The sequence below is a fragment of the Shewanella sp. 10N.286.52.E4 genome, assembly GCF_041468785.1.
GTDB lineage: Bacteria > Pseudomonadota > Gammaproteobacteria > Enterobacterales > Shewanellaceae > Shewanella > Shewanella electrodiphila.
This window is the reverse complement of sequence record NZ_JBFRJJ010000047.1, coordinates 1-57,671: the sequence shown is the minus strand read 5'-3', so window position 1 is coordinate 57,671 and position 57,671 is coordinate 1. Positions and strand designations below refer to the sequence as shown.

The following is a 57,671-nucleotide window of genomic DNA, read 5'->3' as shown; positions in this document are numbered from 1 at the left end:
TGAAATCACCTATGGTCTAGAACGTCTTGCGATGTATATCCAAGAAGTTGACAGTGTTTATGATCTTGTCTGGACTGATGGCCCGATGGGCAAAGTGATGTACGGCGATATTTTCCATCAAAATGAAGTTGAGCAATCAACTTACAACTTCGAACACGCTGATGTTGAAGTGCTATTTAAGCAATTTGATGATTGTGAAAAAGCCTGCCAGAAATTATTAACCCTAGAAAAACCTTTACCATTGCCAGCTTACGAGCAAGTAATGAAAGCCTCTCATGCATTTAACTTACTTGATGCGCGCCATGCAATTTCGGTTACAGAACGTCAACGCTATATTTTGCGTGTACGTACTATGGCAAAAGGTGTTGCTGAATCTTATTACCAAGCACGTGAAGCGCTTGGTTTCCCAATGTGTAAGTAGAGGTAGAATATGAACGTTGAAAACTTACTCATTGAAGTGGGTACAGAAGAATTACCACCAAAAGCATTACGTAAACTTGCTGAGTCATTTCTAGCAAACTTTACCGAAGAGTTAACTAAAGCAGAATTAGCTTTTGCCGATGCTACTTGGTATGCAGCGCCTCGCCGTCTGGCGATTCGTATTGAGCAACTCGCTGTCGCTCAAGCAGACAAAGTGGTAGAAAAGCGTGGCCCTGCAGTTGCACAAGCATTTGATGCTGAAGGTAACCCAACAAAAGCCGCTATGGGCTGGGCTCGTGGTAACGGTATTACCGTTGAACAAGCTGACCGTCTTAAAACAGATAAAGGCGAATGGTTATTACATCAAGCAAAAGTGGTTGGTGTTGAAACTAAGTCACTTATTGCAACGATGGCGCAAAAGTCACTTGATAAGTTACCAATACCTAAGCCTATGCGCTGGGGTAGCAATACCACACAGTTTATCCGTCCTGTTCACACCGTAACCATGTTATTAGGTGATGAGTTAGTTGCTGGTGAATTATTAGGTATTGAATCAGCACGCACGATCCGTGGCCATCGTTTCATGGGGGTGGATACCTTTGAACTAGACCATGCAGACAACTACTTAACCGAGTTAGAAACGCAAGGTAAAGTATTAGCTGACTACCAACGTCGAAAAGACATCATTAAAGTGAATGCTGAAATTGCAGCCAAACAAATCGGCGGCGTGGCAGAACTTGAAGATGAACTACTTGAAGAAGTCACAGCATTGGTTGAATGGCCGGTTGTGTTGACTGCAAGCTTCGAAGAAAAATTCTTAGATGTGCCAGCTGAAGCCTTGGTTTACACCATGAAAGGCGATCAGAAATACTTCCCAGTATTTGATAAAGCGGGTCAGTTATTACCGAACTTTATCTTCGTCACCAATATAGAATCTAAAGATCCACAGCAGATTATTTCGGGTAACGAGAAAGTCGTTCGCCCTCGCCTTGCTGATGCTGAGTTCTTCTTTGAAACTGACAAAAAACAGTCTTTAGAAACACGTTTATCCAGCTTAGAGTCTGTTGTTTTCCAAAAGCAATTAGGCACGATTAAAGCCCGCGTTGAACGTATTTCAGCTATGGCGAGTTTCATTGCCACCAGCATAGGTGCAAATAGCGAAGAAGCTGCGCGTGCAGGTTTATTGTCTAAGTCAGACTTGATGACCAATATGGTGATGGAATTTACCGACCTTCAAGGCACCATGGGCATGCATTACGCACGCTTAGACGGTGAAACTGAAGCGGTTGCTGTTGCCCTTGCTGAGCAATATAAACCTAAATTCTCTGGCGATACTGTGCCTACAGCACCTATCTCAATCTGTGTCGCATTAGCTGAAAAGCTTGATACTTTAGTGGGTATTTTTGGTATTGGCCAAGCACCAAAAGGCGCAGCTGATCCATTCGCACTTCGCCGTGCTGCTATCGGTATTTTGCGTCTTTGTTTAGAGAACAATTTACCGTTAGATTTAGTTGATTTGATTGCTAAAGCAAAAGAGTTACACGGTGAAAACCTGACAAACGATAAAGTATCTGAGCAAGTACTTGAGTTCTTTATGGGCCGCTTCCGTTCTTGGTATCAAGATCAAGGTGTGAGTGTTGATGTGATTCTTGCGGTCTTAGCACGCAAACCGACTGCCCCAGCAGATTTTGAAAGTCGCATTAAAGCTGTGGCTCACTTCAGAACTTTAGAACAAGCATCAGCACTTGCTGCTGCCAATAAGCGTGTGTCTAATATCTTGGCTAAAGTTGAAGGTGAAATCCCATCTACTATTGATTCAGGGCTTTTAGTTGAAAGTGCTGAAAAAGCATTAGCAGACAAATTAGTAGCGCTACAACCTCAGCTTGCTCCTTTATTTGCTGCAGCTAACTATCAAGAAGCACTAGCTTTACTAGCAAATCTACGTGAAAGCGTTGATACCTTCTTTGAAGATGTGATGGTAATGGCTGATGATGCAGCACTTAAGAATAACCGTTTAGCACTGTTAAATAGCTTACGTGAACAATTCTTACATGCTGCGGATATTTCATTACTTCAGTAATGAATATGTCTAATAAGCACTTATAAAAAACGCGCCTTTCGGCGCGTTTTTATTGTTCATCAAGCATTAATCACGTCGAAGTTAGATCGACTTATGACTATAAACTCAGCAATTTTTGATGCAGCACTTCAAACTGCTCGGCATCTATTTTCACTTGAGACAAAAGCTGTCCCTGCGCCTCGACAGTTAATTTATTCACCTGCTTTAGCATAGAACATTCACTGACAATATTGGCTCGCCATACCGCGATTGCTAATGGATCAGTAGGCTGATGAAGTGAGTTAGCCAGTTGCGCTAATGGCTGTTCAAATTGAGCTGGTAACTGCCAATGTTTAACCAGCAATGCACTTAAGCTTAATGATTTAGTGGTCATGACTTGCTTAAACAACACTGAGCTAGGCTGTTCACCCGGTTCTGCTTGTCGAAAAGCTTCAATCATCATTTTAAAAATGGCAATTTTACCCACATCATGCAATAAACCGAGAAAAAACGCTGTGTCACCATCCTCGTCAGCAAACGCCTTCGCAAGAAAGGCAACCTGCATAGAATGGCGCCAAATTTCGGCACCAAAACGCCTGAAGTAAATAGGCTTAATATTTATCATTTCTTTCATCAAACTAGTACGTACAAACAACTGCAGCTGCTGCAAACCAATTTGAACCACAGCTTGCTGTAAGCTAGTAATCTCTTTGTCAGAACGTTTAAAGGCACTGGAATTACATAGTTTCAAAACCTCGATACTCAAAACAGGATCTTGTTCAATCATGCCGAGCAAATCTTTAGTATCAATATCTTCTTGAGCCAACTTTCTATCTAACTCAGATAGACGGCTTGGCAATTTAAGTACCTTCTCTGCAATCACTTTTGGCGAACTAAAAGCCTGCTCAATTTTAGATAGAACATTGCGCTCTAAACTATTGGCCATTGCGCCAGTGTCTTGATCGCTTACAGGAAACAATAAGCTGTAGAATAAAGCTGAAGAATCGACAGTGATTGCCATCGTTGCCGCTGGCTGATTTGTAGACTGATTTGTCACCGTTTTGCTCACCGCATGTGATGCGTTTACAGAAGCCGTTTTAGATAAAAGGCTGTTTTGCGAATTTAATGCGCTAGCAGCATTCACCTCTTTCTTAGAGCGAATATTAAATATCTTATTAAATAATGCTTTAACCACTTGTATGACCTAAGTAAAAGTAATAACCACTAAACCAAGAGTAATCCTTTACTGTGTTCTAGTATAAAGTATAGCGACCGCAAGGAATCAAGAACGTAACCACTTCACACATTTGGAAATACAAAAAGATATCTCCCAATAATGTCTAAAAGTGAACGTAACATTATATCCAAACAAACAAATTTATTTTATCCCTTTAAAGGATAATGATTTATAACCCTTTGCTTATATCATTACCTCTATGAGTCATCACAGTAAAAATAAATAATAAAAAACCGAACCATTCAATGTTGTCTCTCGTCTTTACTCTACATCTTGTTAAAACCTTACATGGAGTATCTATTTATCCGACAAGCACAAATAGAACTTTGGGTACTTGAAGCGCAAGCTGGAAATTTAAAAGCGTTTGATCAGCTCTATCAGCACTTTTATCCGCAAGTATTGTCGTTTGCATATAGAACAACCAGCAACAAAGGGCTGGCTCAGGATGCTGTTCAAGAGGCATGGCTAAAGCTTTCAACAACAATGACTAGAATAAATGATCCCGCAGCATTTAAGACTTGGTTATTTAAACTAACTCATTGGCAAGTTTTAGATATGGTCAAAAGCAATAAAAAGCATATGTATACCCCACTTGATGCAATAGGTGAGATAGCAGCAGAAACCAAAGCCGATACATCAGAGTTAGCACAAGCAATGAAGCATTTAAGCTTAATTGAGCATCAGGTTATTCATTTATTTTACTTAGAAGGCTTCAGTCTCAGTGAAATAAGTCACATTTTAAACATTGCTTCAGGCACAGTTAAATCAAGACTGTTTCGAGCCAGAGCAGCGTTAAAACAAGTATTAGATAAGGATTAATTATGAGTTTAGATGACAAAATACGTGAACAGCTTGAGCATGAAAATGAGTTATTAAAAGCCCAAATAAATCGAGACCCCAATTTGTGGAGTATGCTGGCAAGTGCCTATCAAGGTAGGCTAGGTGGCTGGATGATCATATCGACTATTGTTGCATTTGGTCTTTCTGCTCTGATGTTGTGGTGTGGCTATGAATTCTTTTTTGTAGAGTCATCAATGGCAACTAAACTGCAATGGGGAGTGGGCCTACTACTGAGTAGTATGATGCAGATAGCAATAAAAATGTGGACCTTTAATGAGATGAACCGCAGTGCAACCCAAAGAGAGATTAAAAAACTAGAAATTGCGATTCAGACATTGAGTCAGCAAATCACAGAAAAGCAGAAATAGGTTTTGTGCATGTGGTTGTGGTTGTGTATTGGGTAAATGTATTGGGATAGGCATGCTTGAGTGTGACACTGAGATGTAGGCACAAAAAAGGGAAAGCAAAGCTTTCCCTTTTAATTTAAGACTTAACGAGTAATTGTTACACGTCCAAGTTAGCTACGTTCAATGCGTTAGTTTCAATAAAGTCACGACGTGGCTCTACTTGATCACCCATTAACGTTGTAAATAGTTGATCAGCACCTACAGCATCTTCAATCGTCACACGCAACATACGACGTGTTTCAGGATCCATTGTAGTTTCCCACAATTGCTCAGGGTTCATCTCACCCAATCCTTTATAACGTTGGATATAAAGACCACGTTTAGCTTCGCTCATCGTCCATTCAAGCGCTTCTAAGAAAGTTTCTACTTCCTTCATACGCTCACCACGTTTGATGTAACCGCCTTCTTCAATCATACCGTCTAACGCTCTACCTAGCTTAGCAATAAGCGAGTAGTCGTTTGACTGGAAGAAGTCATAGCTGAACAAGTAATTCGTATCAATACCGTGCTTACGAATTGTTAAGCTAGGTAGATAAGCTTTACGCTCTGGATCTAATACCGGCTCAATGCTGTAAATCACACCATCAGACTCAAGTTCAATTAAGTCTGCCACGAATGCATCACACCACTGCTTCATTTGACCTTCATCAGATAGCATTTCATTGCTCACACCTGGATGATGGATCATACGATTAGTAATAGACTCAGGGTAACGTTTAGCTAAACGATCAATGATTGCTTCAACTTCACGATATTGGCTCACTAAACGTTCTAAAGGTTCACCAGTCATACCTGGAGCGCCTTGAGTCGGATAAATATGAGTGCCATCTAACGCTTGAGTAGTTAAGTATTCAGTTAACGCCGGCTCATCTTTTAGATACTGCTCTTGCTTACCTTTTTTAACTTTAAACAAAGGAGGCTGTGCAATATAGATAAAGCCACGCTCAATTAGCTCAGGCATTTGACGGAAGAAGAAGGTCAATAGCAAGGTACGAATGTGCGAGCCATCGACGTCGGCATCGGTCATGATGATGATGTTATGATAACGGGTTTTCTCTGGGTCGTAATCTTCACGGCCGATACCACAACCTAGTGCAGTAATTAACGTTGCCACTTCTTGCGAAGATAACATTTTATCAAAACGTGCTTTCTCAACGTTTAAGATTTTACCTTTAAGCGGAAGAATCGCTTGGTTTTTACGGTTACGTCCCTGCTTGGCTGATCCGCCAGCAGAGTCCCCTTCCACTATGTAGATTTCAGAAAGACCAGGGTCTTTCTCTTGGCAATCTGCAAGTTTACCTGGCAAACCACCTAAATCGAGTGCGCCTTTACGACGTGTCATTTCACGAGCTTTACGCGCTGCTTCACGAGCACGAGCGGCATCAACAATCTTACCCACAATCAATTTTGCATCGACAGGGTTTTCTAATAGGTAATCATTTAACTGCTCACCCATTGTTTGTTCTACAGCGCCTTTCACTTCACTTGAAACCAATTTATCTTTGGTTTGTGAACTGAACTTTGGATCTGGTACTTTTACAGAAACAACCGCGGTCAAACCTTCACGAGCATCATCACCCGTTGCGTTGGTTTTGCCTTTCTTATTGAAGCCTTCACGCTCCATGTAGTTATTTAAGTTACGTGTTAATGCACCACGGAAACCCGCTAAGTGAGTACCACCATCACGTTGTGGAATGTTATTGGTAAAACAGAAAATGCTTTCTTGATAACCATCATTCCACTGCATTGCGACTTCAACGGTAATGCCATCTTCACGTTCTTGAGTAAAGTGGAATACGTCTTTGTTGATTGGCGTCTTGTTACGGTTCAAGTAATCTACGAATGCGCTAATACCGCCGTCGTATTTAAAGAATTCATTACGCTCATCACGTTCGTCAACAAGGCGGATACCCACACCTGAGTTCAAGAATGATAATTCACGTACACGTTTGGCAAGAATATCAAAATGGAACAAGGTATCTGAGAAGGTTTCAGCACTTGGCCAAAAACGGATATGAGTCCCAGTCTTTTCAGTATCACCAACTGGTGCGATAGGCGCATCTGGAACACCCATAGTGTAGAACTGTTCATAAATATGACCATCACGACGAATGATCATTTGCAGTTTTTCAGATAATGCGTTTACTACCGAAACACCTACACCGTGCAAACCACCAGAAACTTTGTATGAGTTATCATCGAACTTACCACCAGCATGAAGTACGGTCATAATCACTTCTGCAGCTGAAACCCCTTCTTCTTCATGGATTGCAACTGGAACACCACGGCCATCATCTGTAACAGATACAGAACCATCAGCATGAATGGTGATAGTAATGTCATTACAGTGACCCGCTAAGGCTTCATCGATAGAGTTATCGACCACTTCGAATACCATGTGATGAAGACCCGTACCATCATCTGTATCGCCGATGTACATCCCTGGTCTCTTACGAACTGCATCAAGGCCTTTTAAAACCTTAATACTCGAAGAATCATAACTATTCTCTGACATATTTCTCTCTCGTTTTTATTCAACTACCGTGACTTGCCCGTGTTCCACATGAAACATTTTACTTGGCGGGCTTGCCAGCGAATCGACTATTGCAACAGGATCAATCGCTGTGACAAAAATTTGTGCACCGGTTTCGGTTAACTGTTTTAGCAATAGCTGCCTATGTTGTGCATCCAACTCAGATGGAAGATCATCCACAAGGTAAATACTATGCTTGTTCTGTTGTTCTTGAAGCAATTTGCCTTGTGCAATACGCAGTGCACAGACTAATAATTTTAACTGTCCTCGGGATAACGCATCTTGCACGGGTAGGTTGCCAACACGTAATCGCAAATCTGCTTTGTGTGGTCCACTACCTGTATTACCCGATGATAAATCTCGGTGATATTGAGTTTCGAGTAACTCGGAAAAATCCGTTTTGCTATCCCAGCCACGAGTAAAGGAAACTTTAATATCAACTCGTGGTAAAAACTCTTCGATTATACCCTTAAGTAGCTCATTTAACGAGTCTACATAGTGATTTCGTATCGAAGTAACTTGTTCAGCATACCGCACCAATTCCTTATCCCAAAATTGAATTGAGGCATAAGAAGATCCGTCTCTAAGCAGCTGATTTCTTTGCTTTAAAATTCTTCTCGTATTTACCCATGCTTGATAAAAATTAACGTCAGCATGAAAAGCGCCCCAATCAATGAATTGACGGCGGGCTTTTGGACCTTCAAATAGCAAAGAAAAACTTTCAGGGGTGATAACTTGAATAGGTAACGTTTCAGCTAAAACAGATAATCGCTTCACTTTATCGCCATTCATTTTGACATCAATGTCGCCATTTCTAAAACGTCTTAGGCCTAATTTCGCTTCACCCGACTCCATTTCGAGTTCGGCAAATAACGTTAGGCTGTCTTGCTCAATATTAATCACCCTTTGCGATAAGTGACTTCGAAAAGAACGCCCCATTCCCAAAAAATATATCGCTTCTAATATACTGGTTTTTCCACTGCCATTTTCACCATAAATCAAGTTTAAACCTGACGCTGGTGTTAATGACGCCGAAAGGATATTACGAAACTGGGCGATATTAAGATGGGTTAAACTCATGAGTGGTAATTTCTCAAACCTATCAACAAAGACATAAAACTAAAAAAGGTGCCTTAATGTAGCACCTTCTTGGGATAAAAACGTTTCGGTAATCTATTTAGATCAATAGAAACTATAAACGCATAGGCATCACGACATACATTGAATCTTCTTCGGCGTGGTTTTCTATTAACGCACTCGAGTTTCCATCAATAAGCGTGATTCTGACGTCGTCACTGGCTAAGTTATTCAATACATCTAGCAAATAGCTTACGTTGAAGCCAATTTCTAAATTTTCAGCGTTATATTCAACATCGATAATTTCTTCAGCTTCTTCCTGCTCAGGGTTGTTGGCAGTAATGCGCAATAAACCAGGTTCAAGCTGAATACGCACCCCACGGAACTTCTCATTAGATAAAATAGAAGCTCGTGTTAATGCTTGTTTTAAGTGGTTTCGACTAGCAACGACAATCTTATCACCGCCTTTTGGTAATACACGGCGATAATCAGGGAAGCGTCCATCAACTAACTTACTGGTAAATACCGCATTGTCAGTGGTCGCACGTATAGCACTATCACCAATGGCAATATTAATTTCTTTGTCTTCACTTTCTAGCAAACGTGACATTTCCACCACACCTTTACGCGGCACAATGACTTGTTTTTCAGGTAGTGCAATACCAATGTCACGATGACTTAATGCTAAACGGTGTCCGTCAGTCGCAATCGCTTTTAATGAAGTACCAGAGGTTTCAAATAACAAACCATTCAGGTAATAACGCACATCTTGGTTAGCCATTGAAAATTGAGTTGAATCAATAATCGACTTAAGCGTGCCTTGTTTGAGGCTAAATTCTATTTCAGCTTGGAATGCTTCAACATTCGGGTAATCGGATGCTGGTAAGGTTGCTAAAGAAAATCGGCTTCGGCCTGAGCGCAATAACCATTTGTTTTCTTGTTGCTCAATCTTGATTTCGACTTGTTCTGGAAGTGACTTAACAATGTCTAATAGCTTTTTAGCAGGAACAGTCGTACTACCCACTTCAACTTCACCTTGAATAGGAGCTTGACCAACAAGCTCAACCTCTAAATCCGTACCTGTAAGCTTAAGTGAGTCTTCACTAACTTCGATTAGCAAGTTGGATAAAATAGGTAAATTGTGACGTCTTTCTACTGCGCCACACACTAATTGAAGTGGTTTTAATAGGGCATCCCTATCAATTGAAAATTTCATTCGACTCAATTTCCTGATATTAAGAAGATAATGTACGTATCAAGTTAGCATAATCTTCTTTAATGTCATGACTTTCTTCACGCAATTGGGCAATTTTTCTGCATGCGTGTAATACGGTAGTATGATCACGACCCCCAAAGGCATCCCCAATTTCAGGTAAGCTTTGGTTTGTTAGTTCTTTTGATAATGCCATCGCGACTTGACGAGGTCTCGCAACACTGCGAGAACGACGCTTAGATAACATATCAGCCATTTTAATTTTGTAGTATTCAGCAACCGTCTTTTGAATATTATCAATGGTCACTAATTTTTCTTGCAGTGCTAATAAATCACGTAATGCTTCACGGACAAAATCAATTGTGATGGGTCTGCCGGTAAAGTTAGCGTTGGCAATCACGCGGTTTAATGCGCCTTCCAATTCACGAACATTAGAACGTAAACGCTTAGCAATAAAGAAAGCCACTTCATCAGGAAGGTTAATACCACTCTCTTCTGCTTTACGCATTAAGATTGCCACACGGGTTTCCAGTTCTGGAGGCTCAATCGCCACCGTTAAACCCCAACCAAAACGTGATTTTAAACGATCTTCTACCCCATCAATTTCTTTAGGGTACTTATCAGATGTCAGGATGATCTGATGATTACCTTCTAATAGTGCATTGAAGGTATGAAAGAATTCTTCTTGTGAACGATCTTTATTGGCAAAGAATTGAATGTCATCAATAAAGAGTGCATCTACACTACGGTAATAACGTTTGAAGTCTTCAATTGCATTATTTTGCAATGCTTTAACCATATCCTGAACAAAACGCTCAGAATGCATATAAACCACTTTAGCATTGGGATTATTTTTAATAATGCCATTACCCACAGCATGTAATAAATGGGTTTTACCTAAACCGGTGCCGCCATATAAGAATAATGGGTTGTATGCACCACCTGGGTTTTCTGCTACTTGCAGTGCCGCCGCTTTACCTAATTGGTTTGATTTACCTTCAACAAAATTATCAAACTGGTAAGTTGGGTTGATGTTACTGCGATGGTTCGCATGTTCAACTGGCTCTGCTTGCGTATTAAATGCAGTGCTAACACGTGGCTTAGCTTGAGTGCTTTGCGGTTGTCTTACCTCTGCCTTTACAGGTGCAGGTGTTCTGACCGCTGACGGACGGCTACCAATATCAAAGCGCAGCTTAGGGGCATTTCCACCTAACTGTTCGGTAAAAAATTGATTGATGATATTGATGTACTTATCTCGAACCCAATCGAGTACAAAACGATTAGGTGCATAAAGTACCAAAGTATCGCCATCCATTTCAGCCTGTAACGGACGGATCCACATACTGAATTGCTGCGCAGAAAGTTCGTCTTGCAGCCTGCCGATACATTGTTGCCAAAGTGAAACCGCCACTTAAAATTCCTTAATATCGTTTGTTGAAGGAGGGGTATTCTATCGTTAGATCTCAATGATCGCTATCGATAAAAAAATATTTATCCCCAGCCTGATCATTGTATGTGGATATCTGTGATCTTTAAAGATCAAAAACGATCCAATTAATCGTATTTGTTCGCAGTTCCTGCTTTATTAACCGATCACTCTTGATCTATAATAGCCGCAGTTTGATCTCGTAAAACTGCCTTTGATCCACTACATGTAGTGTTGATTCACAGAGTTATCCACATCCTGTGGTGCATTTTTGGCGTTTAACGAAAAACTAATTAGGTAAAAATTGTTCATATAGCTACTTTCCTTGTTGACGGTAGTGATTAAAGTGATTACAATTCGGCCTCTTTTTTGCCCTTACCTCTTATTTTAAGAATGTAAGGTTTATTAACTACTAAATATACGGATTGCCAAAATGAGTAAACGTACTTTTCAACCAAGCAACCTGAAGCGTAAGCGTTCTCACGGCTTCCGCGCACGTATGGCCACTGTAGGCGGCCGTAAAGTGATTGCACGTCGTCGTGCAAAAGGTCGCGCTCGTTTATCTGCTTAATCGGTAGATATTCATAGTGACTAGCTATGCTTTTACGCGGGAGTTACGTTTGTTAACTCCCGCGCAATTTAAATCTGTATTTTCAAATCCCATCAAAGCATCTTCTGCTGAAATAACTCTGCTCGCTATACCTAATTCAGAACAACATCCTCGTATTGGGTTAACAGTTGCTAAACGTTTTGTTAAAAATGCCAGCGACCGTAATCGTATTAAGCGAATAATCAGAACAAATTTCCGTTTAAGTCAGCATGACATCCCAAATCTTGATATTGTAGTCTTGGTTCGAAATGGCGTGGTCGATATGGAAAATGCAGAACTACATAAATTAACAGAGAAGTTATGGCGCAAGCTCAGTCGCCGTTACAATGGCTAGCCACCAAGGCTATTCGTGGTTATCAACTTCTTATCAGCCCCATGCTGGGACCTCGCTGTAGATTCAACCCAACGTGCTCTTATTATGCAATTGATGCAATAAAAACGCATGGAACTGCGAAAGGTTGTTGGCTTGCAGCGAAACGCATACTAAAATGTCACCCTTTACATCCCGGCGGAAGTGATCCCGTCCCCCCTAAAAACGACAGGTGTAACAAATAGGCTATGGAATCTCAACGCAATTTAATGCTTATCGCACTACTGTTTGTCAGTTTTTTACTTTGGCAAGCATGGCAAGACGATAAAGCACCACAACCGACAGCAACACAATCGGTTGTTCAAACGAATAACGTACCTTCGTCAAACATTGGCGATGTACCCGATGCTGATTCAAGCATGCCTGTTCAATTACCGGCGACGCAAAACCTCATTTCAGTTAAAACTGATCAGCTAGATATCAAAATCGACCCTGTCGGTGGTGATATTGTTTACGCAGCGCTGGTTGACCATAAAGTTGAAATCGACAGTGATGACTCATTTGTTCTATTAGAGCAAAACGGTACATTCAACTATATTTCTCAAAGTGGTTTAATCGGTCGTGATGGTATTGATAGCAGTACTCATGGACGTGCGCATTTTTCTGCTGAATCAGAAGAATATGAATTAGCCGCTGGCAAAGACTCTTTATCTGTACCATTAAGCTATGTAGATGCAAATGGCGCAAGTTACACCAAAGTATTTACCTTCACTCGTGGCCAATATGATGTGACTGTTGATTACAACGTTAACAACACCACTGCAGCTCCGCTTCAAATGCAAATGTACGGTCAAATTAAACAAACCGTTCAAGCATCTGAAAGCAGCATGATGATGCCAACTTACCGTGGTGCAGCATTCTCTACTCAAAACGTGCGTTACGAAAAGTATGATTTTGAAGATATTGCTAAAAGTAACCTGAACCAACAAACACTGGGTGGTTGGGCTGCAATGCTTCAACATTACTACGTGTCAGCTTGGGTGCCACCAGCAACTGATTCAAACACTATTTTCACTAGCATGAGTGCTGGTGGACAAGCGAACATTGGTTTCCGTGGTGCTGTTCATGATATTGCTCCTGGTACACAACAAACCATCAGTGCACAGTTCTTTGTAGGTCCTAAAGACCAGAAAGCCCTTTCTTCTATTTCAGAAACCCTGAACTTAGTAGTCGATTATGGTTTCCTTTGGTGGTTAGCTATTCCAATTTACAAACTACTGATGTTCTTCCAGTCGATTGTAACTAACTGGGGTTTGGCAATTATCTTAATTACGCTTTCTGTTCGTGGTCTGTTATATCCACTGACTAAAGCGCAATACACCTCAATGGCAAAAATGCGTAACCTACAGCCAAAACTTGCTGAACTGAAAGAACGTTTCGGTGATGACCGTCAGAAGATGGGTCAAGCAATGATGGAGCTTTACAAGAAAGAGAAAGTTAACCCAATGGGTGGCTGTCTTCCTATCTTGCTGCAAATGCCAATTTTCATCGCATTATACTGGGTATTACTAGAAAGTTATGAATTGCGTCACGCACCATTCATGCTTTGGATTGACGATTTATCGGTTCAAGATCCTTACTACGTACTACCGTTACTAATGGGTGTGTCAATGTGGTTAATGCAGAAAATGCAACCAATGGCACCAACCATGGATCCTATGCAAGTTAAGATGATGCAGTGGATGCCGGTTATCTTTACTGTGTTCTTCCTATGGTTCCCATCAGGCCTAGTACTATACTGGTTAGTGGGTAACTTAGTGGCGATTACACAACAAAAGATTATTTATGCAGGTCTTGAGAAAAAAGGCTTAAAATAAGTCATAGCTCAAACTGATATAATCTTTAAAGGCGGCTATTAAGCCGCCTTTTCCTTTACTATTTTCAACAAGGTTTTCCTCAATGACAGACACTATCGTGGCACAAGCAACCGCACCAGGTCGTGGCGGCGTCGGTATCATTCGTGTATCAGGTGATAAAGCAACTGAAGTCGCGCACAGCGTTCTAGGCCACTTACCTAAAACTCGTTATGCCGATTACTGTGACTTTAAAAGTGCTTCTGGAGAAGTCATTGACCAAGGAATTGCCTTATTTTTTAAAGGACCTAATTCCTTTACTGGTGAAGATGTATTGGAACTACAAGGCCACGGCGGTCAAATCGTACTAGACATGCTGATTAAGCGTGTGATGGAAGTCGAAGGACTTCGTATTGCTAAGCCAGGTGAGTTTAGTGAACAAGCCTTTATGAACGACAAGCTTGATTTAACCCAAGCTGAAGCCATTGCCGATTTAATTGATGCCACCAGCGAACAAGCTGCTAAAAGCGCCTTAAACTCGCTCCAAGGTGAATTCTCCGATGAGGTACATCAACTCGTAGAGCAAGTCACTAACTTGCGCTTATACGTTGAAGCAGCGATTGATTTTCCCGATGAAGAAGTCGATTTCTTATCAGACGGTAAAATTGCCAACTCATTGTATAAAATCATCGATAAACTTGATTCAGTTCAAGCGAGCGCAAAACAAGGCTCGATTATCCGTGAAGGCATGAAAGTCGTTATTGCAGGCCGTCCGAATGCGGGTAAATCGAGTTTACTGAATGCATTAGCAGGTAAAGAGTCTGCCATTGTGACTGAAATAGCAGGTACGACTCGTGATGTGCTACGTGAACATATTCACCTTGATGGTATGCCACTGCATATTATCGATACTGCAGGTTTACGTGACACCGTTGATACCGTAGAAAAAATAGGTATTGAGCGAGCTTGGGATGAAATAGACACTGCAGATAGAGTGTTATTTATGGTTGATGGCACAACCACTACTGATGTTAACCCTCATGATATTTGGCCTGACTTTATCGACCGTCTACCATCAAGACTTGGCGTCACAGTTGTACGTAACAAAGCTGATTTAACCGGCGAGCCTGTTATGACCACAGATGAACATGGTTATAACGTTTACCGCATTTCTGCTAAAACAGGTTTAGGCGTTGAAGAACTTAAACAGCACCTTAAGACATTAATGGGTTACCAAAGTAACCTAGAAGGCGGCTTTATCGCCCGTCGTCGCCATTTAGAAGCATTAGACTTAGCATCAAGTCACTTACAGCTAGGTAAAGAACAGCTGGAAGTGTATTTAGCAGGGGAGTTACTGGCAGAAGAACTGCGCATGGCACAAATGGCGCTATCTGAAATTACCGGTAAATTCACCTCTGATGATCTATTGGGTAAAATCTTTAGCTCATTTTGTATTGGTAAATAAGTTCCACATTTAAAAGAGAAATTCAGTGTCTATAGCATCAAGCACATTAGCAAATACCGTCATCGTTCTCGACTTTGAAACCACAGGTTTATCACCAGATAATGGTGACCGCGCAATTGAAATTGGTGCAGTAAAGCTAGTTGATGGTGTGGTAGTTGATTCATTTCAAGAATTGATGAATCCAGGTCGCCGTGTAAATAGTTTTATTGAAAACTACACAGGTATTAGTAATCAAATGCTGCAAACAGCCGATGACTGCGAAACGGTCATGGCGCGGTTTGCTAATTTTATTGAAGACTTCAACCTTGTAGCCCATAACGCTAGCTTTGATAAGAAGTTTTTAGATGCTGAATTCGAGCGAATTAATTACCAATACTCTGGACAGTTTGCTTGTTCTTTATTGTTATCACGCAGAATTAACCAAGATGCGCCCAATCATAAATTAGGGACCTTGGTGGATTATCATCAATTACCCAATGATGGTGTATTTCACCGCGCGTTAGCCGATGCAACCATGACCGGTCACTTATGGCTTCACCAACTTGATACCATTGAGCTACACCGTCCGCATCAAGTCATAACATTCGATAATATTCAAACAATCACTCGTTTACCCAAAGCTAAAGTGATGGATTTTATCAAAAAAATATAATGACGAGTTTTTAATAAAAACACGATATCGTGAATTCAGTTTAGAATTAATGCCAGCTTGAATGTTGGCATTTTTGGGTTTTATCACTGTAATCTATTCAATAATTTGTTCAGGCACTTCTAATCCATATCGTTCAAAGTACTGATTTATCTTACCTGTGTCGCCATACTCTTTTATCAATCTAGCCACGTCAGAATACAATTTAACTGCTTTAGACTTTTTAGGTATGCTGATATACATAGGATTTTCAAAAGTATCTACAAGAGTAATTTTTTCAAACTTACCCTCAAATAACTCAACATTATGAGAAGCTGAGGTAACGGCAACATCTATACGGTTCCTTTCTAACATTCCCACCAATTGCTGTGTTTTACCCACCAGAGTTAACTCCCTACTCTCGAAAGTTGAAAATGTTGGTGAATAGAAATTACCTCGAATAGCGCCAACTCTATAATTATCGAGTTCTTTATATGATTTTATATCTACGTCTAACCTAGGAGATTTATAAAAATTCAGATTTCTTATGTAATAACCGTATGCGATTGGATATAGAAATACTTGTCTTGCTTCAGTCATAGAATGGCGAACTAATAGGTCTACCTTGCCACTTTCAGCTTCTTTAATAGAACGGATCCATGGTACATTTTCCCAGTTAATCTGATGCCCTAGCTCAATAAAGATATCAGTCATCATTTCAGGAACGACACCTTTGCATTCGCCATTTTCAAAAAATAACTCAGGAGGGTAATTGCGGCAATGTGCAGTGAATGTTTCAGCAAAGATATTCGAGGAAAAAAATCCAACAAAACAAATGATCAATATTTTCATACGCCTCCTTTTTCATCTAATACTTGCAATAAAGTCACACTTAAACAGTGTAGTTCAAACAAGCTAATTAGGAATAATATACGGAGACTTTATCAAGGCTAAGCCTGTATCGAGTGCAGAGTTTTACTCTCCACCTTACTTAACCTATGCCGCACACTGTTGCTGCGGCATGTTATTTAACCACTCTTGAAATTTAGCTATCCCAGGTAAACGCTTATCTGAATGCCCCAATAACTGCACAATGGCGTAGCAGTATTGATAATATAGCTGGACATCATTACCATCTTTATCAGCATCATCAGTGTTAATTATTGCGCCGCGTAAATAGTTAATCACTAACTCACCTCGATTAAAGCCTTCAACTTTACCTATTCTAGCAATCATCTCATTGAACCATACAAAGTAAGCATCGTAGCTTTGCTGATATGCTAACTGATAAACTTCACTTGCCTGTGATAGCACCTCAGAGTTAGGCATAACTCTTTCAATAACAAAAGTCTTATTCACTAAAGTGTCGTGTAATCGCCAACATTGATGAGCTAAAAATTGAATGAGAGGATCTTGATAATCCTGTTTATCAAGTTCAGCTTGAGCACTCCAGCGATTTAAATCATTAATAGCAACCGCGACCATTAAATCAGCCTCTGTCGGAAAGTGATTATAAATAGTCCCTTTTGAAATCTGGCTCGCTTTGACTAAATGTGAACGGCATAAATCAAAAGTTTTATGTCCTTTTAAGCATCGTTGTGACACTTCAACTAGGTATTCACCTCTTTGCTGCCAACTTCCCATGTTACATTCCTTACTTCATATCAAAATTATGTTATCAGTTCACATTCACACGATAACAAGCTTTTTACGACTTCGATATTAAGTAATACTGATACCACTATGAACATTATCAATAGCCAGTTTTTCTAAAGCCTATGTTAAAAATTGAATTACTAGAAAGCTTCATTGCGGTCGCAGAAAATGGCAATCTTTCGAAAGCAGCTGAGCAAATTTGTCGAACTCAATCAGCATTGAGTTTGCAAATAAAAAAGTTGGAAGAGAGTGTCGGCCAGCCATTATTAATACGCGATAATAAAGGGGTAACACTGACAGAGTCTGGTGTCACTTTACTCAATTACGCCTATAAAATGATGCAACTGAATTCACAAGCTTTAGATGATTTAAAAGATAGTCAAAACCGTGAAATCATCCGTCTTGGCGTGCCAACAGACTATATAAAACGTTATCTAAGTAGCTGTTTACTTGAATTTATTCGTGAATTCACTCGTATAGAATTAGTGATTGATACAGACGTGAGTGGCAACCTTTACAAACGCCTAAAGCAAGGTGAGTTTGATGTGATAGTCGCGACACATTGGCAAACACCGGCCAACGGTGAATTACTGTTTGAGCGACGTTTTCATTGGGTTGCTGCTAAAAATGGTAATGCTCATAAACGTAGTACGATTCCAATGGCTTTATACCCAGAAAACTGCCCTATTCGTGCCCAAGTATTTGCTAACCACCAACTGACAATGCGCTCGATCAACGTATTACTTTCAACGCCCTCACCGCAAGCCTTATGTATGGCGGTTGAAAATGATCTGACTATTGCACCCGTTGCCGAATTTAGGATCAACGATAAAATGCAGATATTAGATCCCGTTGAGCACGGACTGCCTATATTGCCGGTATTCAATGAAGCGCTATACCTCAATCCAGATACTCAAACAGATGCAACCCAGCAACTGATCACTCTAATCAAGGCCAATGTTGAGAACTTAGCAGAAGTGGCTGATAGCTAATAATTCAAAACGATTAAAAAACAAAAAGCCTCTAACCAGATAGTTAGAGGCTTTCAGAAGACTTCATAAATGAATTTAAATGGGCAAATTAATAACTCACTATTTGTACTAGCTCAATCTTCTTTTGAGGCGTGACAATTAAGTATTATTTTTTGTGCTTATCATACTTAAACGTATGACAGTCACTACAAATCGGCTCTTTCGCTTTATGTTCACCATGACATTCCTGACAAGGTAACTCTTTACCGTAATGTAAGTTGTTATGTGGGTTTTGCCACTTATCCTCTTCACTACGGGCAGTTGTTTCAGCTAATTCATCCACATCATGACATTGCTGACAAGCTTGGTCTGATGGAAATTGTTTAATACCATTGTCATGACAAGCTTTACAATCTTTGCCGATAACGTCTTGATGGTAAGCTCTGATTTCTACCGCTTGTACTGTTGCACTACTTAAGCAAAGTAATCCCAATGCAAGCATCATCTTTAATGTTTTCATCAATAATTCCTCTTGTTAATTGGGTTAAGCTTTCATTGTGCTACGGGCGGCTGTCATACCCATGACCATACACTCAGGGATAGAACAACTACCTAAACGGCTCACACCATGGATACCACCACACACTTCACCTGCGGCATATAAACCCTTGATAGGGTTACCTGTAAAGCTATCTTTCACTTCAGCTTTAGTGGTAATTTGCACGCCACCTTGGCAGTAATGCACTTTTGGCCATAAACGAACCACAGTAAATGGTGCTTCAATATACTTATCTTTCGCTTTGGTCATATTCTTGCCAAATTGAGTATCTTCACCTGACTTAACATACTGGTTATATTGTTCAATTTGGGTTTTAAGTGCTTTTAATGGCACTTTGAAATGCGCAGCTAATTCTTCGACAGAATCAAACTTCCAGCCGACGTTATACTTAATGACCTTTTTAGTATTAGGATGCTTTTTAGAATCCTTATAGCTGGTAATTAAGATTGGCGGTAATGCATTGCCTTTTTCATCACGACAAGCTAACTCAGCATCAGCACGAGTTTTACGGTCGGCAATTTCATTCATGAAGCGCTGACCAGTTAAACGGTTAATCGCAATTGAATGTGGAAAGTTATAAATAGAGTAGTTAGACACATATCCAAATCCACCTTCATCAGGTGATGCCCAAGGGCCAGATTGAATATGCGCTAAATGAACTGGTACCGCGCCTAAGCGGAACATTTCATACATCCCCTCACCTGTAGCACCAGGCGCATTGGTACAACCCACTTCAGAGGTTAATGTTGGATCTTGCGCCATACGTAAATTAACGTTTTGAGCAAAGCCGCCAGTTGCCATTATCACACCGCGTTTTGCGCGGATATTAATAATTTTTCCAGGTTGGTCTTCGCCAAAGTGGTAGTTATCACGCATTTTAACGCCTACAACTTCACCTTTATCACCAATCAAGAAACCTTCAAATTTCGAGCGATTATGGGTATGAACACCCAATTCACGACACTTATGTAATAAAGGCTGAGTGATACCCGCGCCACAACTCACAGTTGTTTGGTAAGTACGCGCCACCGAATGACCACCAAGTTGCTGTAAATATGGATGGTATTCAGACCCCGCATCAAAGGTCATTTGCAACGCTTCCATTGCATGTTCTGCAACATGGCGTAATAAAGCTTCATCAGCGATACCACGTCCAGCAGCCATTTGATCAGCAACCATGCGCTCTACTGAGTCATTCACGCCTTCTTTAGATTGCATTGGCGTACCAGGGGCAGCAAACAAGCCACCATTAATCGCCGAATTACCACCAAAATAAGACATTTTCTCGAAAATATGGACATCTTTAGCGCCTAGTTTAGTCGCTTCAATTGCGGCGGCTAATCCTGCGAAACCCGAACCAATAATGACAATTTCAATTTCCTTGTCCCACTTAACACCGTCTGCCTTTTCAGAAACAGCCATCGCAGGGGCTACCATTGCAGCCCCAGCTGCTACACCTAGTCCAGCAATAAATTTACGGCGTCCTAACAGATCTACATTACTCATAGGTCATCACCCTTTGTTTAAATTGACCCTTTCATCATAAAGATGGAATCAATTCCAAAAAGGGAATTAGGCAGCAGTTAGCTATATCTAAAGGAGTAGATATTCAAAAATGAAATATAGCGCATAATTTAATCAAATATGGATGTGAGTTACCGATTTGGAACCTATTCCAAATCGGTAACTCACAATAAAATCGAGGGAAATAACAAGTAAATTACTGCTGAGTAAGAGAAAATGTCAATTTATCTACTAACAACCTTACTTTAGGAGACAAATGACGGTTTTGTGGGTACAAGGCCCAAATCCCTTCTTTTTCTTGTTGAAACGGTGCCAGTAATACCGTTAACTTATTATCGTTAATAGCCTGCTGAACGTAATATCCTGGCAGTTGTACAATACCTAAGCCTTTTAATGCCGCATCAAGTAAACTAATGCCACTACTACACTGCAAGTTCCCTTGCACTTTTATACTTCTATTTTTACCTGATTCAGTAAAGTGCCAATGGGATTGTGAGCCGATTAAGCAATTATGCTGGCTCAGTTCTGATAACGAATAAGGTGCACCAAAACGGCTAATATACTCAGGCGAAGCGCAAACAAATTGTTCTCGGCTAGTTAATCGTTTAGCCATCATGCTTGAGTCTGCTAATCGGCCTAAACGAATAGCAAGATCATAGCCGCCTTCTACCAAATCTAATTGTCGATTGGTTAACTCACATATAACTTCTACATCTGGATATTGCTGCATATAGTCAGTCACAATCGGCATAATAAATTTTTCACCGTAAGTTACAGGCGCTGTCAGTTTAATCAGGCCTTGAGGCTTATTCTGTAAACTGGTTATCGCCCGCTCAGCTTCTTCAAGACCATCGATAACTTGACGGCAATGACGATAAAAAACCTGTCCTTCTTCGGTTAACGATACTTTTCGTGTCGTGCGATAAAACAGTTTGGTACTTAGTCTATTTTCAATTTGACTAATTTGACGACTGACTTGTGCTGTTGAAATCGACAAACGCTTACCCGCAGCAGTAAAGCTATCCGTTTCAGCTACTGCAACAAATTCATAAACTCCTTCCCATGGCAGCATTGTTACTCACTCGTAAAAGTTATTTGCAATTTAAGCTTATTATCAACTGACAGAAAATAAATACAATAGACTTATCTTCTACACGGTATGATCTACACTGTGTAGATCCACATTTTTATCGTCACGCTAAAAGGACAAACACAATGTCAGCACAATATATAAAATCTAAAGCCGCTGTTGCATGGGGAGTGGGACAACCATTATCAATTGAAGAAGTGGATGTCATGTATCCAAAAGCTGGTGAAGTTATGGTTAAGATTATTGCTTCTGGTGTTTGTCATACCGATGCTTTCACCTTGTCAGGCGATGATCCAGAAGGTATTTTCCCGGTCATTTTAGGTCACGAAGGTGGCGGTATTGTGGAAATGGTCGGTGAAGGCGTTACCAGTGTACAAGTAGGTGACCACGTCATTCCGCTATACACAGCCGAGTGTGGTAAATGTAAATTCTGTACTTCAGGTAAAACCAACCTATGTAGCGCTGTACGTGAAACCCAAGGCAAAGGTTTAATGCCTGATGGTACGACACGCTTTTATAAAGATGGGCAGCCAATCTTCCACTACATGGGCTGCTCAACCTTTTCAGAATATACCGTGCTTCCAGAAATTTCTTTAGCAAAAGTGAATCCAAAAGCCCCACTTGAAGAAGTGTGTTTATTAGGCTGTGGTGTAACAACAGGTATGGGCGCCGTATTTAATACCGCTAAAGTGCAAAAAGGCGACACTGTGGCCATTTTCGGCCTAGGTGGCATTGGTTTATCAGCCATTATTGGTGCCACTATGGCTGGTGCGAGTCGCATTATTGGTGTTGATTTAAACGAATCAAAATTTGAATTAGCCACTAAATTAGGTGCGACTGATTGTATTAATCCCAAAAATTATGACAAACCGATTCAGGATGTCATTGTGGAAATGACGGATGGCGGGGTAGATTTCTCGTTTGAATGTATTGGTAACGTTAATGTCATGCGCAGTGCGCTTGAGTGTTGTCATAAAGGCTGGGGCGAATCGGTTGTTATTGGTGTTGCCGGTGCAGGCCAAGAAATTTCAACCCGTCCATTCCAATTGGTCACTGGTCGAGTTTGGAAAGGGAGTGCATTTGGCGGTGTTAAAGGCCGTAGTCAATTACCCGGTATTGTTGAGCAATACTTAAATGGTGAATTTAAGCTGGATCACTTCATTACTCATACCATGGGTCTTGAAGGAATAAATGATGCCTTTGATTTAATGCATAGCGGTGAAAGCATCCGTTCAGTCATTCACTTCGATAAGTAAATATTATTGTTGTGTTGGATTAATATCATGCCCTTAACCTTATGCTAAGGGCATTTTTATCATAAGCGATCAATCAAATGACTTTAGAAAACGTCAGTAGTAATAAAATGTTCGGCGGCTGGCTAAAGCAATATCGCCACCATTCAGATACGCTAAATTGCCACATGCGCTTTGCTATTTATCTGCCGCCACAAGCCGCTTCACAAAAAGTACCCGTGCTTTATTGGCTGTCAGGACTCACTTGCACCGACGAAAACGTCATGCAAAAATCAGGGATTCAGCGTGTCGCCGCAGAATTAGGTATCGCCATCGTTGCCCCAGATACCAGTCCACGTGGTGAGAATGTCGCAGATGATGAATCTGCAGCCTATGATTTTGGATTAGGAGCAGGGTTTTACCTCAACGCTACCCAAGCCCCCTTTAATACCCACTATCAAATGTATGACTATGTGGTGAAAGAGCTACCTACATTGATTGAGCAGCACTTTCCTGTCAGTAACATGCGTAGTATTAGTGGTCACTCAATGGGCGGCCATGGCGCTATTTCGATTGGCCTTAAAAAACCTGAGCAATATCAGTCAATTTCAGCATTTAGTCCGATTTGTAACCCTATAAATTGCCCTTGGGGACAAAAGGCCTTTAATGGTTATTTAGGATCAGATCAAACCATCTGGGCTGAGTACGATAGTAGTGAATTAATGAAAAATTCAACTGTTAAACTGCCTATGCTGGTGGATCAAGGCACTGAAGATAACTTCTTAACCGAACAACTAAAGCCTGAAACCTTAGTTGATGCCGCCAAAACTCAGCAATACCCACTGACATTACGCATGCAGGAAGGTTATGATCATAGCTACTTCTTTATCAGTAGCTTTATAGAAGATCATCTTCGGTTTCATGCAAAGTACTTATTAAAGTAAGTCATTATTTCTTATGACCGAACACAAAAAGGGAGTGAATAATCACTCCCTTTTTGATCCGTTATAATGAATATATTTTAGAATTCACGACACATTTATGAATTATTTTGCGCCAATTTTGCAAAGTACTTCTTAGAAGCAGCTCTGACTTTAGGGGCTAATAAAATTGCAGAGGTCATGGTTGGAATCGCCATTAAGGCATAAGCAGCATCAATAATATTAACGATTTCTTGAATTGTGGCTGTTGCAGCAAATAAGATCGCCAGCAAGAAAAAGCACTGATATAAACGTAGTCTTTTACGGCCAAATAAAAATGCAAAACATTGCCCACCGTAAAAAGCTTGCGTGAAAATGGTACTAATACTGAAAAACACCACACAAAGGATCAGTAAATAGGGACCAACGCCAGGCATAGTCACTTCAAATGCTTGAGCTGATAAGTTCACACCTTGCGCTTCCCCGCCTTGCCAAACCCCCGATATTAAAATGATCATAGCCGTTGCGGTGCACACAATTAATGTATCAATAGCAGGGCCTAACATGGCTACTAAGCCTTCTTTAACTGGTTCATTAGTTTTGGCACTCCCGTGAGCCATTACCTCTGTACCAATACCCGCCTCATTAGAAAAAGCTGCTCTGCGGATCCCAATCAACATGGTACCTAATATGCCTCCTCCCACAGAATTAAGTGAGAAAGCTTCACTAATAATCAGCTCAAAATAACCGGGAATATCAGTTAAATTAGTGGCTATCACATAAAAAGCACAACCCATATAAATGAAGATCATTAATGGCACCACTTTAGATGCCACCGATGCTATACGTTTGATCCCACCTAAAATGACGCTTGCGACAATCAACATCACTACAATACCAAGGGAAAGATCGACCCAAAAAGTTGATTCACCAGCTGGAAAATGTCCCGGTTTCACGATTAGCCATTCACGAATGATCTGCACTAATTGATTGGCATTAAATAATGGAAAGTTGCCCACTAAGCCTACAACACAGAAAAATACCGCTAAAAAGTGCCATTTCTTAGACAGTCCTTGGGTGATAATGTACATAGGTCCACCTTGTACATCACCATTTTCATCTTTACCGCGATACATAATAGCCAAGGTACAAGTAAAGAATTTCGTCGCCATCCCCACAATCGCACTGATCCACATCCAAAAAATAGCACCTGGTCCACCCACCATTATAGCTACGGCGACACTACCAATATTGCCCATTCCCACAGTGCCTGCCATCGCACTGGATAACGCACCAGCATGTGTAATATGGCCTTTAGCCCCTTTTTCAGGGTATTTCCCTCTGACTATATTGATGGCATGACCAATATAACGAAATGGGATAAACCTAGAATAAATAAGAAAAAAAAGACCACCACCGACTAATAGAACCAGCATGTGTGGCCCCCATGCTAAATCAGCAATTTCAGCCGTAATAGAAACAAGAGACATAGATAAGTTACACATTTGTTAAAAGTTATCTTTGAAAATACGGACAAAAAGCGCTTTGTGCAATGACAAATCTGCGTAAACTATGCTTAAAACTATGGTTAATCGTAGCCAAAAATAAGGTGTTCAAATGGCAAAAGTAGAGATATTAGTCGGTACAACGCAAGGCGGAACCGAGTACGTAGCAGATGATATGGCGGCTCAATTGACCGATATAGGCCACCAAACTCAAATACATTTAAGCCCAAATCTAACTGATTTAGACCCAGATTCACTGTGGTTAATTGTCTGTTCAACACATGGAGCTGGCGATCTTCCAGACAATATTGAGCCCTTTTATCGGCAATTATTTGGTAATAATGGCGATCTTAAGTCGTTAAAATATGCTTTATGTGCCATTGGTGATTCAAGTTACGATACTTTTTGCCAAGGACCTGAAAAAATAATTTCTGAGCTAGATCGTTTAGATGCAAAGCCAATTGTGAATAAGATCCAAATTGATGTACAAAGGGATCCTGTGCCTGAAGATGCTGCTTTAGCTTGGTTATCTGAGTGGCAAGCAAGTATTTAATCAATCAACTTAGTTAATATCTTCATTTATACTCACAATATCATCCAATCTTATCCACAATAAGTTAATTTAGAAGATAACTATGTGGATAAGCTATTATTTTATCCGATCATAACTTTGTATTGATCTACACCCGATCTTGTTAATGATCCCCCCTGTGGATAACTAGGCGATCTATCCCCAAGTTATATTGAAATAGATCGCAGCTAGATCACAGGATCGTTTTGTCGTTACCTAATGATTATAAACAAAAAATAAGGTTTTCCACAGAAAAGGGCGATCCTAATAGTAATAGTAATAAAAAGATCTATTTAAAGATCTTAAGATCTATTAAGTGAAGCGTGTCTGATCAAAATGAGAAAATTGATCATTCCCGAAAGGCAAAGCAAGTGCTAAAATACTCGGCTGAAACAGTCTTTCGATTTAAATTCTGATTTAACTGTAAATTAGAAAAATTACTTTTATCCAAGGTTACAAAATGCATTTTCATGAACGGTTTGATGTAATTGTTGTTGGTGGTGGTCATGCCGGAACGGAAGCGGCACTTGCAGCAGCAAGAATGGGATCAAAAACCCTCTTACTGACTCACAATATCGATACCCTCGGACAAATGTCTTGTAACCCAGCCATAGGCGGAATTGGTAAAGGTCATTTAGTTAAAGAAATTGACGCTTTAGGTGGAGCAATGGCAACAGCCACTGATTTCGCTGGTATTCAATTTAGAACCTTAAATTCAAGCAAAGGCCCAGCAGTAAGAGCCACTCGTGCACAAGCTGATAGAGCGCTTTATCGTCAAAAGATCCAACAAATTCTTCAACACCAACCAAACTTACGTATTTTCCAACAAGCCGTAGATGACTTAGTTGTTGAAAATAATAAAGTTATTGGTGTAGTTACTCAAATGGGCTTAGCATTTGAGTCTCCAAGTGTTGTACTGACAACAGGCACTTTTTTAAGCGGGAAAATCCATATTGGATTAGAAAACTACAGCGGCGGACGTGCTGGCGATCCACCAGCTATCGCATTAGCAAACCGTTTAAAAGAATTACCTATTCGTGTAGGACGTCTTAAAACAGGCACACCACCAAGAATCGATGCAAACAGCATTGATTTTGACAAGATGCAAGAGCAAAAAGGTGACACGCCATTGCCGGTAATGTCGTTTATCGGTGATGTAAGCCAACACCCGCAGCAAGTCTCTTGTTATATCACTCATACCAATGAAAAAACACACGATATTATTCGTAGAGGACTTGATCGCAGTCCAATGTATTCAGGGGTTATTGAAGGCATTGGCCCAAGATACTGCCCATCGATTGAAGATAAAATTAATCGTTTTGCTGACAAGACTTCGCATCAAATATTTATTGAACCTGAAGGTTTAACGACTAATGAGATCTACCCAAACGGGATCTCAACCAGTTTACCATTTGATGTTCAGCTAAATTTAGTCCGATCAATTCAAGGTATGGAAAATGCTGAGATCATTCGACCAGGTTATGCCATTGAATATGATTATTTTGATCCACGAGATCTGAAGAATTCATTAGAAACCAAAAATATTGATGGTTTGTTCTTTGCTGGACAAATCAATGGTACAACCGGCTATGAAGAAGCCGGTGCACAGGGCTTACTTGCTGGTATGAATGCTTCATTACAAGTTCAAGGCAAAGAAGCTTGGTGTCCAAGACGTGATCAAGCTTATATTGGTGTTTTAGTTGATGATCTATCAACTTTAGGGACAAAAGAGCCTTACCGCATGTTCACTAGCCGTGCGGAGTATCGATTATTACTGCGAGAAGACAATGCTGATTTACGTTTGACTGAAAAAGGTCGCGAACTTGGCCTTGTTGATGATGAACGTTGGCAGAAATTTAATGAGAAAAGAGAATCGATTGAAACTGAATTACAGCGTTTACGCAGTAATTGGGTTCATAACAATTCACCTTTGTTAGATGTATTAAATCCTGAATTAAATACGCCTATTTCACGTGAAGCTTCGTTTGAAGATTTATTGCGCCGTCCAGAAATGGATTACCAAAAGCTCATGAGCTTAGAAGGTTTTGGCCCAGCGATTGAAGATCCACGCGCTGCAGAACAAGTTCAAATTCAAGTAAAATATTCGGGCTATATCCAAAGACAGCAAGGTGAAATCGATAAAGCCATTCGTCATGAAACCACTAGTTTACCGTTAGATCTTGATTATCAAGAAGTAGCAGGCTTATCTAATGAAGTCATCGCTAAGATGAATGAGCATAAGCCAGAAACCATTGGCCAAGCTTCTCGAATCTCTGGAATGACGCCAGCTGCGATTTCAATTTTACTTGTTCACTTAAAAAAACGCGGTTTATTGCGTAAAAGCGCCTAAATAGCAGTAAAAAGTTGTGTTTTAACTAATAAGGGAAGCTTTGAGGCTTCCCTTAGTCATTTCTGCCATTCATAATACCCGATGATTTATGATTCCCTTTGATTTTGAGGTCACTTAGCGTGCTAGCCGATCAACTTAAAACTTATCTAGCTGAAACCAATATTTCAGCGACTGAAACTCAACAGCAACAATTGGTTGGGTTTGTTACCATGCTAAATAAATGGAATAAAGCCTATAACCTGACATCAGTCAGAGATCCTGAACAGATGTTAATCCGTCATGTTATGGACAGTTTGGTGGTTTCTCCTTATCTTAAAGGGCAAAGGTTCATTGATGTCGGAACGGGACCAGGTTTACCAGGGATCCCATTAGCAATTTTAAATCCCGACAAAGAATTCGTATTACTGGACAGTTTAGGAAAACGGATCCGTTTTCAAAAACAGGTTCAGTTTGAATTAAAAATTAATAACATTACATCAGTTGAAAGCCGTGTTGAGGCTTATGAGCCTGAACAGAAATTTGATGGTGTGATCAGTCGTGCATTTGCGTCAATTGAAGATATGTTGACTTGGTGTCATCACTTACCAGCTGACAATGGTCAATTTTATGCGCTAAAAGGCCAATTGAGTGATGCTGAGTTAACCAGTATTCCTGCTGGGTTTGACGTGGTTGAAACAATCACGTTAACAGTACCAAGGTTAGATGAGCAAAGACATCTGTTAAAGCTAGTGAAGCAAAAATAGCACTAGCAATAGAATAAATATTATCGGACATCGTAAATATGTCCTTAGGGTGAACACGTGGGTAAAATCATTGCCGTAGCTAACCAGAAAGGTGGCGTAGGAAAAACAACAACTTGTGTTAATTTAGCAGCCTCACTTGCGGCCACAAAACGCAAAGTGCTGTTAATCGATCTTGATCCACAGGGTAATGCCACTATGGGCAGTGGTGTCGATAAGTACGAAGTTGAAAACACGGCTTACGAGTTACTTGTCGAAGAAAAGCCTTTTGCCGAAATAGTCATTAAAGATACGACGGGTAAATACGATCTTATTGCCGGTAATGGTGACGTTACTGCTGCAGAAATCAAACTCATGGAGTTTTTTGCCAGAGAAATTCGATTAAAGAATGCACTTGCAGAAGTTAAAGATGATTATGATTTCATCTTTATTGACTGTCCACCTTCATTGAACATGTTGACGGTGAACGCCATGTCTGCGGCAGACTCTGTATTGGTGCCAATGCAGTGTGAGTATTATGCCTTAGAAGGCTTAACTGCTCTGATCGATACCATTACTAAATTAGGTGCAATGGTAAATCCTACGTTAAATATCGAAGGGATTTTGCGTACTATGTACGATCCTCGAAATCGATTATCAAATGATGTATCTGATCAACTTAAACAGCATTTTGGTGAAAAAGTTTATCGCACAGTGATCCCACGAAATATTCGTTTAGCTGAAGCGCCGAGTTTTGGTGCGCCAGCAATGTATTACGACAAGTCCAGTGCAGGTGCAAAAGCCTATTTAGCTTTAGCCGGAGAAATTATTCGCCGCGCTGAGCAACAAACAGAATCTAAGTAAGCGTAAGGGAATAAAATGACGTTAAAAAAACGCGGTTTAGGTAAAGGCTTAGATGCTTTGTTAAGCAACAGCAACGCTGCGAGCCGAAAAACTGAACAGACTCAAACAGAAGCAAAAGTAACCCAATCGCCACAGGAAGATGGCTTACTGATGCTCGATTTAGATTTACTGCAGTCTGGTAAGTATCAACCGCGTAAAGATATGTCACCTGAAGCGTTAGAAGAGTTAGCAGAGTCAATTAAGTCACAAGGGGTGATTCAACCTATTGTGGTGCGTAAAGTTGATGCTGAAAAGTATGAAATTATTGCTGGTGAACGTCGTTGGCGCGCATCACAAATTGCTCAACTAGACAAAGTCCCTTGTATTGTTAAGCAGGTACCTGATGAGTCAGCGGTTGCTATTGCGTTAATTGAAAATATTCAACGTGAAGACCTAAATGCAATGGAAGAAGCGATTGCATTACAACGTTTACTCGAAGAGTTTGAATTAACTCACCAGCAAACTGCCGATGCGGTCGGTAAATCTAGAGCAAGTGTGTCTAACTTATTACGTTTAAATAGTTTAAATGAACCTGTGAAGCGTTTATTAGAGTATGGCGATATTGACATGGGTCATGCTCGCGCACTGCTAGCAATTGAAGGTGAAGAGCAAACTAATTTAGCTCGATTGGTCGCTTCTAAAGAAATGACAGTTCGAGAAACTGAACGATTAGTTAATAAAGCCCTAAATCCTGCTAAAGAAGCTGAAAAACCAACTAAAGATCATGATGTAACCCGCTTGGAGCAACAGTTAATTGAAAAACTAGGTGCTAAAGTGGCTATTAATCATGGCACTAAAGGCAAGGGTAAAATTGTAATAAACTACCAAGATCTTGCTGAATTAGATGGAATACTTAGCAAAATTCACTAAATCCCTCAACAAAGTCATTTCAATAGTAACTTTGTAACAAGGCGTAATTTTGAGTTTTTAGAAATATAAAGCCAAATCACGCCTAATATCACTGTTTAACCTCTCATCAAAGTTGCAAACAAGGTGTGAAAAGGTATACTTTGCATGCTTTTTTTCCTGTCTGAGTCGTTAATGATCACATTAATGGCCTAGTGGAAAAATAAGTACTAATGCGGAGATTCAAAATTGAGTAAGGTTTTAGCGCGTCGTGGCCGGTGGTCAGCCTATCGAATAGTGTTGTTACAGGCGGCGGTAGCTGGGGGAACTTCAATTTTCTTTTTCGCTCTGTGGGGAGCTCAGTATGGCTTATCTGCTTTGGCAGGTGGTCTCATTGCTGTACTCCCTAATTTTGTATTCGCAACCCTTGCTTTCTCTCATGCGGGAGCTAAAGCGTCAGGAAAAGTCGTTTGGATGTTTTTCTTGGGGGAAGCGGTAAAGTTGCTGCTAACCATTGTGTTGTTTGCCATCGCATTTGGCATGCTAAAAACGCCATTTTTGCCGTTATTTAGCTGTTATTTGTTGGCATTACTAATACCTTGGACAGCCCCTTTATACTTCAAGCAAAATTAAGTGAGATTAATCATGGCGACAACTGGTGAAGCATTAAATGCTTCCGAGTATATCCAGCATCACCTGACTAATGCGAAAATGTGTTCTGCTGATGGCGGAATTGCTTTTAATCATGCATGTCAAGATGCCGGTTTTTGGACTTGGCACATTGACTCACTTTTGTTTTCAGTAGGTCTTGGGGTTCTATTTTTGTGGGCATTCTTCAAAGTAGGACAAAAAGCAACAACTGGCGTTCCAGGTAAATTTCAATGTTTCGTTGAAATGTGCGTGGAAGGTGTAGATAAAATCGTTAAAGACTCATTTCATGGGCGTAACGCTGTTATCGCACCATTAGGTCTGACTATCTTTGTCTGGGTTTTCCTGATGAATTTAATGGACTTAATTCCAGTTGACTTTGTACCTGAAGCCGCAAACAGATTTTTAGGTGTTCCTTACCTTAAAATTGTACCAACAACCGACTTAAACGTAACTCTAGGTCTAGCCTTGAGTGTGTTTGCGTTGATTGTTTTTTACAGTATTAAAGTAAAAGGATTTGGTGGTTTCACAAAAGAAATGACCTTACAACCTTTCAATCATTGGTCTTTGATTCCAGTAAACTTAGTATTGGAAACAGTGACTCTGATTGCGAAACCGATTTCATTATCGCTTCGTCTGTTTGGTAACCTGTATGCAGGTGAGTTGATCTTTATTCTGATAGCACTGATGCCTTGGTGGGCTCAGTTTGCACTATCAGTGCCTTGGGCTATTTTCCATATTTTGGTTATTGTGCTGCAGGCGTTTATCTTCATGATGCTTACGATTGTATATCTAAGCATGGCACATGAAGAACATTAATTTATTTAAAATTAGTTATTTATCGGAGATAAAATGGAAACTGTAATTAGCTTTACAGCAATAGCTGTTGCGATCATGATTGGCTTAGCAGCGCTAGGTACTGGTATTGGTTTTGCTATCTTAGGTGGTAAATTCTTAGAAGCTTCAGCTCGTCAACCAGAACTAGCTCCAGCATTACAAACTAAGATGTTCATCGTAGCTGGTCTACTTGATGCGATCTCAATGATTGCAGTTGGTGTTGCATTATTCTTCGTATTCGCTAACCCATTCTTAGGTCAATTAGCTGGCTAATCGCCCCCCTTAGAAGGAGTTGTCGTTATGAGTATTAACGCTACCCTGCTAGGCCAAGCGATTTCTTTTGCACTCTTCGTGTGGTTTTGCATGAAGTTTGTATGGCCGCCATTGATGAACGCTATCGAAGAACGCCAGAAGAAAATTGCCGATGGGCTAGCTGATGCAGGACGTGCTGCAAAAGATCTAGAGTTGGCTCAAGCGAAAGCTAATGAGCAACTAAAAGAAGCGAAGGCGACTGCTAATGAAATTATTGAGCAAGCTAATAAGCGTAAAGCTCAAATAGTTGAAGAAGCTAAAATTGAAGCTGATACAGAGCGTGCGAAAATCATCGCTCAAGGTCAAGCTGAAATTGAAAACGAACGTAATCGCGTTAAAGATGACTTGCGTAAGCAAGTTGCTACTCTTGCCGTAACTGGTGCAGAGAAAATTCTTCAACGTTCGATTGATCCAGAAGCTCACAGTGACATAGTTAATAAACTTGTTGCTGAAATTTAATTAAGGAATCGGAGTTATGGCTGAAATAAGCACCATTGCTCGTCCTTATGCAAAGGCAGCTTTTGATTTTGCTGTTGAACATAAAGCAATTGAAGATTGGGCAGAAATGCTGAACTTCGCGGCATTGGTAAGTGAAAACGAATCAATTAAACCGTTGCTTGGTGGTTCATTGGCTAGTGCGAAACTTGCCTCACTATTTATTGAAGTATGTGGTGAGCAGGTCAATGCACAGGGTCAAAACCTTATAAAGGTTATGGCTGAAAACGGTCGTTTAGAGATACTGCCATCAGTATCTTTACTTTTTGCTGAATATCGCAATGAGTGGGCAAAAGAAGTTGAAGCAACTGTTGTTTCAGCGACTGAGCTAAGCTCTGAGCAGCAAGAGCAAATTAGTGTTTCTCTTGAGAAACGTCTCGCACGCAAAGTTAAGCTGAATTGTAGTGTAGATGCAGCGCTTATTGGCGGTGTAATTATTAAATCAGGCGACTTAGTCATTGATGGCTCTGTTAGCGGTAATTTATCGCGCTTGTCTGATAAGCTACAATCGTAATTGGGAGTTTGAGCATGCAACTGAATTCCACTGAAATCAGCGATCTGATTAAACAGCGGATCGAGCAGTTCGACGTCGTTAGTGAAGCTCGCAACGAAGGTACAATCGTTGCAGTAAGTGACGGCATCATTCGCATTCACGGCCTTGCCGATGTAATGCAAGGTGAAATGATCGAACTGCCTGGTGGCCGTTTTGCAATCGCGTTGAACTTAGAACGTGATTCTGTCGGTGCCGTAGTAATGGGCCCTTATGCTAATTTAGCTGAAGGCGCAAAAGTTAAGACTACTGGTCGTATTCTTGAAGTACCAGTAGGTCGTGGTTTATTAGGCCGCGTTGTTAACACTCTTGGTGAGCCAATTGATGGAAAAGGACCAGTCGATAACGATGGTTACTCTCCAATCGAAGTGATTGCTCCTGGTGTTATTGAACGTCAGTCTGTAGATCAACCAATCCAAACTGGTTATAAAGCCGTTGATGCCATGATCCCAATTGGTCGTGGTCAACGTGAATTGATCATTGGTGACCGTCAGACTGGTAAAACAGCGATGGCTATCGATGCAATTATTAACCAGAAAGATTCAGGCATTAAATGTGTATACGTAGCTGTAGGGCAAAAAGCTTCTACTATCGCTAACGTTGTACGTAAGCTTGAAGAGCACGGTGCATTAGCTAACACTATCGTTGTAGTAGCAACAGCTTCTGAAGCTGCAGCATTACAATACTTAGCACCTTATTCTGGTTGTTCAATGGGTGAATACTTCCGTGACCGCGGTGAAGATTCTTTAATCGTATATGATGATCTATCTAAGCAAGCAGTTGCTTACCGCCAGATCTCTCTACTATTGAAGCGTCCACCAGGACGTGAAGCATACCCAGGTGATGTATTCTATCTACATTCTCGTTTATTAGAACGTGCTTCACGTGTAAACGAAGTCTATGTAGAGAAATTCACTAACGGTGAAGTAAAAGGTACAACCGGTTCTTTAACTGCGTTGCCTATTATTGAAACCCAAGCAGGTGATGTATCTGCATTCGTACCGACTAACGTAATTTCTATTACTGATGGTCAAATCTTCCTTGAAACTGATTTATTTAACTCAGGCTTACGTCCTGCTGTTAACCCAGGTATCTCAGTATCTCGTGTTGGTGGTGCGGCTCAGACTAAGATCATTAAGAAACTGTCTGGTGGTATTCGTACCGCGTTAGCACAGTATCGAGAGCTTGCTGCGTTCTCACAATTTGCATCTGATTTAGATGATGCAACTCGTGCTCAACTTGAGCATGGTGAGCGTGTTACCGAACTTATGAAGCAAAAGCAATATGCTCCAATGAGCATTGCTGCCCAAGCTATCTCAATCTTCGCAGCTGAAAAAGGCTACTTGAAGACTGTAGAACTAAGTAAAATCGGTAGCTTCGAAGCTGCTCTGCTTTCATTCATGAACAGCGAACATGCTGAGCTTGTTAATACTATTAATGCTTCTGGCGATTACAACGCAGACATTGAAAGTCAATTAAAAGCGGGCATGGACAAGTTCATTGAAACCCAAACCTGGTAATAATTATCGAGGTGTCTTTGGGCACCTTCGGTCCCAGATTGGAGAGTAGAAATGGCCGGCGCTAAAGAGATTAAAACCAAGATCGCGAGTGTTAAAAACACTCAAAAGATCACTTCTGCAATGGAAATGGTTGCTGCCAGCAAAATGCGCAAAGCGCAGGAACGTATGGCATCTAGCCGCCCGTATGCAGAACATATGCGTAAGGTGATCGGTCACGTAGCGCAAGGTACTCTTGAATATAAACATCCATATTTGGAAGTTCGAGATGCCAAGCGGGTTGGTTACATTGTTGTGTCAACCGACCGTGGCCTTTGTGGTGGTCTGAACGTTAACCTTTTCAAAAAGGTTGTGTCAGACGTGAAAAACTGGAAAGACCAAGGGGCAGATGTTGAATTTTGTCCTATTGGTGCACGTAGTGTTCAGTTTTTCAAAAGCTTTGGTGGAGATGTTTCTGCCCATGCCTCAGGTTTAGGCGATGCGCCTAAGTTAGCCGATTTAATCGGTACCGTGAGAGTTATGCTACAAGCTTACAACGAAGGTAAACTGGATCGTCTGTTTATTGTGTTTAACAAATTCGTTAATACAATGACTCAGACTCCTGTGATCGAGCAGCTGCTACCTTTGCCTAAATCGGAAGAAGAAGTAGCTAAGTACCCTTGGGATTATATTTACGAGCCAGATCCAAAAGAAATTTTGGAAGTATTATTGACTCGTTATGTGGAGTCTCAAGTTTACCAAGGTGTTGTCGAAAATATTGCGTCTGAACAAGCTGCCCGTATGGTAGCGATGAAGGCCGCAACAGACAACGCAGGCGATTTGATCAGCGATTTGCAGTTAGTTTACAACAAGGCACGACAAGCCGCGATTACGCAGGAATTGTCGGAGATTGTTTCAGGCGCTGCAGCGGTTTAGGTTAGGTAACGAAATCAAGTTTAGAGGATTAATCATGAGCACAGGTACTGTTGTCCAAGTAATTGGCGCGGTTGTGGACGTAGAGTTTCCACAAGATTCTGTACCTCAGGTATATGACGCTCTGAAGATCACAGGTGAAGGAACTTGTAATGGTTTGGTGCTGGAAGTTCAGCAGCAACTAGGTGGTGGTGTTGTTCGTGCCATCGCTATGGGTTCTTCTGATGGTCTGCGTCGTGGTCTAGAGGTAGTAAACTCGGGTTCACCAATTTCTGTTCCGGTTGGGGTTGCAACCCTTGGCCGTATCATGAACGTATTGGGTGAGCCTATCGATGAATGTGGCGACATTGGTGAAGAAGAGCGTTATGAAATTCACCGTGAAGCTCCTTCATACGAAGATCAGTCAAGCTCAACAGAACTTTTAGAGACTGGTATCAAGGTTATTGACCTTGTATGTCCATTCGCTAAAGGTGGTAAAGTTGGTTTGTTTGGTGGTGCTGGTGTTGGTAAAACCGTCAACATGATGGAATTAATTAACAACATCGCAAAAGCACACTCGGGTCTTTCTGTATTCGCTGGTGTTGGTGAGCGTACTCGTGAGGGTAACGACTTCTACTACGAAATGAAAGATTCTGGTGTTCTCGACAAAGTAGCCATGGTATATGGTCAAATGAACGAGCCTCCAGGAAACCGTTTACGCGTAGCATTGTCAGGTTTGACAATGGCTGAAAAATTCCGTGACGAAGGTCGTGACGTACTGTTATTCGTTGATAACATCTACCGTTACACCTTGGCCGGTACTGAAGTATCTGCACTTTTAGGCCGTATGCCTTCTGCAGTAGGTTACCAACCAACATTAGCTGAAGAAATGGGTGTTCTACAAGAACGTATTACTTCAACTAAGTCTGGTTCTATTACCTCTGTACAAGCGGTATATGTACCTGCGGATGACTTAACCGATCCGTCACCAGCAACAACCTTCGCTCACTTAGATGCGACTGTTGTACTGTCTCGTAACATTGCTTCGCTAGGTATTTACCCAGCGGTTGACCCACTGGATTCGACTTCACGTCAATTAGATCCATTAGTAGTTGGTCAAGAGCATTACGATGTAGCAAGCGGCGTACAAACTGTACTTCAACGCTACAAAGAGCTGAAAGACATTATTGCTATCTTGGGTATGGATGAATTATCTGATGAAGATAAAACAACTGTATTCCGCGCACGTAAGATTGAGAAATACTTATCTCAACCTTTCTTCGTAGCAGAAGTCTTTACAGGTTCTCCTGGTAAGTACGTTTCTCTTAAAGACACAATTCGTGGCTTCAAGGGCATCTTGAGTGGTGAGTTCGATCACATTCCTGAGCAAGCGTTCTACATGGTTGGTTCTATCGACGAAGCTGTCGAAAAAGCTAACAAAAAGAAATAACTGAGCATTAGCTTAGTATTTTAGGAGATCTTGATGGCAGCCATGACAGTCAAACTTGATATAGTAAGTGCAGAGAACAGCATGTTCAGCGGTACTGTAAGCTTCTTAGAAGTGAGCGGTACTGAAGGTGAGTTAGGCATTATGCCTAACCATGCTCCTTTGCTAACTAAGATCAAACCTGGCATGGCGCGCATGATTAAGGAAGATGGAAGTGAAGAAGTGATGTATCTTTCAGGTGGTATCCTGGAAGTTCAACCTGATTCAATTTCTGTTCTTGCTGACGTCGCAATGCGTGCCGATGATATTGATGAGCAAGCTGCACTTGAAGCTAAGCAACAGGCTGAAGCGAAAATCGCTAATGCAGGTGCTGACTTCGATTATGAAGCTGCAACAATCGAATTAGCTAAGTCTTTAGCTCAACTTCGTGTTGTTGAAACCATCAAAAAGAACATTGCCAGATAAAGGTTATTGTTTTAAAAAGGCGACCCTAGGGTCGCCTTTTTTGTGTTTGAAATTCTTGCTCTATTTTTGTCAAGTTATCAAATTGATGTAAATGACCTCTAATTTCAAATCATGCTTTCAACCGCCAACTAAACTGCGTTAAAATTAACGTATTAAAACTGAATAGTTGTTCAAGGAATCCCGATGTCATTAAATGTTGTTATTTTAGCTGCTGGTAAAGGAACACGGATGCGTTCTGACTTACCTAAAGTGCTTCATCCTATTGCTCATAAAAGTATGGTGCAGCATGTGATTGATACTGCTAATTCATTAGGAAGTGACGCTATTCAATTAGTTTATGGTTACGGTGCGGATAAACTTAAGAATGTATTAGGTGAACAGTCAGTCAATTGGGTACTACAAGCTGAGCAGTTAGGTACAGGTCATGCTGTAGCGCAAGCAAACCCAAATATTAATGATGAAGATACCGTATTGATCCTTTATGGCGATGTGCCTTTAATTCAACAATCTACTTTAGAAAAGTTATTAGCTGCACGCCCACAAGATGGCATGGCAATTTTGACTGTTAATTTGGATAACCCAACGGGATACGGCCGTATAGTTCGTGAAGGTGGCAATGTAGTAGGTATTGTTGAGCAAAAAGATGCTGATGCTGAACAGCTGCTTATTGAAGAAGTGAACACAGGTATCATGGCGGTACCAGGTAAGCAGTTAAAGTCTTGGTTAGGCCGATTATCTAATTCAAATGCCCAAGGCGAATACTATCTAACAGATATTGTTGCGATGGCGAAAGAAGATGGAGTTGCAATTGATACTGCACAACCAGAATCCGCTGTTGAAGTTGAAGGGGCAAACAACCGAGTTCAACTTGCGCAACTAGAACGAGCTTATCAAGCACGCGCTGCTGAAAAGCTCATGCTAGAAGGTGCTAACCTTCGCGATCCTGCTCGTATTGATATCCGTGGTGAAGTCACAGTAGGCATGGATGTGATGATTGACATCAATGTAATTGTTCAAGGTAAAGTCACCATAGGCAATAATGTCACTATTGGTGCTGGTGCAATTTTGATTGATTGTGATATTGCTGATAATGCTGAAATTAAACCTTATTCTATTGTCGAAGGCGCTAAGTTAGGTAAAGCTGCAAGTGCTGGACCTTTTGCACGTTTACGTACTGGTGCAGAGTTAAAAGATGATGCCCATATTGGTAACTTTGTCGAAATGAAGAAAGCAGTATTAGGCGTCGGTTCAAAAGCCGGGCATTTAGCCTACTTAGGTGATGCAACTATTGGTGCTGGCGTGAATATTGGTGCGGGTACCATCACTTGTAACTATGATGGCGCAAACAAATTTCAAACAGTGATTGAGGATAATGTCTTTGTGGGCAGTGATTCACAACTAATTGCCCCAGTTACCATTGGTAAAGGGGCGACACTTGGTGCTGGCTCTACCATTGCAAAAGACGTCGGTGAAGGAGAGTTAGTTATAACTCGGGTTAAGCAGCGACATATTGCTGGTTGGGCGAGACCAGTTAAGCGTCCTAAATAAAAACTAAACTTTATAAAAACGGCCTGTTATTTAACAGGCCGTTTTTTTATGTCTGATCAAAATTTAGAAAAACTGATTGAAATATTGTCAATAAAGTTTCGATTGATTATAATTATCTTTCGAAACGAAACTTTTGGTAGTTATGAATAAACGTAATACACAGCAACGTAGACATAATATTATTAGCATCTTATCCCAACAAGGTGAGGTAAGTGTCGATGAGTTATCGTTACGCTTTGAAACTTCAGAAGTTACCATTCGAAAGGATTTAGCAACGTTAGAAGAAGCTGGATTACTGCTGCGCCGTTATGGTGGTGCTATTGCTGTGCCTGATGAGGTTACGCAGCAATTTAGCGCTAAGATTGCGCCGAATAAGCTATCTATTGCCAAAAAAGCCGCGCAGCTTATTACAGATCATAATCGAATTCTCATTGATAGTGGCAGCACGACATCGGGTTTGATCCAACAATTAGATAATAAGCGCGGCTTATTAGTTATGACTAACTCATTGCAACTCGCCAATGCTGTTAGAGAACTGGAGAATGAACCAACATTATTGATGACCGGTGGCACCTGGGATCCCCACTCTGAATCCTTCCAAGGGCAAATAGCTGAACAAGTATTACGTTCTTATAATTTTGACCAACTGTTTATTGGAGCTGACGGCATTGATCTTGAGCGTGGAACGACTACGTTTAATGAATTAACAGGCTTAAGTAAAGTGATGGCTGAGGTTTCTCGCGAAGTGATTGTCATGCTTGAGTCAGATAAATTTGGCCGCAGGATCCCTAACTTAGAGTTAGCTTGGGAAAGCATCAGTGTTCTGGTATCAGATGACCGACTACCAGACGATATGGTCGAAAAAATTACTCAATATGGCGTCAAAGTATTATTGGCTCCATATAAAAAATAAATCAAATTACTTTTAATATTAGATTTCTAAATTAAGTGCAAAAATAGGTATTAAATTATGTGCGGAATTGTTGGCGCGGTAGCGCAAAGGGATGTTGCTGAAATTTTAGTTGAAGGTTTGAAACGCCTTGAATATCGCGGATATGATTCTGCAGGTGTCGCGATTATTAACCAAGGTGAATTGGGTCGCACTCGCCGAGTGGGTAAAGTTCAAGAACTTGATGATGCTTTGACTGAACAATCGTTAGTTGGTGGCACTGGTATTGCTCATACTCGCTGGGCAACTCATGGTGAACCAAGTGAGCGTAATGCACATCCACATTTATCTGAAGGTGATATTGCTGTAGTACATAACGGAATTATTGAAAATCACAATAAATTACGTGAGGTGCTCAAAGGCTTGGGTTACAGCTTTAGCTCTGACACAGACACAGAAGTTATTTGTCATCTCGTACATCATGAATTAAAAACACATGACACCTTACTTGCAGCTGTTCAAGCGACTGTAAAGCAACTTGAAGGTGCTTACGGCACCGTAGTGATTGATCGCCGTGATAGTGAGCGCATGATTGTTGCACGTAGTGGCAGCCCGTTAGTTGTGGGCTATGGATTAGGCGAAAACTTTGTTGCTTCAGATCAATTAGCATTATTACCAGTGACACGTTCTTTTGCATTTTTAGAAGAAGGTGATGTCGCCGAAATTACTCGTCGTGAAGTGAGTATCTTTGATGTTGATGGCAATGCGGTTGAGCGTGAAGTAAAAGAGTCAGAAGTGACTCATGATGCCGGCGATAAAGGTGAGTATCGTCATTACATGCTCAAAGAAATTTATGAGCAACCAACAGCGATAGCACATACACTTGAAGGTAGAATTGCTGCAGGTAAAGTATTGGACTCAGCTTTTGGTGAAAATGCTGCTGAGTTTTTAAAAGATATAAAGCATGTACAAATTATTGCCTGTGGCACGAGTTATCATGCTGGCATGGCCGCTCGTTATTGGTTAGAAGATTGGGCAGGTGTATCTTGTAACGTCGAGATTGCATCAGAGTTTAGGTACCGTAAGTCGCACATGTTTCCAAATAGCTTACTTGTCACCATTTCACAGTCTGGCGAAACAGCTGATACGTTAGCGGCTATGCGTTTAGCTAAAGATATGGGCTACAAAGCCACATTGACGATCTGTAATGCACCAGGTTCTTCTTTAGTTCGTGAGTCTGACATGGCTTACATGATGAAAGCTGGTGTTGAAATTGGTGTGGCATCTACTAAAGCCTTTACAGTCCAACTTGCTGGCTTACTCATGTTGACTACAGCTATTGGTCGTCATAACAGTATGACTGAAGAGATGGAAACTGAAATAACTCAAAGCCTACAATCTATGCCAGCTAAAGTAGAACAAGCACTAAGCTTGGATGATGCCATTGCTGAATTAGCAGAAGACTTTGCTGATAAACATCACGCTTTATTCTTGGGCCGTGGCGATCAATATCCTATCGCAATGGAAGGAGCATTGAAGCTTAAAGAGATTTCCTACATTCATGCTGAAGCTTATGCATCGGGTGAATTAAAGCATGGTCCACTTGCGTTAATTGATGCGGATATGCCAGTCATTGTCGTTGCACCGAATAACGAACTACTGGAAAAGCTTAAATCAAACGTAGAAGAAGTCCGCGCTCGCGGTGGCCTTATGTATGTATTTGCAGATAAAGATGCTGAGTTCGAGTCTGACGACACCATGAAGGTTATTCCAGTACCACACTGTGATGAATTTATGGCGCCGCTTATCTACACTATTCCATTACAGTTATTGTCTTATCATGTTGCCTTAATTAAAGGGACGGATGTAGACCAACCACGTAACTTAGCTAAATCTGTAACAGTTGAATAAATTTAGTGTTTAAAGGTAAGTTTTAAAAAAAGCAGCCATAAATGGCTGCTTTTTTGTTTTTACTTTATAACCTGAAACACATATGGTTATCAGAATTTTAAAGTTGGTTTGCACAAGTAAGTACCCATAAAAATAAGGCTATAAAGTGATATTTGAGATAACACTGTTGTTCGTTGCTGGGATAATCGGCGGAATACTTAATTCAGTGGCGGGTGGTGGTAGTTTCGTGACATTTCCGGCATTAATGTTTGTCGGGGTTCCCCCTGTTATAGCTAATGCGACCAATACTTTCTCCTCTTTTTTTGGCTACCTTAGTGGCGTTTTCGCCTTCAGAAAAGAACTAAAAGGTCACGGCAAAGAAATTAAAATCATTGTTTTAACGAGTTTCATTGGTGGCGGCGTTGGTGCATGGCTGTTGCTTTGGGCATCAGAAGACGTTTTTCAGAAAGCGATTCCGTGGTTATTGTTGTTTGCTACTTTGCTGTTTATATTCGGTAGTCAGATTAACCGTTTTGCTAAACAATTATCAAACCAAAGCCAATATGCTTCTAAGTTGGGTGCAGGCTTGTTGTTTCTAGTGTTATTGGCTATCTGTGTTTACGGTGGTTTTTTTAATGCTGGTTTAGGGATAGTGGGGTTAAGTTATCTAGCGCTAGCTGGTCACACAAACATTAATGTCATGAACGGCATTAAGCTGGTTATTTCGTCTTCAGTGTCGCTTATTGCTATCATTTGGTTCATTTATAATGATGCAATAGCATGGTTTGAGGGGGGAATAGTGATGGTAGGTACACTTATTGGTGGTTATATATCTGCTGGTATTTCAATGCGTATTCCACAAAAGTTGATGCGCCAATTTGTCATTGTTATGAGTTGTCTCATTACGGCTTACTTCTTCATTAAGACCTATATCTGATTTAACGTCCCTACTTTATTTACAAAAAGGCCTCTTCAGTAGAGGTTTTTTCACTCTGTTTTGAATATAAAAACATCAATTATCTGTAGTTAATTTTCAGAAAAGATCCTAAAAGTTCGCTTTTATCATTATCGCTTATTGGTCTGTATAGATATCTAATAACGCTTTCTTGTTGTTCATATATTGCGATTGTTTCTAGTTAGTTTTAATTGTGGTTTTTGGGTTGCTTTTGGGTGGGGGTGGTTGTTAGTTTTAGGCGTTTTTTTGCCCTGTTTTTATAGGTTTTCTTTATGAGTATAAAAATGTAATTCAAGTTGATACAAATAGCTTGAGTCCCGTTACTGCCCCGATACACTGCAAGCATCTAAATGCTTAATGAGTAAAAAATGTATGGAAGTTTTCATCAGTTTATTGGGTATGTGCGCATTGATCGGATTGGCCGTTTTATTGTCTGAACGTCGAAGTGCAATTAACCCAAGAACGGTTCTCGGTGCGCTTGCCTTTCAAGTAGCATTTGGCGCTTTTGTGATGTATTTGCCTATGGGGCAGACCTTGCTTGATGCAGCATCAAATGGTGTGATGCATGTAATTAATTACGGTAATGAAGGTTTAGCTTTTGTATTTGGTGATTTAGCCAAATTCAGTGTTGGTTTTATTTTCGTGATTAACGTGCTGTTTGTGGTGGTATTCATTAGTGCATTGATTGCAGTCTTGTATTACCTCGGCATTATGCAATTAATTATAGGTGTGATTGGTGGCGGGTTATCTAAGCTGTTAGGGACCAGTCGCGCTGAATCTCTTTCTGCTACTGCCAACATTTTTGTCGGACCTATCGAAGCACCATCTATGGTGCGTCCATTTGTAAAACATATGACTCGCTCAGAATTGTTTGCCGTGATGACAGGTGGGCTGGCTTCAGTGGCTGGTGGCACAATGATTGGCTATATCCAAATGGGCGTTGACATTAAGTATGTGTTAACCGCTGCATTTATGACGGCTCCAGCGGGTCTATTATTTGCCAAACTGATGTGGCCAGAAACTGAAACACCACGTAATGATATTAAAAAGGTCATGGAAGAGCAGGAAGACAAACCAACTAATGTATTAGATGCTGCAGCAAGTGGCGCTGCAATGGGGATGCAGCAAGTATTAGCTGTATCTGCACTATTAATTGCTTTTGTTGGTTTAATCGCCATGGTTAATGGTTTGATTGGTGGTATCGGTGGCTGGTTTGGCTACGCTGAACTCACCATGCAAGCGATATTGGGTTACTTCCTTGCACCATTAGCTTGGTTGATGGGAGTACCTTGGAGTGAGGCAACCCAAGCGGCATCATTTATTGGCCAGAAAATGGTGATTAATGAATTTGTTGCCTACATTGATTTCTTAAAAGTCGCTGATGACTTATCGCCAAAAACTCAAATTATTATCAGCTTTGCTTTGTGTGGTTTTGCCAACCTTGGTTCATTAGCAATGGTAATAGGTGGTTTAGCGGCTTTGTGCCCTGAGCGTCGTCATGACTTGAGTGCTATTGGCATGAAAGCCTTAATTGCTGCAGCGCTTGCCAACTTAATGAGCGGCACTATTGCTGGCTTACTATTTAGCCTAGCAAATTAATTTTAACTGTATGTTATGCCTGTTGAGATAACAGGCTTTATCGGAGTAACAAGATGACCCCACATATCAACGCCCCAGAAGGTGCATTTGCAAAAACTGTGTTAATGCCTGGCGATCCTTTGCGTGCTAAATATATTGCGGAGAATTTTTTAGATAACCCAAGGCTTGTGACCGATGTGCGCAACATGTTGGGTTATACAGGCGAATATAATGGTAAAACTATTTCAGTAATGGGTTCAGGTATGGGGATCCCTTCGATTTCCATATATGCCAAAGAATTGATTACTGAGTATGGTGTTGAAAATATCATTCGTATTGGTTCATGTGGTGCAATTAGTGACAGTATTAAACTCATGGATGTAGTTATGGCAATGGGTGCAAGTACAGATTCTGCAGTTAACCGTACACGTTTTGCTAATACTGATTTTGCGATGATTGCCGACTATGGTTTATTACGCTTAGCGACAGATGCTGCGGAAAAACAAGGGGCGAATTACCATGTCGGTAACTTGTACTCTTCTGATTTATTCTACTGTGAAGATGAAAGCCGTTACGACTTAATGGAGAAATACGGCATTTTAGGTGTCGAAATGGAAGCCGCTGGTTTATACGGTGTTGCAGCAGAATATGGTGCTCGTGCACTTGCAATGATGACAGTGACTGACCATATAAGACAAGGTCTTCACTTAACTGCTGAAGAACGTCAGCAAACGCTTAATGAAATGATTAAGCTAACTTTAGAGGCGGTTAGTCATATCGAATAACTGCGTTAGTTTAGTTTTAACATACAAAATGCCGGACTTAACTCTACAGAGGTGAGTCCGGCATTGTTGTTTTATCAGCGATTAAATTAAATATTAAAAACCAAATTTTCCGTTACTGTTTTGCCATTCAGCTTGGGCAGGAATAGTTTCAATGGTGTCCCAATGCTCAACGATTTTTCCATTATCTAGGCGAAACAAATCATAAAAAGCGACGTGCTGGTTCATGAATGTTCCTTCACTAATGGAAAGCACAAAGTTGCCTTCTCCGAGTACTTTATGGTTTTTGGTCACAATCATAGGCATATTAGCTGCGGCAAGTTCACCTAAGGCTTTGCCTAACCCACTTAGACCATCTGCAATTGCTGGGTTGTGTTGGATATAAGCATTGTCGTCATTATCAATAAATTGATTAATCTTGCTCATATCGCCTTCCATTAATATTGTTGCGACAAAATCAGCGACAATTGCTTTATTCGAATCTGTTTTATCTAAATCTGTTATTTCCGTCGCGCCATCAAGTTGGGTTCTGCCACTTGGGTTGCTTGGTGCTACTGCTTGAAGATTGTCCCAGTGCTCAACAATTTTTCCTTCTTCAAAGCGAAACACATCAAAGCCAACTTTAGGGCCAAAGAAATTATATTCGGTGTGGGTGAAGGTATATTCACCATCTTGGAATGCACGTTTAACTTTGGCTTTTGCGCTTCCTTCGGGAAGCTGCTGCAGCACCGCCCCAAAGCCTGCTAATCCATCTGCTACCGCTAAATTATGTTGGATATACTTTTCTGGGTTGATGTAACCAATGGCTGTTTGCTCGCCTGTTTCGATACTTGAGATTACCGCTACAGCTTTTTGCTTATTAGATAATGATTGTGCGCTTGAGTCTGCCATAGTTATTACTTCCTGATTTGATGTACATGCGATAAGGCTAAAAATGCTGGCTGCTATAAGTGAATGTTTAATAAGGTTAGGTGTTGTCATTGTTTTGTCCTCAATTGGCTTGAGAGCAATATTAGAGATCAGTGGAGTAATTGGGCAGAGTGTATTTAAGTGTAAAAATGGTAAATATCGAACCTAAAGAAAGACGCTGGTGGTTAACTAACCTGCTTTAAAAACTGATTTGGTGTGATATTAGTTTGATTTTTGAAGTACTTAACAAAGTTGCTAGCATCGTCAAAACCAAAGTCATAAGCAATTTGCTGGGAAGGCTTTTTACTTATGACAATATGGCGTTTGATTTCTATAACGGTAAAAGCATCAATCATTTGTTTAGCTGTTAAGCCAGTTGCTAGCTTACAAATGTGATTCAAGGTTTTATAAGTTGTATTAACTTGGTTGGCATACCAGCTTGCATCTCGGGTTTTACGGAAGTGTTGCTGCATTAACTCAAAAAAGCGTGCAAGTTTAACATTTTGATCTAACGACATTTTGTCATGTTTTGCTTCGGGTCGAACCCGGTGTAATATCAAAGCAAGAGCTGAAAATAAATACATGATAACTAATGGATCAGTTTGTGGGTGATTAACCTCTAATGTTATTTGTTCGATTAATAAATTGGCTCTCTGGCAAGTCGGTTGATCCAGATTGAATTGAGGTGAGTGTTGCTGATTAAGATGTGTTGGAGTGTACTTAGGTAAGCGCATATTAGCATGTACCTGATCTAAAAATGCTTGCGTAAAAATAAGTACTTTACCCTGCGGCTTAGCAGAGAAATCAAATGCATGGACCTGTTCTCGCTGGACCAGTAATACAGAACCAGCACTGAAAGAGTAATCATTGAAATCAATCATGTGCACTCCCTCGCCTTGCTCTATATAAATGAGCATAAAGAAATTCACTTTATGGGGGAGCTGTGGGTTGTGGTCGATATTGGCTCTTTGATATATCGAGGCGAGCTCAATAACCTCGAGTTCTTCTTCATCTGATTGCTGATGGTTAAAGCCAATATCGGGTATATTCAATGTTAAACTCCACTAATATAATAATAAAAGTGTAGTGGAATTTAGCTGCGTCTAGCAAGTCATGAAATTGAAGCTCATCATTGCTAGGCTGCGTGATAATAAAATGATTAAGTGATTATCTCATTCCTAAATTCGCAACGCTGCTATCTTGAGTATATTGTATGGCTTCTTTGCATAAATTAAATTTGTTGTCTTCATCTGACGCTTCGAATTTTGCAATATATAAATCTAATTCATCGCTTGTGCGTTGTGTCATCATCATTTCTTCAATACCTGTTTTATATTTATCAGCCATTAATTTTTTGATGATAGCTGTTTGGCTTGCTGACTCTTCAGATTCAATGTCACTATAAAATGCATCGCAGATCATTAATCCTGCCATGCCAATAGCATCTTCTGTTGATAGTTGTTGAGCGGCTGATACTGGTGGCCCTATAAGTAAACAGCTAGCAATAGCGACTGAGATCAATCTTTTCATTTGTTACCTCTTTTCACACTAAAAAACGTTCTATAAAAATCGAGTTTATGATTAGAAATATTAGCTAGAAATCAGTAGATGTATTGATACTTGACTCAATAGGTTGGCAGTTTTTAGAGTTTTTTATTTATTAAATGACTCAGTTTATTGAACTTGAGCTAACAATTATGTTGCAGCTATAAATGTCGTGAAAAAGATTATTGATAAAGGGTGACGTATCTTCATCAGGATCTAAGTCATTTCATGGTGACTTTGCCGCCAATCATTTTAAATGCAGGGGTGCCACGGACTAAACAATCTCTAGCAAAGGTGATGCTGCAATTAGGGCAGACACAAGCAGTTTTGGTGTAGTCATCGACAATACGCTCTTTAAAGCACTTCACTAACGCACCTTTTCCGCCTTTGCGGTACTTAAACAGCTGGGCTTTACATTTAGCACAGAAAATATCAACGGTGCGGCTTGGGCCTTTCGGGTTGGGTTTTGCCACTTTGAGCTCATAAGGGAAATAGTTAATGACTAAATGGTAAAGCAAAGCTTGCTATTAGTATTGTGTTTGATATTAAAAAGCCTCCATTTTGTGGAGGCTTTATAGCTTTATTAAGGCTCAAACTATCGGAATAGGTTAACCAAACTCACCACTAACATACCCTTGAGTACGTGAGTCTTGAGGGTTATTAAATACTTGATGTGTTTCGCCTTGTTCAACCAACTCACCCATCCAAAAGAACGCGGTTCTATCTGAGATACGCTTTGCCTGGTTCATTGAGTGGGTCACAATTACGATGGTGAACTTTTTGCGTAACTCATCCATTAACTCTTCAATTTTATGGGTCGCAATTGGGTCAAGTGCACTGGTAGGCTCGTCCATTAAGATGACTTCAGGCTCCATAGCAATAGCACGGGCAATACAAAGACGTTGTTGTTGACCACCAGAAAGACCAAATGCTGGCGTATTCAAGCGATCCTTCACTTCTTCCCATAATGCTGCGCCGCGAAGTGATTCTTCTACTACTTGATCAATTACTTTTTTATCTTTAACGCCTTGAGCTTTTAGACCAAAAGCAATGTTTTCATAAATACTCATTGGGAATGGGTTTGGTTTTTGAAAAACCATACCAACACGCATTCTTAAGTTTTTAACGTCTACATCGGCATAAATATCTTCGCCTTCAAATGCGACAGTACCAGTGATTTTTACGCCCGCAACCAAATCATTCATTCGATTTAAAGTACGAAGTAGCGTTGATTTACCACACCCAGAAGGACCAATTAATGCGGTGACTTGGCGTGATGGGATATTGATTGAAATATCTTTTAGTGCGTGGTTCTCACCGTAGAATAAATCTAAGTTGTTTACTTCAAGTTTGTTCATTTTCAGGCCTTTATCTAACACGACTTTTTACGTGTTATTGCTATTTGTTTATGACTATTCGTTTTATGACTATTTGCGTATTGATTAAGATTGTTTATTTAATCGGGTCGCAATCACTTTGGTTGTTAAATTCAATACCAGCACTAATACAATCAATATGGTTGCAGTTGCGTAGGCTTGATCCCACTCATGTTGAGTAAATAACTCTTGGGTTAACTTATATAAATGAACGGTCAATGTTCGGCCTGAATCTAATACTGATTCAGGAATCTGAGTCACCATGCCGGCGGTTAAAAATACCGGTGCAGACTCTCCAATAACGCGGCCAGTACTTAAAATGACTGACGTGACAATACCAGGTAAAGCGCTCGGTAAAATGAGACGCCAAATGGTGTAGATTTTACTGCTTCCTAGCGCATAACCGCCTTCACGGTAACTCATAGGAACAGCCATTAATGCTTCTTCAGTGGTTCGGATAATCACGGGTAAAATGAGCATTGCGAGTGTTAGTGCACCTGAAAGGATAGAGAAACCAAGTCCTAAGGTAGTCACAAAGAATGTCATACCGAATAAACCGTAAACAATAGAAGGAATACCCGCTAATGATTCAGTACAAAAACGAATGACTTGCACGAACTTACTGCCAGGAGCCGCGTATTCAGTTAAGTAAATTGCCGTCATAATGCCTATAGGCGCAGCAAAAGCTAATGAAAGTAGCACCATATAAACGGTTGAAACAATCATTGCCCATATACCTGATGCTTCACCGATTCGGGTATAAGAACCAGTGATAAATTCCCAGCTTACATGGCTTAAACCATTAGATAAGATGTGCCATACCACCCATAGTAAAAATAAGATGGTGATGCCTGCTGCTGCCCAAATAGCGCCATGCAGCAATTTATCCTGGTTTTCTCTCGATAGTAATGATTTCGAGTCTTTCAGTGTCGAAATAGTCGAGTTTGATTGAGTAAACTTAGACATGATTAGTAAGCTCTCTTGCGGTTTAGATATAACAGTGAACCGTTAAGCAATACGATAAATGCTAATAGCACTATACCGGTAGCATATAAGGCACTTGAGTGGATGCCTGTTGCATAGGACATTTCCATCGCGATATTTGCAGTTAATGTTCTTGCTGGTTCAAGCAATGAGCCTGGCATTGCTGGTGCATTCCCCATCACCATGATAATTGCCATCGTTTCGCCAATAGCGCGCGCAACGCCTAAAGCTACACCAGTTAAGATGCCACTTTTAGCCGCAGGGATGAGTACTTTAAAAATGCTGTAAACATGTGATGCCCCAAGTGCTAATGCGCCTTCTTTGTAGACCGAAGGCAATGCTCTAATTGAGGTTTCTGAAATAGTAATTACAGTTGGCAATATCATAATCGCCAACACAATGATCCCCGCTAAAACAGTGTTACCTGCAGGAATATTAAATAGAGTTTCGATAGCTGGAACAATAATCACCAACCCGAAAAAACCGTAAACAACAGATGGGATACCTGCCAGTAACTCTACGGCTGGTCTTACTAAGTCTGCTAGCCATTTAGGTGCTATTTCAGCAAGGAATACCGCAGTAAGGATGGCAATAGGAACACCGATAATAACTGCGCCTGCAGTTGAGATTATCGAGGCGACTATCATTGGGAAAATGCCGTATAGCGCTGGTGGCAACCACTCTTTACCTGTTACAAACTCGGTTACCCCAGCTTCTTTGAACGCTGGTAAACCTTCATTAAATACAAACCATCCAATGGTAGAAACGGATAGAACGCCAACCATAGCGCAACATAGGAATAGACCATGAAAGAAGATTTCTTTTATGTCCACGGTGTTCTTAGGTGCAAGTTGTAGTCCTGTAGATTGGACTTTAGTTGCTGTATTCATCATATGCCTCAGGGTCGTACTGATGATTAAATCATTTAAATATTTGTAGAAACTACAAAAGAGGAGCGCAAGCTCCTCTTAAAAACTTAGTTGTAATAATTACTGAACGCGGATGTAACCTTCTTCAGCAACAATGCTTTGACCATCTTCAGACATGATGAAGTCGATAAAGCCTTCTGCGTTCGGGTGTGGTTTGTTATTCACTAATACGATGAAAGGGCGAGCAATTTGATAGTCGCCAGCTGCGATGTTTGAATCACTTGCTTCAACACCGTCAACATTTAAGGCGCGTAGTGAGTCATCAACACTGCCCAATGAGATATAGCCGATTGCAAATGGGTTGTTAGCAACGATGGTCTTGATCATACCGTTACCGTTACCTACCTGAGCAGTTGGTGTAATAGCCGTTACTTTGTGGCCATTAACCGTACGTTGTAGCTTCATGATTTCTTCAAATGCGCCACGAGTACCTGAACCGTTTTCGCGAGTAACGACAACGATTGGGCGAGACTCACCGCCAACTTCGCTCCAGTTTTTGATTTCGCCGCGATAGATTTTTGAAATTTGTTCTTGAGTTAAGTTCTGAACAGGGTTTGCTTTGTTTACTGCTGCAGCAATACCATCACGAGCAATAACGATTTCTTTTGTTGTATCGTTTAACTCATTCTCTTTAACGTTACGAGAAGACATACCAATCATGCTGGTGCCGTCTTTCGCTGCACGAATACCAGCAGAAGAGCCAGTGCTTTGTACTTCAACGTTCTTTTTAGCAGTGTTTTGATAGTTCTCTGCTAGCACTTCCATAACGTGTGCAACAGATGTTGAGCCAGATACTGTTACAGTACCAGCTTGAACAAGAGGTGCCGTCATTAAGCCAACAGCAGTTAATAAACCAATCACTTTTTTCATCACAAATTCCACTTATTATTTGTTTCAATATCCGTCTTGGATATCTGAAGTTAGGGTGCTTCTTTCAACGCTGTAATTTGAAGCGAGTGCATTAAGACAGATCAATATGACAGTAAAGTTACAGTGGAATGGGGTGCTTTATTTTCTATGTTACGCATCTAAGGTTATGTTTTTTATATGTTACTTAAATGTTGGTGCTTGTGGTTTGTTAACTATAATTTAGCAAAAAGATATGAGGTTTTCTTAAGTGAGGCTAAAGTTTTGTAGTGCGCAGCCTGGCTGTTTTTTTGTCCGTTAGGTGTAGAAATTTAACTGACTGAATAGTTTTGTGTTAATAGTTGTTTAAGGCTATTTTAAGCTTAGCTGTAAGAAAAGTGCTATATTGTGCGCAAACTAATATTGGTTAATTATTTTATTAAAGTTTTATTACAGTCGTGCTTTATAGTCCGTTAAGTTATAAAACTCTCTACCTTTATAACTTTGGCTTTTACTCCAAAAAGCTAATCCATCAAAATGCGCTTATTCAATTCCTAAAGGTGGCTTTATGACAACCGAGATGATCATGATTGGAATGTCTATTCTGATTGTTATTGGCATTCTATTACATCACCCATCTCGTACGCTTGGTATTCCGTCGCTATTTATCTTCATGGGCGTTGGCTTATCACTGGGTAATGGTGAGTTTAACTTTGTATATGACAATTTAGACAAAACGGCTTGGATAGGTGGGCTTGCTTTAAATGTGATTGTTTTTGTGGGGGGCTTAAACACCTCAACAGCAAAAATTAAGGTGGCATATAAAGAGGGCGGAGTATTAGCCTCGTTTGGGGTTGTTTTTACTACGATTATATTTGCTGCAATACTGTACTTATTACTCGATTTTAATTTTATTACCTGTTTGTTGTTCGCGGCAGTCGTGTCATCAACCGATGCTGCAGCTGTGTTTTCAATTTTGGAATCTAAAAAACTCAAGTTAAAAGAAGAAACCGATACGGTTTTGGAATTTGAATCAGCAACCAATGACCCTGTAGCTATGCTAATGGTGATTGTGCTGACAGAAATGGCGCTTTCATCGACGCAATCAGTGACACTGTCGTCGTTAAGCTTAGATTTAGTCACTCAGATATTGGTCGCGGTAGTTGTTGGCTTTTTGATTGGTAAAATTGCAGTGACCTTATTGAGTAAAATAAGCTTATCTGAATACGGGCTCATTCCTGTGTTTGTCTTGGCGAGTTTTATTATTGCGACTTATGGTGCGGAATTAATGGGAGGCAATATTCTATTGGCTTCTTACATTGCTGGCGTGGTGATTGGTAATGGGATTAAACGGGGTCAGCAGGTTAATTTGCACTTCTTTAACAGCCTATCGTGGTTAGCACAGGCGTTGATGTTTATTGTATTGGGACTACAGATTTTCCCACAAACATTAATGACCGTATTTTGGGCGTCTATTATCCCTGGCTTGTTATTAATTTTTGTAGCAAGGCCATTGGCCGTGCAACTGTGCTATTTACCTTTTGTAAAAGCAACCTGGAAAAAACGACTATTTATATCCATGATCGGGTTAAAAGGTGCAACGCCAATTGTGTTTGCACTTATACCTGCAGCAGCAGGCGTACCTGGCGCGATTGATATCGTGCATATGGTGTTCTTTTTTGTGTTGTTTTCTATCTTTATTCAAGGTGGCGCAATCGCACCGTTAGCTAAAAAATTGGGTTTAGAGAAAGAAACTCCGCCAAAATAGCTTCGCTATAACGCTTTCAATCAGAACAAAGATTATGAAACAGCAATACTGGCCAAGTCATTATTAGCTGTTTCATTTGCTTCAATGCGATTCCAGACTTTGTCATGGAAATAAAACACCACTGTATTCACTGCAGGTTCAATTAAAGCGACCGCCCCACCAATGACAATACTGCCTGTTAGTAGGTAGGTAATCGTAAAAGCGACGCTGAAATGTAAAATTGCGAAAGAGATAGTTTTTTTCATGATTAAAGCCTTTTCAGTATTGGTGTTGATTTGATTTAAATGATAACAGTTCTTATTATCATTTAAAGTGTTTTTTACCAATTAAGACGAAAGGTTTATTCGATTAAGGTTTTGTAGGTGTATTTTTTATACTACAAACAAATAAAATCAGAGTTTTGGTGGGTTTTATTCATGTTTATGCTCAGAAGAAACATTGGGAAGTTAGATAAACCCTCTCAATAATTGCAGAGGGTTAATCTTTGAAGCTAGGTTAGTGAGCGAGTGGCGTTAATAATGCCAAGGGAATTTAGAAAAATCCTGATCGCGTTTTTCAAGGAATGCATCACGGCCTTCTTGAGCTTCTTCAGTACCATAAGCAAGACGAGTTGCTTCACCTGCAAATAGTTGCTGACCCACTAAGCCGTCATCTGGCAAGTTAAAGCCATATTTAAGCATGCGCATTGCAGTAGGAGACTTACTATTGATTTCTTTTGCCCAAGATAATGCTTCAGTTTCTAGTTCGGCATGTGGTATAGAACGGTTTACCATGCCCATATCAAATGCTTCATCTGCAGTATAATTAAAACCAAGGAAGAAAATTTCACGAGCGCGTTTTTGGCCAATCATTTTAGCTAAGTAAGCACTGCCGTAACCTGAGTCAAAACTGCCTACATCCGGATCAGTCTGTTTGAATACCGCATGCTCTTTTGAGGCCAAGGTTAAATCACACACCACGTGTAAACTGTGGCCACCGCCAACAGCCCAACCAGGAACAACAGCAATAACCACTTTAGGCATAAAGCGGATGAGTCGCTGTACTTCTAATATATGTAGACGACCCATACGTGCGACATCAGGTTTACCTTCTTCTGCACCTTCATATTTATAGCCATCTTTGCCACGAATACGCTGATCGCCGCCAGCACAGAAAGAATGCTGTCCCTTAGCCGAAGGGCCGTTTCCAGTAATTAACACACAACCAACATCAGACCATTGGCGAGCATGATCTAGTGCGGTGTAGAGCTCGTCTACAGTTTTAGGACGAAAAGAATTAAGACAATCTGGACGATTAATCGCAATCCTTACAGTGCCTTGGTCTTTTGCGCGATGGTAAGTGATGTCTTCAAAGTCGAAGTCGCTTACCGTGTTCCAAAGTGATGGGTCGAAAATATCGGAAACCTGTTGAGTCATTTTACTAGCCTTTTTCAATCGAATATCCAAAGGCTAGGCTGAATTAAATCTCAGGTCAATTGACAGATGTCAGGAAAGTTAAATTTATATCTTGTCACAGATTAATTGCAGGTTTTCTTTGCCAATAACTGGGTGTCTAGCACCAAAGCCGCAGTAGTCCTCTTTAAATGCTGCCACAGTATTATTATCAGTAAAGATAGCTTTGAATTCAGAGGCCTCTTTGTCTGAAAGTCTTTCTATTACACCTGAAGGAATTGCAATAACCTTCTCACTCTTTCTTATGATCTTTGTGCCTGTCATTGATGTCACCTTGTCATCAGCGCTGTTTATGACAGACTGAATTTCAGCAATAGGTTCATCTAATTTATTTGTTTCGGTCGCAAAGTAGTAAATAACACCGCCAATCAGTGCAATAAGGATCCAGCCTCTCATCATTTAGTCCAATTAAAGTGAATAACCATGAATAATACGAGTATAATATACTCAATTAACACTCTATATACGAGTGTGTAGCAGTTAATAGGTTTTTTTGACTAAAAACGATAACTTATATTTGGTAACTGCCACTTTCTTTGCCCCTTTTATAAGTAGTAAGGCATTAAGATGACACAAGAATCTACACCTAAAGATTACGCCAAACAAAAACGGATTAAGATCCACCAACCCGATGCCAGTAAGGCAGATAGATTTAATCCGAGTAATAGTATTTATGTTCGTGCAGTGACAGGTTTATGGACGACTGTTAGAAGGCGTATTGGCTGGGCAACCATGTCATTCTTTTTAATATTACCTTGGCTGCCTTGGGGAGATCGCCAAGCGGTTTGGTTTAACCTAGCAGAACAGAAGTTTCATATTTTTGGACTGACTATTTGGCCACAGGATTTAACCTTACTCGCAGCACTCTTTACGATTGCCGCATTTGGCTTGTTTTTTGTGACGACTTATCTTGGGAGAGTATGGTGTGGTTACACGTGTCCGCAAACCGTGTGGACCTTTATCTTTATTTGGTTTGAAGAAAAATTTGAAGGCGCACGTAATAAGCGAATTAAATTAGACCAAATGCCATGGAGCTTTAATAAGCTATGGCGAAAAACCGCCAAACACACCTCCTGGATACTTATCTCATTATTAACTGCAATGACCTTTGTGTCGTATTTCGTACCAAGTCGCGAGGTGTATATAGATGTATTTACCTTAAATGCTGATCTAAGCATTTATTTCTGGGTGGTGTTTTTTACCTTTGCTACTTACGGTAACGCAGGTTGGATGCGCGAAATTATGTGTATCCACATGTGCCCATATGCACGATTCCAAGCGGCGATGTTTGATAAGAACACTTATATAGTGGGTTACGATAGTAAACGTGGTGAAACCAGAGGGCCGAGATCTCGTAAAGCTGACCATAAAGAAATGGGCTTGGGTGACTGCATTGATTGTGACTTGTGCGTGCAGGTTTGCCCGACTGGTATCGATATTCGCAATGGACTTCAATACGAGTGTATTAACTGCGGAGCCTGTATTGATGCCTGTGACACTACAATGGAGCGCATGGGCTATGACAAAGGCTTAATTAGTTATACAACCGAAAATAAACTGGAAGATGTTAAAGAGACGATCGTAAGACCAAAACTGATTGGTTACGGCGTAGCATTAACAGTGATGATACTAGTGTTCGTTTATGCCAGTGCCACAATCGCACCTTTGCGTATGGATGTGATTCGTGATCGAAACGCCCTTTACCGTATCACTAATGATGGTTTAGTTGAAAATACCTATACTTTGAAACTGCTCAACAAGACCGAACAAGCTCAAGAGTATCAACTCTCAATGGACGGTTTAGAAGGATATGAGTGGAATGGACCAAAACAAGTTGCAATCAAAGCGGGTGAAGTATTAACACTACCTATTAGTATTGCAGTAGATCCTGGCCAATTGGAACGAACAGTGACAAAAATTAACTTAGTCGTTGACGCCAACATTGAAGGTAAAGCTGTGACTATTAAACAAGAATCAAGATTCTTTGGTGAATAAATGCTGCTATAGCTGGATTAAGGGACTATTTAGTCCCTTTTTTATGCGTTTCGTTTAAAAGTTCATCTGTCATTCATGTTTCTGTCATTTTCTTTTAAAAAGCCCTTGCGCGAAAATCTGATTTGCCTATAATGCGCATC

General features: G+C 40.5%; 57 protein-coding genes (1 of these 57 running past the window's edge). 35 read left to right on the top strand and 22 right to left on the bottom strand.

Annotation, left to right across the window (positions count from 1 at the left end; translation table 11 throughout):
* Both glyQ and glyS read left to right on the top strand, forming a co-directional pair.
* Positions 1-421, top strand: the 3' end of a protein-coding gene (gene glyQ, locus AB4153_RS19900; RefSeq protein WP_102529109.1) for a glycine--tRNA ligase subunit alpha. The gene continues 485 nt to the left of window position 1, outside the view; the window shows 421 of its 906 coding nt (coding positions 486-906); its start codon lies beyond the left edge, outside the window; it ends in the stop codon at positions 419-421.
* Positions 422-430: 9 nt separating this feature from the next.
* Positions 431-2,500 carry a glycine--tRNA ligase subunit beta gene (gene glyS / locus AB4153_RS19895; RefSeq protein ID WP_371998461.1) on the top strand — a complete coding sequence of 690 codons (2,070 nt, stop codon included), beginning with the start codon at positions 431-433 and terminating at the stop codon, positions 2,498-2,500.
* 97 nt (positions 2,501-2,597) lie between these two features.
* On the opposite strand, the gene AB4153_RS19890 is transcribed toward glyS, so the two are convergent.
* On the bottom strand, positions 2,598-3,674 hold the full coding sequence (locus AB4153_RS19890; protein WP_371998460.1) for an HDOD domain-containing protein: 1,077 nt from the start codon (positions 3,672-3,674) through the stop codon (positions 2,598-2,600).
* 330 nt (positions 3,675-4,004) lie between these two features.
* On the opposite strand from AB4153_RS19890, the gene AB4153_RS19885 reads away from it, so the two are divergent.
* Together AB4153_RS19885 and AB4153_RS19880 are read left to right on the top strand one after the other, a co-directional pair.
* The gene (locus tag AB4153_RS19885; RefSeq protein ID WP_102529111.1) at positions 4,005-4,535 is read left to right on the top strand and encodes an RNA polymerase sigma factor; all 531 of its coding nucleotides are present in this window, start codon (positions 4,005-4,007) and stop codon (positions 4,533-4,535) included.
* Between the two features lie 2 nt (positions 4,536-4,537).
* Complete coding sequence (locus tag AB4153_RS19880; RefSeq protein WP_102529112.1) at positions 4,538-4,924, top strand: DUF6768 family protein; 387 nt, start codon at positions 4,538-4,540, stop codon at positions 4,922-4,924.
* A 136-nt stretch (positions 4,925-5,060) separates the two neighbouring features.
* On the opposite strand, the gene gyrB is transcribed toward AB4153_RS19880, so the two are convergent.
* The 4 genes from gyrB to dnaA all read right to left on the bottom strand — a co-directional run bounded on the left by gyrB (position 5,061) and on the right by dnaA (position 11,197).
* Positions 5,061-7,478 carry a DNA topoisomerase (ATP-hydrolyzing) subunit B gene (gene gyrB, locus AB4153_RS19875; protein ID WP_248956947.1) on the bottom strand — a complete coding sequence of 806 codons (2,418 nt, stop codon included), beginning with the start codon at positions 7,476-7,478 and terminating at the stop codon, positions 5,061-5,063.
* Positions 7,479-7,493: 15 nt separating this feature from the next.
* Positions 7,494-8,576, bottom strand: a complete 1,083-nt coding sequence (gene recF / locus AB4153_RS19870; protein WP_371998459.1) for a DNA replication/repair protein RecF — start codon at positions 8,574-8,576, stop codon at positions 7,494-7,496.
* Positions 8,577-8,688: 112 nt separating this feature from the next.
* The gene (dnaN, locus tag AB4153_RS19865; protein ID WP_102529115.1) at positions 8,689-9,789 is read right to left on the bottom strand and encodes a DNA polymerase III subunit beta; all 1,101 of its coding nucleotides are present in this window, start codon (positions 9,787-9,789) and stop codon (positions 8,689-8,691) included.
* Positions 9,790-9,808: 19 nt separating this feature from the next.
* Complete coding sequence (gene dnaA / locus AB4153_RS19860; protein ID WP_102529116.1) at positions 9,809-11,197, bottom strand: chromosomal replication initiator protein DnaA; 1,389 nt, start codon at positions 11,195-11,197, stop codon at positions 9,809-9,811.
* Between the two features lie 448 nt (positions 11,198-11,645).
* Here dnaA and rpmH point away from each other — a divergent pair, with 448 nt between their 5' ends.
* The 6 genes from rpmH (at position 11,646) to AB4153_RS19830 (ending at position 16,102) form a co-directional block, all read left to right on the top strand.
* Entirely contained in the window at positions 11,646-11,783 is a 138-nt protein-coding gene (rpmH, locus tag AB4153_RS19855; RefSeq protein ID WP_011867659.1) for a 50S ribosomal protein L34, read from the top strand.
* A 16-nt stretch (positions 11,784-11,799) separates the two neighbouring features.
* A complete protein-coding gene (gene rnpA, locus AB4153_RS19850) occupies positions 11,800-12,156 on the top strand; it encodes a ribonuclease P protein component (protein WP_102529117.1) in 357 nt (118 codons plus the stop codon).
* Positions 12,123-12,377: a membrane protein insertion efficiency factor YidD gene (gene yidD, locus AB4153_RS19845; RefSeq protein ID WP_102529118.1), complete on the top strand. Its 255-nt coding sequence runs from the start codon at positions 12,123-12,125 to the stop codon at positions 12,375-12,377. Before rnpA ends, yidD begins: the two co-directional genes overlap by 34 nt.
* A 3-nt stretch (positions 12,378-12,380) precedes the next feature.
* Positions 12,381-14,009: a membrane protein insertase YidC gene (gene yidC, locus AB4153_RS19840; RefSeq protein ID WP_371998458.1), complete on the top strand. Its 1,629-nt coding sequence runs from the start codon at positions 12,381-12,383 to the stop codon at positions 14,007-14,009.
* 82 nt (positions 14,010-14,091) lie between these two features.
* A complete protein-coding gene (gene mnmE, locus AB4153_RS19835; protein WP_371998457.1) occupies positions 14,092-15,450 on the top strand; it encodes a tRNA uridine-5-carboxymethylaminomethyl(34) synthesis GTPase MnmE in 1,359 nt (452 codons plus the stop codon).
* 25 nt (positions 15,451-15,475) lie between these two features.
* Positions 15,476-16,102 (top strand): PolC-type DNA polymerase III, encoded by a 627-nt coding sequence (locus AB4153_RS19830; protein ID WP_241906462.1) that lies wholly within the window; start codon positions 15,476-15,478, stop codon positions 16,100-16,102.
* A gap of 93 nt (positions 16,103-16,195) precedes the next feature.
* Here AB4153_RS19830 and AB4153_RS19825 read toward each other — a convergent pair whose 3' ends face one another.
* Together AB4153_RS19825 and AB4153_RS19820 are read right to left on the bottom strand one after the other, a co-directional pair.
* Positions 16,196-16,930 carry an ABC transporter substrate-binding protein gene (locus AB4153_RS19825; RefSeq protein ID WP_102529121.1) on the bottom strand — a complete coding sequence of 245 codons (735 nt, stop codon included), beginning with the start codon at positions 16,928-16,930 and terminating at the stop codon, positions 16,196-16,198.
* Positions 16,931-17,074: 144 nt separating this feature from the next.
* Positions 17,075-17,722, bottom strand: coding sequence for a TetR/AcrR family transcriptional regulator (locus tag AB4153_RS19820; RefSeq protein WP_248956943.1), 648 nt, complete (start codon positions 17,720-17,722; stop codon positions 17,075-17,077).
* Positions 17,723-17,856: 134 nt separating this feature from the next.
* On the opposite strand from AB4153_RS19820, the gene AB4153_RS19815 reads away from it, so the two are divergent.
* On the top strand, positions 17,857-18,726 hold the full coding sequence (locus AB4153_RS19815) for a LysR family transcriptional regulator (protein ID WP_229370982.1): 870 nt from the start codon (positions 17,857-17,859) through the stop codon (positions 18,724-18,726).
* A gap of 145 nt (positions 18,727-18,871) precedes the next feature.
* On the opposite strand, the gene AB4153_RS19810 is transcribed toward AB4153_RS19815, so the two are convergent.
* From AB4153_RS19810 to AB4153_RS19800, 3 genes are all read right to left on the bottom strand, one after another.
* Positions 18,872-19,225: a cytochrome c3 family protein gene (locus AB4153_RS19810; protein ID WP_102529124.1), complete on the bottom strand. Its 354-nt coding sequence runs from the start codon at positions 19,223-19,225 to the stop codon at positions 18,872-18,874.
* Positions 19,226-19,249: 24 nt separating this feature from the next.
* Positions 19,250-20,770, bottom strand: a complete 1,521-nt coding sequence (locus AB4153_RS19805) for a flavocytochrome c (protein WP_371998456.1) — start codon at positions 20,768-20,770, stop codon at positions 19,250-19,252.
* Positions 20,771-20,984: 214 nt separating this feature from the next.
* On the bottom strand, positions 20,985-21,860 hold the full coding sequence (locus tag AB4153_RS19800) for a LysR substrate-binding domain-containing protein (protein ID WP_371998455.1): 876 nt from the start codon (positions 21,858-21,860) through the stop codon (positions 20,985-20,987).
* A gap of 143 nt (positions 21,861-22,003) precedes the next feature.
* Between AB4153_RS19800 and AB4153_RS19795 the strand changes: the two genes are divergently transcribed.
* Both AB4153_RS19795 and fghA read left to right on the top strand, forming a co-directional pair.
* Positions 22,004-23,134, top strand: coding sequence for an S-(hydroxymethyl)glutathione dehydrogenase/class III alcohol dehydrogenase (locus tag AB4153_RS19795; RefSeq protein WP_102529127.1), 1,131 nt, complete (start codon positions 22,004-22,006; stop codon positions 23,132-23,134).
* Between the two features lie 77 nt (positions 23,135-23,211).
* Positions 23,212-24,054 (top strand): S-formylglutathione hydrolase, encoded by an 843-nt coding sequence (fghA, locus tag AB4153_RS19790; RefSeq protein WP_371998454.1) that lies wholly within the window; start codon positions 23,212-23,214, stop codon positions 24,052-24,054.
* Between the two features lie 95 nt (positions 24,055-24,149).
* Here the strand turns inward: fghA and AB4153_RS19785 are convergent, their stop codons facing one another.
* A complete protein-coding gene (locus AB4153_RS19785) occupies positions 24,150-25,535 on the bottom strand; it encodes a sodium:alanine symporter family protein (protein WP_303517394.1) in 1,386 nt (461 codons plus the stop codon).
* 112 nt (positions 25,536-25,647) lie between these two features.
* Here AB4153_RS19785 and mioC point away from each other — a divergent pair, with 112 nt between their 5' ends.
* From mioC to deoD, 20 genes are all read left to right on the top strand, one after another.
* A complete protein-coding gene (gene mioC / locus AB4153_RS19780) occupies positions 25,648-26,088 on the top strand; it encodes an FMN-binding protein MioC (protein WP_229370968.1) in 441 nt (146 codons plus the stop codon).
* Between the two features lie 478 nt (positions 26,089-26,566).
* A complete protein-coding gene (gene mnmG, locus AB4153_RS19775) occupies positions 26,567-28,456 on the top strand; it encodes a tRNA uridine-5-carboxymethylaminomethyl(34) synthesis enzyme MnmG (RefSeq protein WP_371998453.1) in 1,890 nt (629 codons plus the stop codon).
* Positions 28,457-28,575: 119 nt separating this feature from the next.
* The gene (gene rsmG, locus AB4153_RS19770) at positions 28,576-29,199 is read left to right on the top strand and encodes a 16S rRNA (guanine(527)-N(7))-methyltransferase RsmG (RefSeq protein WP_102529131.1); all 624 of its coding nucleotides are present in this window, start codon (positions 28,576-28,578) and stop codon (positions 29,197-29,199) included.
* Between the two features lie 57 nt (positions 29,200-29,256).
* A complete protein-coding gene (locus tag AB4153_RS19765; RefSeq protein WP_102529132.1) occupies positions 29,257-30,039 on the top strand; it encodes a ParA family protein in 783 nt (260 codons plus the stop codon).
* 15 nt (positions 30,040-30,054) lie between these two features.
* Positions 30,055-30,948 carry a ParB/RepB/Spo0J family partition protein gene (locus tag AB4153_RS19760; protein ID WP_102529133.1) on the top strand — a complete coding sequence of 298 codons (894 nt, stop codon included), beginning with the start codon at positions 30,055-30,057 and terminating at the stop codon, positions 30,946-30,948.
* 225 nt (positions 30,949-31,173) lie between these two features.
* Positions 31,174-31,557: an ATP synthase subunit I gene (locus AB4153_RS19755; RefSeq protein ID WP_102529134.1), complete on the top strand. Its 384-nt coding sequence runs from the start codon at positions 31,174-31,176 to the stop codon at positions 31,555-31,557.
* 12 nt (positions 31,558-31,569) lie between these two features.
* Positions 31,570-32,391, top strand: coding sequence for a F0F1 ATP synthase subunit A (gene atpB / locus AB4153_RS19750; protein WP_102529135.1), 822 nt, complete (start codon positions 31,570-31,572; stop codon positions 32,389-32,391).
* Between the two features lie 33 nt (positions 32,392-32,424).
* A complete protein-coding gene (gene atpE / locus AB4153_RS19745) occupies positions 32,425-32,682 on the top strand; it encodes a F0F1 ATP synthase subunit C (protein ID WP_012157432.1) in 258 nt (85 codons plus the stop codon).
* Positions 32,683-32,709: 27 nt separating this feature from the next.
* On the top strand, positions 32,710-33,180 hold the full coding sequence (gene atpF / locus AB4153_RS19740; RefSeq protein WP_055025454.1) for a F0F1 ATP synthase subunit B: 471 nt from the start codon (positions 32,710-32,712) through the stop codon (positions 33,178-33,180).
* A gap of 16 nt (positions 33,181-33,196) precedes the next feature.
* Positions 33,197-33,730, top strand: a complete 534-nt coding sequence (gene atpH / locus AB4153_RS19735) for a F0F1 ATP synthase subunit delta (protein WP_102529136.1) — start codon at positions 33,197-33,199, stop codon at positions 33,728-33,730.
* Positions 33,731-33,744: 14 nt separating this feature from the next.
* Positions 33,745-35,286 (top strand): F0F1 ATP synthase subunit alpha, encoded by a 1,542-nt coding sequence (gene atpA / locus AB4153_RS19730; RefSeq protein WP_102529137.1) that lies wholly within the window; start codon positions 33,745-33,747, stop codon positions 35,284-35,286.
* A gap of 51 nt (positions 35,287-35,337) precedes the next feature.
* A complete protein-coding gene (atpG, locus tag AB4153_RS19725; RefSeq protein WP_102529138.1) occupies positions 35,338-36,198 on the top strand; it encodes a F0F1 ATP synthase subunit gamma in 861 nt (286 codons plus the stop codon).
* A 34-nt stretch (positions 36,199-36,232) separates the two neighbouring features.
* Positions 36,233-37,624, top strand: a complete 1,392-nt coding sequence (atpD, locus tag AB4153_RS19720) for a F0F1 ATP synthase subunit beta (RefSeq protein ID WP_102529139.1) — start codon at positions 36,233-36,235, stop codon at positions 37,622-37,624.
* A gap of 33 nt (positions 37,625-37,657) precedes the next feature.
* Positions 37,658-38,086, top strand: coding sequence for a F0F1 ATP synthase subunit epsilon (locus tag AB4153_RS19715; protein ID WP_102529140.1), 429 nt, complete (start codon positions 37,658-37,660; stop codon positions 38,084-38,086).
* 183 nt (positions 38,087-38,269) lie between these two features.
* The gene (gene glmU / locus AB4153_RS19710) at positions 38,270-39,634 is read left to right on the top strand and encodes a bifunctional UDP-N-acetylglucosamine diphosphorylase/glucosamine-1-phosphate N-acetyltransferase GlmU (RefSeq protein ID WP_102529141.1); all 1,365 of its coding nucleotides are present in this window, start codon (positions 38,270-38,272) and stop codon (positions 39,632-39,634) included.
* A 142-nt stretch (positions 39,635-39,776) separates the two neighbouring features.
* Positions 39,777-40,547 carry a DeoR/GlpR family DNA-binding transcription regulator gene (locus AB4153_RS19705; RefSeq protein ID WP_303517392.1) on the top strand — a complete coding sequence of 257 codons (771 nt, stop codon included), beginning with the start codon at positions 39,777-39,779 and terminating at the stop codon, positions 40,545-40,547.
* A gap of 57 nt (positions 40,548-40,604) precedes the next feature.
* Entirely contained in the window at positions 40,605-42,434 is a 1,830-nt protein-coding gene (glmS, locus tag AB4153_RS19700) for a glutamine--fructose-6-phosphate transaminase (isomerizing) (protein ID WP_371998452.1), read from the top strand.
* 145 nt (positions 42,435-42,579) lie between these two features.
* A complete protein-coding gene (locus AB4153_RS19695) occupies positions 42,580-43,350 on the top strand; it encodes a sulfite exporter TauE/SafE family protein (RefSeq protein ID WP_371998451.1) in 771 nt (256 codons plus the stop codon).
* 390 nt (positions 43,351-43,740) lie between these two features.
* Positions 43,741-44,967, top strand: a complete 1,227-nt coding sequence (locus AB4153_RS19690; protein ID WP_303517386.1) for a NupC/NupG family nucleoside CNT transporter — start codon at positions 43,741-43,743, stop codon at positions 44,965-44,967.
* A gap of 53 nt (positions 44,968-45,020) precedes the next feature.
* Positions 45,021-45,731, top strand: coding sequence for a purine-nucleoside phosphorylase (deoD, locus tag AB4153_RS19685; protein ID WP_371998450.1), 711 nt, complete (start codon positions 45,021-45,023; stop codon positions 45,729-45,731).
* A gap of 93 nt (positions 45,732-45,824) precedes the next feature.
* Here deoD and AB4153_RS19680 read toward each other — a convergent pair whose 3' ends face one another.
* The 8 genes from AB4153_RS19680 to AB4153_RS19645 form a co-directional block, all read right to left on the bottom strand.
* Entirely contained in the window at positions 45,825-46,619 is a 795-nt protein-coding gene (locus tag AB4153_RS19680; protein WP_371998449.1) for a hypothetical protein, read from the bottom strand.
* 203 nt (positions 46,620-46,822) lie between these two features.
* Entirely contained in the window at positions 46,823-47,689 is an 867-nt protein-coding gene (locus AB4153_RS19675) for a helix-turn-helix transcriptional regulator (protein ID WP_371998448.1), read from the bottom strand.
* Between the two features lie 115 nt (positions 47,690-47,804).
* Positions 47,805-48,167, bottom strand: a complete 363-nt coding sequence (locus AB4153_RS19670) for a hypothetical protein (RefSeq protein WP_102529149.1) — start codon at positions 48,165-48,167, stop codon at positions 47,805-47,807.
* A 236-nt stretch (positions 48,168-48,403) separates the two neighbouring features.
* A complete protein-coding gene (locus AB4153_RS19665) occupies positions 48,404-48,655 on the bottom strand; it encodes a hypothetical protein (RefSeq protein WP_102529150.1) in 252 nt (83 codons plus the stop codon).
* Between the two features lie 135 nt (positions 48,656-48,790).
* Positions 48,791-49,540 carry a phosphate ABC transporter ATP-binding protein PstB gene (pstB, locus tag AB4153_RS19660; RefSeq protein ID WP_102529151.1) on the bottom strand — a complete coding sequence of 250 codons (750 nt, stop codon included), beginning with the start codon at positions 49,538-49,540 and terminating at the stop codon, positions 48,791-48,793.
* Positions 49,541-49,624: 84 nt separating this feature from the next.
* The gene (gene pstA, locus AB4153_RS19655; RefSeq protein WP_248956931.1) at positions 49,625-50,524 is read right to left on the bottom strand and encodes a phosphate ABC transporter permease PstA; all 900 of its coding nucleotides are present in this window, start codon (positions 50,522-50,524) and stop codon (positions 49,625-49,627) included.
* A 2-nt stretch (positions 50,525-50,526) separates the two neighbouring features.
* Positions 50,527-51,432, bottom strand: coding sequence for a phosphate ABC transporter permease subunit PstC (gene pstC, locus AB4153_RS19650; protein WP_102529153.1), 906 nt, complete (start codon positions 51,430-51,432; stop codon positions 50,527-50,529).
* A gap of 99 nt (positions 51,433-51,531) precedes the next feature.
* Positions 51,532-52,341 (bottom strand): phosphate ABC transporter substrate-binding protein, encoded by an 810-nt coding sequence (locus tag AB4153_RS19645; protein WP_229370958.1) that lies wholly within the window; start codon positions 52,339-52,341, stop codon positions 51,532-51,534.
* A 544-nt stretch (positions 52,342-52,885) separates the two neighbouring features.
* Between AB4153_RS19645 and AB4153_RS19640 the strand changes: the two genes are divergently transcribed.
* Positions 52,886-54,085, top strand: a complete 1,200-nt coding sequence (locus AB4153_RS19640; RefSeq protein WP_102529155.1) for a potassium/proton antiporter — start codon at positions 52,886-52,888, stop codon at positions 54,083-54,085.
* A 32-nt stretch (positions 54,086-54,117) separates the two neighbouring features.
* On the opposite strand, the gene AB4153_RS19635 is transcribed toward AB4153_RS19640, so the two are convergent.
* The 3 genes from AB4153_RS19635 to AB4153_RS19625 form a co-directional block, all read right to left on the bottom strand.
* The gene (locus AB4153_RS19635; RefSeq protein ID WP_102529156.1) at positions 54,118-54,330 is read right to left on the bottom strand and encodes a DUF2061 domain-containing protein; all 213 of its coding nucleotides are present in this window, start codon (positions 54,328-54,330) and stop codon (positions 54,118-54,120) included.
* Positions 54,331-54,597: 267 nt separating this feature from the next.
* Positions 54,598-55,500: a 1,4-dihydroxy-2-naphthoyl-CoA synthase gene (locus AB4153_RS19630; RefSeq protein WP_229370956.1), complete on the bottom strand. Its 903-nt coding sequence runs from the start codon at positions 55,498-55,500 to the stop codon at positions 54,598-54,600.
* Positions 55,501-55,584: 84 nt separating this feature from the next.
* Positions 55,585-55,932, bottom strand: a complete 348-nt coding sequence (locus AB4153_RS19625) for a hypothetical protein (RefSeq protein WP_371998447.1) — start codon at positions 55,930-55,932, stop codon at positions 55,585-55,587.
* A gap of 171 nt (positions 55,933-56,103) precedes the next feature.
* On the opposite strand from AB4153_RS19625, the gene ccoG reads away from it, so the two are divergent.
* Positions 56,104-57,531 carry a cytochrome c oxidase accessory protein CcoG gene (ccoG, locus tag AB4153_RS19620; RefSeq protein WP_102529159.1) on the top strand — a complete coding sequence of 476 codons (1,428 nt, stop codon included), beginning with the start codon at positions 56,104-56,106 and terminating at the stop codon, positions 57,529-57,531.
* Positions 57,532-57,671: the final 140 nt, after the last annotated feature.

Coding starts and splice junctions, on each gene's coding strand:
- dnaN (WP_102529115.1), bottom strand. CDS start 9,789: ATGAAATTTTCAATTGATAGGGATGCCCTATTAAAACCACTTCAATTA.
- atpB (WP_102529135.1), top strand. CDS start 31,570: ATGGCGACAACTGGTGAAGCATTAAATGCTTCCGAGTATATCCAGCAT.
- atpG (WP_102529138.1), top strand. CDS start 35,338: ATGGCCGGCGCTAAAGAGATTAAAACCAAGATCGCGAGTGTTAAAAAC.
- glmU (WP_102529141.1), top strand. CDS start 38,270: ATGTCATTAAATGTTGTTATTTTAGCTGCTGGTAAAGGAACACGGATG.
- AB4153_RS19795 (WP_102529127.1), top strand. CDS start 22,004: ATGTCAGCACAATATATAAAATCTAAAGCCGCTGTTGCATGGGGAGTG.
- AB4153_RS19630 (WP_229370956.1), bottom strand. CDS start 55,500: ATGACTCAACAGGTTTCCGATATTTTCGACCCATCACTTTGGAACACG.
- glyS (WP_371998461.1), top strand. CDS start 431: ATGAACGTTGAAAACTTACTCATTGAAGTGGGTACAGAAGAATTACCA.
- AB4153_RS19645 (WP_229370958.1), bottom strand. CDS start 52,341: ATGAAAAAAGTGATTGGTTTATTAACTGCTGTTGGCTTAATGACGGCA.
- atpD (WP_102529139.1), top strand. CDS start 36,233: ATGAGCACAGGTACTGTTGTCCAAGTAATTGGCGCGGTTGTGGACGTA.
- AB4153_RS19800 (WP_371998455.1), bottom strand. CDS start 21,860: ATGCTGCCATGGGAAGGAGTTTATGAATTTGTTGCAGTAGCTGAAACG.
- yidD (WP_102529118.1), top strand. CDS start 12,123: ATGGCGCAAGCTCAGTCGCCGTTACAATGGCTAGCCACCAAGGCTATT.
- rpmH (WP_011867659.1), top strand. CDS start 11,646: ATGAGTAAACGTACTTTTCAACCAAGCAACCTGAAGCGTAAGCGTTCT.
- atpA (WP_102529137.1), top strand. CDS start 33,745: ATGCAACTGAATTCCACTGAAATCAGCGATCTGATTAAACAGCGGATC.
- AB4153_RS19640 (WP_102529155.1), top strand. CDS start 52,886: ATGACAACCGAGATGATCATGATTGGAATGTCTATTCTGATTGTTATT.
- AB4153_RS19785 (WP_303517394.1), bottom strand. CDS start 25,535: ATGTGTAACTTATCTATGTCTCTTGTTTCTATTACGGCTGAAATTGCT.
- AB4153_RS19680 (WP_371998449.1), bottom strand. CDS start 46,619: ATGGCAGACTCAAGCGCACAATCATTATCTAATAAGCAAAAAGCTGTA.
- mioC (WP_229370968.1), top strand. CDS start 25,648: ATGGCAAAAGTAGAGATATTAGTCGGTACAACGCAAGGCGGAACCGAG.
- gyrB (WP_248956947.1), bottom strand. CDS start 7,478: ATGTCAGAGAATAGTTATGATTCTTCGAGTATTAAGGTTTTAAAAGGC.
- AB4153_RS19690 (WP_303517386.1), top strand. CDS start 43,741: ATGGAAGTTTTCATCAGTTTATTGGGTATGTGCGCATTGATCGGATTG.
- AB4153_RS19705 (WP_303517392.1), top strand. CDS start 39,777: ATGAATAAACGTAATACACAGCAACGTAGACATAATATTATTAGCATC.
- AB4153_RS19815 (WP_229370982.1), top strand. CDS start 17,857: ATGTTAAAAATTGAATTACTAGAAAGCTTCATTGCGGTCGCAGAAAAT.
- ccoG (WP_102529159.1), top strand. CDS start 56,104: ATGACACAAGAATCTACACCTAAAGATTACGCCAAACAAAAACGGATT.
- fghA (WP_371998454.1), top strand. CDS start 23,212: ATGACTTTAGAAAACGTCAGTAGTAATAAAATGTTCGGCGGCTGGCTA.
- AB4153_RS19820 (WP_248956943.1), bottom strand. CDS start 17,722: ATGGGAAGTTGGCAGCAAAGAGGTGAATACCTAGTTGAAGTGTCACAA.
- AB4153_RS19670 (WP_102529149.1), bottom strand. CDS start 48,167: ATGAAAAGATTGATCTCAGTCGCTATTGCTAGCTGTTTACTTATAGGG.
- pstB (WP_102529151.1), bottom strand. CDS start 49,540: ATGAACAAACTTGAAGTAAACAACTTAGATTTATTCTACGGTGAGAAC.
- AB4153_RS19810 (WP_102529124.1), bottom strand. CDS start 19,225: ATGAAAACATTAAAGATGATGCTTGCATTGGGATTACTTTGCTTAAGT.
- yidC (WP_371998458.1), top strand. CDS start 12,381: ATGGAATCTCAACGCAATTTAATGCTTATCGCACTACTGTTTGTCAGT.
- deoD (WP_371998450.1), top strand. CDS start 45,021: ATGACCCCACATATCAACGCCCCAGAAGGTGCATTTGCAAAAACTGTG.
- AB4153_RS19625 (WP_371998447.1), bottom strand. CDS start 55,932: ATGAGAGGCTGGATCCTTATTGCACTGATTGGCGGTGTTATTTACTAC.
- pstA (WP_248956931.1), bottom strand. CDS start 50,524: ATGTCTAAGTTTACTCAATCAAACTCGACTATTTCGACACTGAAAGAC.
- atpH (WP_102529136.1), top strand. CDS start 33,197: ATGGCTGAAATAAGCACCATTGCTCGTCCTTATGCAAAGGCAGCTTTT.
- glmS (WP_371998452.1), top strand. CDS start 40,605: ATGTGCGGAATTGTTGGCGCGGTAGCGCAAAGGGATGTTGCTGAAATT.
- pstC (WP_102529153.1), bottom strand. CDS start 51,432: ATGAATACAGCAACTAAAGTCCAATCTACAGGACTACAACTTGCACCT.
- mnmE (WP_371998457.1), top strand. CDS start 14,092: ATGACAGACACTATCGTGGCACAAGCAACCGCACCAGGTCGTGGCGGC.
- AB4153_RS19760 (WP_102529133.1), top strand. CDS start 30,055: ATGACGTTAAAAAAACGCGGTTTAGGTAAAGGCTTAGATGCTTTGTTA.
- AB4153_RS19635 (WP_102529156.1), bottom strand. CDS start 54,330: ATGAAAAAAACTATCTCTTTCGCAATTTTACATTTCAGCGTCGCTTTT.
- AB4153_RS19880 (WP_102529112.1), top strand. CDS start 4,538: ATGAGTTTAGATGACAAAATACGTGAACAGCTTGAGCATGAAAATGAG.
- AB4153_RS19715 (WP_102529140.1), top strand. CDS start 37,658: ATGGCAGCCATGACAGTCAAACTTGATATAGTAAGTGCAGAGAACAGC.
- atpE (WP_012157432.1), top strand. CDS start 32,425: ATGGAAACTGTAATTAGCTTTACAGCAATAGCTGTTGCGATCATGATT.
- recF (WP_371998459.1), bottom strand. CDS start 8,576: ATGAGTTTAACCCATCTTAATATCGCCCAGTTTCGTAATATCCTTTCG.
- atpF (WP_055025454.1), top strand. CDS start 32,710: ATGAGTATTAACGCTACCCTGCTAGGCCAAGCGATTTCTTTTGCACTC.
- AB4153_RS19825 (WP_102529121.1), bottom strand. CDS start 16,930: ATGAAAATATTGATCATTTGTTTTGTTGGATTTTTTTCCTCGAATATC.
- AB4153_RS19805 (WP_371998456.1), bottom strand. CDS start 20,770: ATGAGTAATGTAGATCTGTTAGGACGCCGTAAATTTATTGCTGGACTA.
- mnmG (WP_371998453.1), top strand. CDS start 26,567: ATGCATTTTCATGAACGGTTTGATGTAATTGTTGTTGGTGGTGGTCAT.
- AB4153_RS19885 (WP_102529111.1), top strand. CDS start 4,005: ATGGAGTATCTATTTATCCGACAAGCACAAATAGAACTTTGGGTACTT.